General features: G+C 40.2%; 59 protein-coding genes, 2 tRNA genes and 2 pseudogenes (1 of these 63 only partly in view). 29 read left to right on the forward strand and 34 right to left on the reverse strand.

The window, feature by feature from the left end:
- Positions 1-398 precede the first annotated feature (398 nt).
- The 8 genes from MTN96_RS28090 to MTN96_RS28125 all read left to right on the forward strand — a co-directional run bounded on the left by MTN96_RS28090 (position 399) and on the right by MTN96_RS28125 (position 6,470).
- Complete coding sequence (locus MTN96_RS28090) at positions 399-1,331, forward strand: hypothetical protein (protein WP_069438740.1); 933 nt, start codon at positions 399-401, stop codon at positions 1,329-1,331.
- 25 nt (positions 1,332-1,356) lie between these two features.
- On the forward strand, positions 1,357-2,256 hold the full coding sequence (locus MTN96_RS28095; protein ID WP_069438741.1) for a DUF350 domain-containing protein: 900 nt from the start codon (positions 1,357-1,359) through the stop codon (positions 2,254-2,256).
- A gap of 4 nt (positions 2,257-2,260) precedes the next feature.
- Positions 2,261-3,982 carry a polyamine aminopropyltransferase gene (locus MTN96_RS28100; protein WP_069438742.1) on the forward strand — a complete coding sequence of 574 codons (1,722 nt, stop codon included), beginning with the start codon at positions 2,261-2,263 and terminating at the stop codon, positions 3,980-3,982.
- Positions 3,983-4,062: 80 nt separating this feature from the next.
- Positions 4,063-4,476: a YjfI family protein gene (locus MTN96_RS28105; RefSeq protein WP_004335098.1), complete on the forward strand. Its 414-nt coding sequence runs from the start codon at positions 4,063-4,065 to the stop codon at positions 4,474-4,476.
- A gap of 24 nt (positions 4,477-4,500) precedes the next feature.
- Positions 4,501-5,193 (forward strand): PspA/IM30 family protein, encoded by a 693-nt coding sequence (locus MTN96_RS28110; protein ID WP_036980772.1) that lies wholly within the window; start codon positions 4,501-4,503, stop codon positions 5,191-5,193.
- Between the two features lie 71 nt (positions 5,194-5,264).
- Complete coding sequence (locus tag MTN96_RS28115) at positions 5,265-5,903, forward strand: DUF4178 domain-containing protein (protein WP_248533559.1); 639 nt, start codon at positions 5,265-5,267, stop codon at positions 5,901-5,903.
- A complete protein-coding gene (locus tag MTN96_RS28120; protein WP_008113280.1) occupies positions 5,900-6,220 on the forward strand; it encodes a hypothetical protein in 321 nt (106 codons plus the stop codon). The genes MTN96_RS28115 and MTN96_RS28120 overlap by 4 nt, the downstream gene beginning before the upstream one ends.
- A 64-nt stretch (positions 6,221-6,284) precedes the next feature.
- A complete protein-coding gene (locus MTN96_RS28125; RefSeq protein ID WP_008113278.1) occupies positions 6,285-6,470 on the forward strand; it encodes a hypothetical protein in 186 nt (61 codons plus the stop codon).
- 15 nt (positions 6,471-6,485) lie between these two features.
- Here MTN96_RS28125 and MTN96_RS37190 read toward each other — a convergent pair.
- From MTN96_RS37190 to MTN96_RS28145, 4 genes and pseudogenes are all read right to left on the reverse strand, one after another.
- Positions 6,486-6,880 (reverse strand): annotated as a pseudogene (locus MTN96_RS37190) (hypothetical protein).
- A 10-nt stretch (positions 6,881-6,890) separates the two neighbouring features.
- Complete coding sequence (locus MTN96_RS28135) at positions 6,891-7,409, reverse strand: hypothetical protein (RefSeq protein WP_214552309.1); 519 nt, start codon at positions 7,407-7,409, stop codon at positions 6,891-6,893.
- Between the two features lie 107 nt (positions 7,410-7,516).
- Positions 7,517-8,896 (reverse strand): lyase family protein, encoded by a 1,380-nt coding sequence (locus MTN96_RS28140; protein WP_248533561.1) that lies wholly within the window; start codon positions 8,894-8,896, stop codon positions 7,517-7,519.
- A 216-nt stretch (positions 8,897-9,112) separates the two neighbouring features.
- Positions 9,113-9,298, reverse strand: coding sequence for a hypothetical protein (locus MTN96_RS28145; RefSeq protein WP_013463685.1), 186 nt, complete (start codon positions 9,296-9,298; stop codon positions 9,113-9,115).
- A 193-nt stretch (positions 9,299-9,491) separates the two neighbouring features.
- Here MTN96_RS28145 and MTN96_RS28150 point away from each other — a divergent pair, with 193 nt between their 5' ends.
- Positions 9,492-10,082, forward strand: a complete 591-nt coding sequence (locus tag MTN96_RS28150) for a DUF938 domain-containing protein (protein ID WP_248533563.1) — start codon at positions 9,492-9,494, stop codon at positions 10,080-10,082.
- On the opposite strand, the gene MTN96_RS28155 is transcribed toward MTN96_RS28150, so the two are convergent.
- The 3 genes from MTN96_RS28155 to MTN96_RS28165 all read right to left on the reverse strand — a co-directional run bounded on the left by MTN96_RS28155 (position 10,059) and on the right by MTN96_RS28165 (position 14,544).
- Positions 10,059-11,198 (reverse strand): GNAT family N-acetyltransferase, encoded by a 1,140-nt coding sequence (locus MTN96_RS28155; protein WP_248533565.1) that lies wholly within the window; start codon positions 11,196-11,198, stop codon positions 10,059-10,061. The two genes, MTN96_RS28150 and MTN96_RS28155, sit on opposite strands and share 24 nt — an antisense overlap.
- Positions 11,199-11,289: 91 nt before the next feature.
- Complete coding sequence (locus MTN96_RS28160; RefSeq protein WP_248533567.1) at positions 11,290-14,016, reverse strand: ATP-binding protein; 2,727 nt, start codon at positions 14,014-14,016, stop codon at positions 11,290-11,292.
- Positions 14,017-14,088: 72 nt separating this feature from the next.
- The gene (locus MTN96_RS28165) at positions 14,089-14,544 is read right to left on the reverse strand and encodes an Lrp/AsnC family transcriptional regulator (protein ID WP_069438748.1); all 456 of its coding nucleotides are present in this window, start codon (positions 14,542-14,544) and stop codon (positions 14,089-14,091) included.
- A gap of 136 nt (positions 14,545-14,680) precedes the next feature.
- Between MTN96_RS28165 and MTN96_RS28170 the strand changes: the two genes are divergently transcribed.
- Positions 14,681-15,850 (forward strand): monodechloroaminopyrrolnitrin synthase PrnB family protein, encoded by a 1,170-nt coding sequence (locus tag MTN96_RS28170; protein WP_069438749.1) that lies wholly within the window; start codon positions 14,681-14,683, stop codon positions 15,848-15,850.
- 1 nt (position 15,851) lies between these two features.
- Complete coding sequence (locus MTN96_RS28175; RefSeq protein ID WP_069438750.1) at positions 15,852-16,976, forward strand: aminotransferase class V-fold PLP-dependent enzyme; 1,125 nt, start codon at positions 15,852-15,854, stop codon at positions 16,974-16,976.
- On the opposite strand, the gene MTN96_RS28180 is transcribed toward MTN96_RS28175, so the two are convergent.
- The 3 genes from MTN96_RS28180 to MTN96_RS28190 all read right to left on the reverse strand — a co-directional run bounded on the left by MTN96_RS28180 (position 16,960) and on the right by MTN96_RS28190 (position 18,227).
- On the reverse strand, positions 16,960-17,448 hold the full coding sequence (locus tag MTN96_RS28180) for an RNA-binding protein (protein ID WP_069438751.1): 489 nt from the start codon (positions 17,446-17,448) through the stop codon (positions 16,960-16,962). The two genes, MTN96_RS28175 and MTN96_RS28180, sit on opposite strands and share 17 nt — an antisense overlap.
- Positions 17,449-17,990: 542 nt before the next feature.
- A tRNA-Ser gene (locus tag MTN96_RS28185) sits at positions 17,991-18,083 on the reverse strand.
- 53 nt (positions 18,084-18,136) lie between these two features.
- Positions 18,137-18,227, reverse strand: a tRNA-Ser gene (locus MTN96_RS28190).
- A gap of 101 nt (positions 18,228-18,328) precedes the next feature.
- Here MTN96_RS28190 and MTN96_RS28195 point away from each other — a divergent pair.
- Positions 18,329-18,505, forward strand: a complete 177-nt coding sequence (locus MTN96_RS28195; RefSeq protein WP_248533569.1) for a hypothetical protein — start codon at positions 18,329-18,331, stop codon at positions 18,503-18,505.
- Positions 18,506-19,353: 848 nt separating this feature from the next.
- Here the strand turns inward: MTN96_RS28195 and MTN96_RS28200 are convergent.
- On the reverse strand, positions 19,354-20,148 hold the full coding sequence (locus tag MTN96_RS28200) for a YggN family protein (protein WP_069438778.1): 795 nt from the start codon (positions 20,146-20,148) through the stop codon (positions 19,354-19,356).
- A gap of 387 nt (positions 20,149-20,535) precedes the next feature.
- Here MTN96_RS28200 and MTN96_RS28205 point away from each other — a divergent pair, with 387 nt between their 5' ends.
- Positions 20,536-20,721, forward strand: a complete 186-nt coding sequence (locus MTN96_RS28205) for a PA3496 family putative envelope integrity protein (protein WP_008108975.1) — start codon at positions 20,536-20,538, stop codon at positions 20,719-20,721.
- A gap of 118 nt (positions 20,722-20,839) precedes the next feature.
- On the opposite strand, the gene MTN96_RS28210 is transcribed toward MTN96_RS28205, so the two are convergent.
- From MTN96_RS28210 to MTN96_RS28220, 3 genes are all read right to left on the reverse strand, one after another.
- Entirely contained in the window at positions 20,840-21,331 is a 492-nt protein-coding gene (locus tag MTN96_RS28210) for a glutathione peroxidase (protein ID WP_069438752.1), read from the reverse strand.
- 93 nt (positions 21,332-21,424) lie between these two features.
- Entirely contained in the window at positions 21,425-21,724 is a 300-nt protein-coding gene (locus tag MTN96_RS28215; RefSeq protein WP_016900234.1) for an AzlD domain-containing protein, read from the reverse strand.
- Positions 21,721-22,425 carry an AzlC family ABC transporter permease gene (locus tag MTN96_RS28220; protein ID WP_036980794.1) on the reverse strand — a complete coding sequence of 235 codons (705 nt, stop codon included), beginning with the start codon at positions 22,423-22,425 and terminating at the stop codon, positions 21,721-21,723. Before MTN96_RS28220 ends, MTN96_RS28215 begins: the two co-directional genes overlap by 4 nt.
- Before the next feature lie 105 nt (positions 22,426-22,530).
- On the opposite strand from MTN96_RS28220, the gene MTN96_RS28225 reads away from it, so the two are divergent.
- Positions 22,531-23,187, forward strand: coding sequence for a cytochrome b/b6 domain-containing protein (locus MTN96_RS28225; RefSeq protein ID WP_036980795.1), 657 nt, complete (start codon positions 22,531-22,533; stop codon positions 23,185-23,187).
- Positions 23,188-23,238: 51 nt separating this feature from the next.
- Here the strand turns inward: MTN96_RS28225 and MTN96_RS28230 are convergent, their stop codons facing one another.
- Positions 23,239-23,691 (reverse strand): cytochrome c, encoded by a 453-nt coding sequence (locus MTN96_RS28230; RefSeq protein WP_013463699.1) that lies wholly within the window; start codon positions 23,689-23,691, stop codon positions 23,239-23,241.
- A 78-nt stretch (positions 23,692-23,769) separates the two neighbouring features.
- Positions 23,770-24,240, reverse strand: coding sequence for a DUF2721 domain-containing protein (locus tag MTN96_RS28235; RefSeq protein ID WP_008108981.1), 471 nt, complete (start codon positions 24,238-24,240; stop codon positions 23,770-23,772).
- A 233-nt stretch (positions 24,241-24,473) separates the two neighbouring features.
- On the opposite strand from MTN96_RS28235, the gene MTN96_RS28240 reads away from it, so the two are divergent.
- The 4 genes from MTN96_RS28240 (at position 24,474) to MTN96_RS28255 (ending at position 31,297) form a co-directional block, all read left to right on the forward strand.
- Positions 24,474-27,941: a S8 family serine peptidase gene (locus MTN96_RS28240; RefSeq protein WP_069438753.1), complete on the forward strand. Its 3,468-nt coding sequence runs from the start codon at positions 24,474-24,476 to the stop codon at positions 27,939-27,941.
- Between the two features lie 129 nt (positions 27,942-28,070).
- Positions 28,071-30,242: a S9 family peptidase gene (locus MTN96_RS28245; RefSeq protein WP_069438754.1), complete on the forward strand. Its 2,172-nt coding sequence runs from the start codon at positions 28,071-28,073 to the stop codon at positions 30,240-30,242.
- 159 nt (positions 30,243-30,401) lie between these two features.
- Positions 30,402-30,767, forward strand: a complete 366-nt coding sequence (locus MTN96_RS28250; RefSeq protein WP_010392586.1) for a DUF4870 domain-containing protein — start codon at positions 30,402-30,404, stop codon at positions 30,765-30,767.
- 89 nt (positions 30,768-30,856) lie between these two features.
- On the forward strand, positions 30,857-31,297 hold the full coding sequence (locus tag MTN96_RS28255; protein ID WP_013463704.1) for a YqaA family protein: 441 nt from the start codon (positions 30,857-30,859) through the stop codon (positions 31,295-31,297).
- Here the strand turns inward: MTN96_RS28255 and folX are convergent.
- From folX to ycaO, 7 genes are all read right to left on the reverse strand, one after another.
- Positions 31,274-31,630, reverse strand: a complete 357-nt coding sequence (folX, locus tag MTN96_RS28260; RefSeq protein WP_013463705.1) for a dihydroneopterin triphosphate 2'-epimerase — start codon at positions 31,628-31,630, stop codon at positions 31,274-31,276. The genes MTN96_RS28255 and folX overlap by 24 nt on opposite strands.
- Positions 31,631-31,633: 3 nt before the next feature.
- Entirely contained in the window at positions 31,634-32,188 is a 555-nt protein-coding gene (folE, locus tag MTN96_RS28265; RefSeq protein WP_008108996.1) for a GTP cyclohydrolase I FolE, read from the reverse strand.
- Positions 32,189-32,213: 25 nt separating this feature from the next.
- The gene (gene folM / locus MTN96_RS28270; RefSeq protein ID WP_013463706.1) at positions 32,214-32,933 is read right to left on the reverse strand and encodes a dihydromonapterin reductase; all 720 of its coding nucleotides are present in this window, start codon (positions 32,931-32,933) and stop codon (positions 32,214-32,216) included.
- Between the two features lie 127 nt (positions 32,934-33,060).
- Positions 33,061-33,897, reverse strand: coding sequence for an ammonia-dependent NAD(+) synthetase (nadE, locus tag MTN96_RS28275; protein WP_036980816.1), 837 nt, complete (start codon positions 33,895-33,897; stop codon positions 33,061-33,063).
- A 72-nt stretch (positions 33,898-33,969) separates the two neighbouring features.
- Positions 33,970-34,602, reverse strand: coding sequence for a YceH family protein (locus MTN96_RS28280; protein WP_175416126.1), 633 nt, complete (start codon positions 34,600-34,602; stop codon positions 33,970-33,972).
- A gap of 47 nt (positions 34,603-34,649) precedes the next feature.
- Positions 34,650-38,000 carry an ATP-binding protein gene (locus tag MTN96_RS28285; RefSeq protein WP_248533572.1) on the reverse strand — a complete coding sequence of 1,117 codons (3,351 nt, stop codon included), beginning with the start codon at positions 37,998-38,000 and terminating at the stop codon, positions 34,650-34,652.
- Positions 38,001-38,118: 118 nt separating this feature from the next.
- Entirely contained in the window at positions 38,119-39,879 is a 1,761-nt protein-coding gene (gene ycaO, locus MTN96_RS28290) for a 30S ribosomal protein S12 methylthiotransferase accessory factor YcaO (RefSeq protein ID WP_036980823.1), read from the reverse strand.
- A 156-nt stretch (positions 39,880-40,035) separates the two neighbouring features.
- Between ycaO and MTN96_RS28295 the strand changes: the two genes are divergently transcribed.
- The 4 genes from MTN96_RS28295 (at position 40,036) to MTN96_RS28310 (ending at position 45,187) form a co-directional block, all read left to right on the forward strand.
- Positions 40,036-42,324: a penicillin acylase family protein gene (locus tag MTN96_RS28295; protein ID WP_069438757.1), complete on the forward strand. Its 2,289-nt coding sequence runs from the start codon at positions 40,036-40,038 to the stop codon at positions 42,322-42,324.
- Positions 42,325-42,400: 76 nt separating this feature from the next.
- On the forward strand, positions 42,401-43,249 hold the full coding sequence (locus MTN96_RS28300; RefSeq protein ID WP_036980826.1) for an MBL fold metallo-hydrolase: 849 nt from the start codon (positions 42,401-42,403) through the stop codon (positions 43,247-43,249).
- Positions 43,250-43,337: 88 nt separating this feature from the next.
- Positions 43,338-44,870 carry a bifunctional GNAT family N-acetyltransferase/carbon-nitrogen hydrolase family protein gene (locus MTN96_RS28305; RefSeq protein ID WP_069438758.1) on the forward strand — a complete coding sequence of 511 codons (1,533 nt, stop codon included), beginning with the start codon at positions 43,338-43,340 and terminating at the stop codon, positions 44,868-44,870.
- Positions 44,870-45,187, forward strand: a complete 318-nt coding sequence (locus tag MTN96_RS28310; protein WP_010392612.1) for a multidrug efflux SMR transporter — start codon at positions 44,870-44,872, stop codon at positions 45,185-45,187. The genes MTN96_RS28305 and MTN96_RS28310 overlap by 1 nt, the downstream gene beginning before the upstream one ends.
- 40 nt (positions 45,188-45,227) lie before the next feature.
- On the opposite strand, the gene MTN96_RS28315 is transcribed toward MTN96_RS28310, so the two are convergent.
- Positions 45,228-46,109 carry a DMT family transporter gene (locus MTN96_RS28315; protein ID WP_083238633.1) on the reverse strand — a complete coding sequence of 294 codons (882 nt, stop codon included), beginning with the start codon at positions 46,107-46,109 and terminating at the stop codon, positions 45,228-45,230.
- Positions 46,110-46,353: 244 nt separating this feature from the next.
- On the opposite strand from MTN96_RS28315, the gene MTN96_RS28320 reads away from it, so the two are divergent.
- Complete coding sequence (locus MTN96_RS28320; protein ID WP_033103663.1) at positions 46,354-46,737, forward strand: MAPEG family protein; 384 nt, start codon at positions 46,354-46,356, stop codon at positions 46,735-46,737.
- On the opposite strand, the pseudogene MTN96_RS28325 reads toward MTN96_RS28320, so the two are convergent.
- The 3 genes and pseudogenes from MTN96_RS28325 to MTN96_RS28335 all read right to left on the reverse strand — a co-directional run.
- A pseudogene (locus MTN96_RS28325) lies at positions 46,734-47,474 on the reverse strand (M56 family metallopeptidase); the annotation flags it as partial. The gene MTN96_RS28320 and the pseudogene MTN96_RS28325 sit on opposite strands and share 4 nt — an antisense overlap.
- Positions 47,475-47,495: 21 nt before the next feature.
- Positions 47,496-47,870: a BlaI/MecI/CopY family transcriptional regulator gene (locus MTN96_RS28330; protein WP_036980833.1), complete on the reverse strand. Its 375-nt coding sequence runs from the start codon at positions 47,868-47,870 to the stop codon at positions 47,496-47,498.
- A gap of 112 nt (positions 47,871-47,982) precedes the next feature.
- Positions 47,983-48,672 carry a pseudouridine synthase gene (locus MTN96_RS28335; RefSeq protein WP_069438759.1) on the reverse strand — a complete coding sequence of 230 codons (690 nt, stop codon included), beginning with the start codon at positions 48,670-48,672 and terminating at the stop codon, positions 47,983-47,985.
- A 91-nt stretch (positions 48,673-48,763) separates the two neighbouring features.
- On the opposite strand from MTN96_RS28335, the gene MTN96_RS28340 reads away from it, so the two are divergent.
- Positions 48,764-49,069, forward strand: a complete 306-nt coding sequence (locus MTN96_RS28340) for a DUF6482 family protein (RefSeq protein ID WP_036980836.1) — start codon at positions 48,764-48,766, stop codon at positions 49,067-49,069.
- A gap of 41 nt (positions 49,070-49,110) precedes the next feature.
- The gene (locus MTN96_RS28345) at positions 49,111-49,530 is read left to right on the forward strand and encodes a GNAT family N-acetyltransferase (RefSeq protein WP_069438760.1); all 420 of its coding nucleotides are present in this window, start codon (positions 49,111-49,113) and stop codon (positions 49,528-49,530) included.
- On the opposite strand, the gene MTN96_RS28350 is transcribed toward MTN96_RS28345, so the two are convergent.
- The 7 genes from MTN96_RS28350 to MTN96_RS28380 all read right to left on the reverse strand — a co-directional run bounded on the left by MTN96_RS28350 (position 49,523) and on the right by MTN96_RS28380 (position 54,599).
- The gene (locus MTN96_RS28350) at positions 49,523-49,903 is read right to left on the reverse strand and encodes a HopJ type III effector protein (protein WP_069438761.1); all 381 of its coding nucleotides are present in this window, start codon (positions 49,901-49,903) and stop codon (positions 49,523-49,525) included. The genes MTN96_RS28345 and MTN96_RS28350 overlap by 8 nt on opposite strands.
- Positions 49,904-50,000: 97 nt before the next feature.
- Positions 50,001-50,711, reverse strand: a complete 711-nt coding sequence (locus MTN96_RS28355; RefSeq protein WP_013463723.1) for an HAD-IA family hydrolase — start codon at positions 50,709-50,711, stop codon at positions 50,001-50,003.
- 10 nt (positions 50,712-50,721) lie between these two features.
- Positions 50,722-51,666, reverse strand: coding sequence for a tyrosine recombinase XerC (locus MTN96_RS28360; RefSeq protein WP_069438762.1), 945 nt, complete (start codon positions 51,664-51,666; stop codon positions 50,722-50,724).
- Positions 51,663-52,274 (reverse strand): DUF484 family protein, encoded by a 612-nt coding sequence (locus tag MTN96_RS28365; protein WP_069438763.1) that lies wholly within the window; start codon positions 52,272-52,274, stop codon positions 51,663-51,665. The genes MTN96_RS28360 and MTN96_RS28365 overlap by 4 nt, the downstream gene beginning before the upstream one ends.
- The gene (gene dapF, locus MTN96_RS28370) at positions 52,271-53,101 is read right to left on the reverse strand and encodes a diaminopimelate epimerase (RefSeq protein WP_013463726.1); all 831 of its coding nucleotides are present in this window, start codon (positions 53,099-53,101) and stop codon (positions 52,271-52,273) included. The genes MTN96_RS28365 and dapF overlap by 4 nt, the downstream gene beginning before the upstream one ends.
- A 64-nt stretch (positions 53,102-53,165) precedes the next feature.
- Complete coding sequence (lysA, locus tag MTN96_RS28375) at positions 53,166-54,419, reverse strand: diaminopimelate decarboxylase (RefSeq protein ID WP_024601982.1); 1,254 nt, start codon at positions 54,417-54,419, stop codon at positions 53,166-53,168.
- Complete coding sequence (locus MTN96_RS28380; RefSeq protein WP_013463728.1) at positions 54,420-54,599, reverse strand: lipoprotein; 180 nt, start codon at positions 54,597-54,599, stop codon at positions 54,420-54,422.
- 148 nt (positions 54,600-54,747) lie between these two features.
- Between MTN96_RS28380 and cyaY the strand changes: the two genes are divergently transcribed.
- From cyaY to hemC, 4 genes are all read left to right on the forward strand, one after another.
- Positions 54,748-55,071: an iron donor protein CyaY gene (cyaY, locus tag MTN96_RS28385; RefSeq protein ID WP_013463729.1), complete on the forward strand. Its 324-nt coding sequence runs from the start codon at positions 54,748-54,750 to the stop codon at positions 55,069-55,071.
- A complete protein-coding gene (locus tag MTN96_RS28390) occupies positions 55,068-55,724 on the forward strand; it encodes an alpha/beta hydrolase (protein ID WP_036980847.1) in 657 nt (218 codons plus the stop codon). Before cyaY ends, MTN96_RS28390 begins: the two co-directional genes overlap by 4 nt.
- 23 nt (positions 55,725-55,747) lie before the next feature.
- Entirely contained in the window at positions 55,748-56,653 is a 906-nt protein-coding gene (locus MTN96_RS28395; protein ID WP_069438764.1) for a DUF2914 domain-containing protein, read from the forward strand.
- 71 nt (positions 56,654-56,724) lie between these two features.
- Positions 56,725-57,174, forward strand: the 5' end (the start) of a protein-coding gene (hemC, locus tag MTN96_RS28400; protein WP_069438765.1) for a hydroxymethylbilane synthase. Its footprint extends 489 nt past the window's final position; only the first 450 of its 939 coding nucleotides appear in the window; it begins with the start codon at positions 56,725-56,727; its stop codon lies beyond the right edge, outside the window.

Consider the following 57,174-nt stretch of genomic DNA (forward strand, 5'->3'; position numbering starts at 1 on the left):
TACCGCTGTGGGCACCACGACATCACCAAGCTCCAAATTGAGAAAGCCCGACTAGCAATAGTCGGGCTTTTTTACGTCTGCAGGAAAGTGAAAATGCAGGTTCGAGGTGAAAGATATTAGGTTAAAGGAAGATAATTGACCAGAACCGACCCCTCGGCATGCTACTGCGCTGTCGCTACGAAGTAGTATACCCACTCCAAATACAAGTCAGTGTTTAAGCCATGCGCTATAAGTTTTGAAGTATTATTATCAGCCCTGCTACTCTTTACTGATCTCAGTTATTCACCTTGCACTTTAAACTAGTCCCTAAATTATCATCTTGTTGCAATTTCATTGTTGGTTTAATAACTGTCCTGTGTAAAACTATCTAGGATAATTTAGTAAATCAGGTGACATGAATGTCGAATATAAAAGCTTGGAAACTTCTCAGCCTGTTTTGTTTGTTTACAGCACTGATTGGTTGTCAATCTAAAGAAGAACAGCTACAACAAACAATTCAAGAGTCCATTAAAAAGGCCGATGTCGAGCTTAGTCAGCTTGGTAAAGCACTTGATAATGGTAGTATACGTAATGCGATTATTCTTAAAGAATACAGTCGTATCCTTAAACAACAGCAACCTGAACTCAGTAAGGTTGTTGATGTAGTTAGCCTTGATGCCACACGCCAGGGAGCCCTTTATAGTGGCTTAACTCAACGCCTTGATGATATTAAGGGTAATTACTTAATTCCTCCTTACGAAGACACTTTATACAATATTGATTTATTGCGTGAAGCCGCCAAGCCAACGTTATTTTCTGATGCCTTAACCGATCCTATTAATATGCTTGCGGATATGTCGAATGGTTCTTTGGCACGAGTTGGTGCTATAAGCCAAAAAGCTGAAGGCGAAGGGGTCGGTAACCAAATGGTAGGTAATCCTAACTATGGTAATTGGCAAACGAATAGTAGCGGTATTAGCTTTTGGCAATGGTACGGCATGTACCGTATTTTGGGTGATGTTTTTGACCGAGTTGAATACGGAAGTTGGAGTAAACGCCGTAAGTATAGTTACTACAATGACTATGGTCGTACTCGTTACTCAAGCCCTAAACAAATAAAAGCCCAAAGTGCATTAGAAACACGTACACGACAATCTTACCAACGCCAAGGCAAGCAGTTCACTAGTCCTTATGCGAGTAAAAAAACAGGTGCATCAGGTTTGAGTCGCAGCAGTTATACGCCGCCTAAAAGTCGCAGCAGTTACTCAAGAGCGAGTAGTTATAGCAATAATTCAGGATCGGTTCGTAACAGCAGTAGCAGAACCTCGCGCGGCGTAAGTCGTGGTAAGTAAAGAATAACGTTGGAGTTAGAATAATATGTATGAATTTAATGGAATAACTATGTGGTCTTTGCAGGCACTGGCTGTGGACTTTGCAATTATCATCTTACTATTTGTGAGTTTAAAGTATATTAAAGGTTGGGTATCTAATTTACACGCCAATGACGAAATTACTGAGCGCGATAACTTTGCATTTGGAATAAGCTTTGCCGCTGGTTTAGTCGCACTTGCGATTGTGTTAACGGGCGTGAGTAGTGGTGCGTTTGCTGCTACGTTACAAAAAGAAGCTCTGTTAATGCTTGGCTATGGTGCATTAGCAATTCTGCTTATAAAGCTGGGTCACTTTTTTCAAGATAAAGTGGCGCTGCGTAAAGTGAGCTTACATAACGAAATAGTCAAAGGTAACGTTACTGCGTCAATTATTGATTTTGGCCATGTAGTAAGTGTTGCAGTGGTTATCCGCTCTGCACTATTGTGGGTTGCTACTGAAGGTTGGCATGGCATTCCTATTGTTATTGCTGCGTTTGTCATTGGTAGTGTGGTGTTACTTTTAGTAAGCCAATATCGCGTGCAGCTATTTAAGCGTACCAACAAAAGTGGCGACTGCCTACAACAGGCTATTATTGATGGTAATTTAGCAGTAGGTGTTCGTTATGCAGGCTTTTTAATTGGTAGTGCATTAGCCATTACTGCTGCAACAGGCATTGCTCCTTATGCTGCTGACAATATTAATGCGAGTTTACTTTACTGGGCGCTAAGCGCCGTTGTTTGTTTGGTTGCTTTCATTTTACTGCACTTACTGACGATTAAAATCATTCTTGCTGGCTGTAATATTTCAGATGAAGTGAATCGTCAAAAGAATGTGGGTGTTGCCGCTATTTCTGCAGCTGTGTCATTTGCTGTCGGGATCACTATGGCCACACTACTGGGTGCATAATCACGTGTCATCAACTCAAGCTTCCCCAAGTAAATTTAAATTACTTGGGCATGATATTTTACTGATCACTGTTATGGCCGTACTCGCAGGATGCGGCCTTATTTATGAATACTTACTTTCTCATTACGCTGGCCGAGTACTCGGCTCAGTTGAGAGTGCAATTTACGCCATGATAGGCACTATGATTGTAGCTATGGGGATGGGTGCATTTTTAGCGCGTTGGTTTAAAGATGCCTTCACCGCATTTGCTTGGCTAGAGAGTATTATTGCGCTCATAGGTATGGGCTGTATATTAGCCATTGCCAGCATTATTGCCGTGAGTTATTCTCTCCCTCATTTATTATCAAGTATTTTTAATATTCCACCTGACGTTATTCTTAATGGTTACGTGTTTCAAAAGCTGCAAGAGTGGTCTCGCTTTTTACCTTATGTATTTGGCTTAATATTAGGGCTATTTATTGGTATGGAAATACCGCTTATTGCGCGTATTCGCCAGCATGTTTATGGACGTTTTTTAGAAAATAACGCTGGCACTATATATGGGGCTGACTATATTGGCGCAGGTATTGGCGCGGCAATTTGGGTGAGTATTATGCTCGCGATGCCAATAATGCAAGCCGCCGCTTGGACAGCGCTATTTAATATTATTGCCGGACTTGCCTTTTTATGGCGTTACCATAGCTATGTACGCTTTGCTAAGTTGCTATTGGTTTGCCATATATTACTGCTGGTGTTATTCGCTTTTATTTTGCAGTTTGGTAGTAGCTGGATGGATAACCTAAGTAACGTACTATACAAAGATAAAGTTATTTATTCCCAAGCAACGAAATACCAGCATGTGGTGCTAACAGAGCGTTTAAGTAAAAATCAGCCTCAGCCAATTACTGATCTATATTTAAATGGTCGTTTGCAGTTCTCTAGTGTAGATGAGCAAATATATCACTCAATGCTTGTTTATCCTGCAATGCTCGCATCTAATCGTCATGACCGTGTTTTGATTATTGGTGGCGGTGACGGATTAGCCATGCGTGATGTATTAAAGTGGCCAGTCAAAGAAGTCACACTAATTGATTTAGATGGCCAGCTACTGAATTTATTTGGCCATGAAGACGATAAATTCACACCGCCAGAAGGGATTAAACAGCGGTTGGTAGCACTCAATAATGAATCGATGCATGACCCGCGAGCAAATATTATTGTGGGCGATGCATTTTTAGAAGTCGAAAAGTTACTGGATCAGTCAAAGCAGTTCGATACTATTTTAATTGATTTGCCAGACCCTAATCACCCTGATCTTAATAAGATGTACAGCGATTACTTTTATAATCATGTACGCCAATTATTAGCGCCTGATGGTGCTATGGCGGTACAGTCAACATCGCCTTATCATGCGAAAAAGGCATTTTTAAGTATTGCTAAAACGGTGAAAGCCGCAGGTTTTGATTATGTAGAGCAATATCAGCAAAACATTCCTTCGTTTGGTCAATGGGGATGGACCATTGCGACTAAAATGGGGCAATCACCTAGTGCCCGTATTAGCAATATAACTGATATGCCAGTGCCATCTCGGTGGATTAGTAAAAAATATTTATTAGCGAGTTTTGCATTTCCTAATAACTATTTTGAACAAGTGAACGATATTGAAGTCAATAGGTTAGGTTCTGGTCGCTTATATGATTACTACCGAGCAGCTTGGCAAATAGAAAGTGAATTGTATAAAAATTAATAAAACATGGTTGACATAATATGTCGACCATGCGAATCTTAACTCAGACATAATATGTCATATGACGAAAAGGCAGAGACATGGAATTAAATGAACTTTCAATAAAATTAGCGTCTTTTGAAACCGAGGGTGCTAACTTTGAGTCTTTCTTGATTGCCAATCCAGGTGAGCAAGATGTTTTACAAGTCATTGTTGATGGAAATGACGAGCTTCCAATTTTTGTTACTCAAACACAAGAGCAATTACTATGTATTAGCTACTTGTTTGACGAAGATGAAGTAAAAAGTGAATTACGCAACGAGTTAAACGAAACATTACTGCGTTTAAACGTGCCAATTCCACTGAGTGCATTTGCTAAGATCGATAATAAATACGCGATTTTTGGTGCACTGTCGGTAAATTCATCTCTAGATGATGTTACCCACGAACTAGTGACATTAGCTGATAACGCTATAGATGCACTAGAAGCCGTGACCTTATATTTAAACGATTAGTAGCTAGTTAGTGGAGTTAAGATTATGAGTATTTTAAAAAAATTATTTACAGCAGTACGTGGCGGCGCACGTGAAGCAGGCGAAGCAATTGTTGATGCCAATGGTATTCGTATTTTTGAACAAGAAATTGCCGATGCACAAAATGCACTGAATCGTGCTAAAAAAAGCCTGACAGAAGTAATGGCTAAAGAGATGCAAACTAAGCGTAAAATTAGCGCAGTAGATGCATCAATTGCTGAGCACGAAGCGTATGCAGGTCAAGCCCTTGAAAAAGGGAATGAAGCATTAGCATTAGAAATTGCAGAAAAAATTGGTGACTTTGAAGCTGAGAAAGCCGAACACGAGCAAGTATTAGCGGGCTTTACTAATCACATAGTGACATTGAAGCAGCAAGTTAAAGATGCTGAAAAATCAATTAAAGAAAACCAGCGTCAGCTTACTATGGTTAAAACCACAGAAAGCGTTCAACAAGCGACAATGGCTGTAAATAGCACGCTTAATACTAATAATTCATCAATGACATCGGCGCGTCAGTCGCTTGAGCGTATTAAGCAACGCCAGCAAGACCGTACTGATCAATTAGGTGCTGCAAAGTCTCTAGAAGCAGATGTTAATGGCGACGATTTAAAAGCTAAAATGGCTGAAGCAGGTATTGGTGATACGAATCCAAAAAGTGCTGATATTTTAGCGCGCATTAAAGCGAAGCAAAATAGTTAACATTTAGAACCATATCAAAAAGGTAACCGAGTTTCGCTCCGTTACCTTTTTTGCTTACAGAGGCACCTTATATGTTTAATTTTTTCAAATCTAAAAAAAAGCCAGAACGTCAGCTTAATCATGCGAGTGACCTTAAAAAAGGCGACATGTTTACTGTCATTGATTCGTTTGCTTATCCTTCATGGCTTAAAGGTCAAACGTTGCGCGTTATTGATGTGCAAACGTATCAGTACCAACACAGCAGTGATACTGAATTTGTACTTGAAACTAACACTGGCCAAGTGGTGTTTTTACAAATAGAGCAAAATGATGGTGAACAGTGGGCAAACTTCTCTATAAAAATTCAGCGTGATGAAGTTGAAGAGATCTTTGGTCTTGATGAATTTGCGCGTATTTTTGATGAAGAGTCATTAACACATATCACGGTACAAAATACCCCTGAGCGTTTTATGCAATTTTTAGCGAAAAGCTATCAGCAAAGTGAATCGCCTTATGTTTGTTATTTTCATAAGAAAGACTTTCGTGGCCAAACGCTGCCTCGCTATGAGCAAGAAGGTGGTGAACCATGCGAAATGATTTGCTTAGCCTCTCCTGATGAAGGGCATAGCGTTAATATAGAGATTTGGGAGGGAGGTGAAACAGAAGTCTCACTGACGTTAACTCGCCCAATTAGCGATATTGTTGATTTGTTTCCTGGAGATGCTCAGTGAGTGATGCTAAAGACAAGTGGTTGCGCCAAGAGCAAGCTGTGCGCGCCACGCAAATGGCATTTGATTTGAGTAGTGAGGTACAAAAGTCGATAAAAAAACAAGCTATCGATCAAGAGCTCACTCCCTCAGATATGATCCGTAAAATTTTAGGTCTTGATGTAAAGTCTAAAAAAACACGGCAACGACTATCGTTTAATTTAAATGATGACGAAATAGCGCAATTGGCTAGCCGGTTTGAAGTGGCAGTAGATGATAAAAGAGCGGTAAAGCAACAGGTAGCAGAGTTACTCATTGAGCATACAAAAAAGACTAAGTAACCCTTTTGCCTTCTTTATGTAAAATACTTACACTGGGGCTATTATTTTCTAAAAAAGTGCCGCTGTGAATATCTTATTGATTGCCTACTTACTCATGTTTGCTTTATTTGGCACGGCGGCAAGCTACTTCGTGCGTTTTATATATGCTTACTGGGTACAGAAAAAAATGCCACTGGAATACATTTTTAAGGCAGGTGTGTGTATTTTCATGGTGGTGGTTATTTCGGTGTTAATACCACTATTAGATTAACACCGAAACGAACTGCTACTGGTAGTTAACTGTTTTACATTGATTATCAATACATAAAGAGTGGACTTCTAACACTGGTGAACAGTCTTTGAACTCAAGCATTGCATTATCTAGTTGTTCTTGCTCAGTGATTTTTTGCGCTAATTGCTCTGCTTGTTCTTGAGAGTGATTTAATGTTGAGTACACAACATACTTACTCGGCCCCCCACAGACACGCGAGCAAACACCTAACATTGATAGCTGGCTGTACAGCTTTTATTACTTGTAAGCTCATTAAGTTGAGTATTTAAAACAGATTCACTCGCGTTTTGAGCTTTGCTTGATGTTAGTGCACTACTGCAACTGCTAAGCAGCATAGTCATAACAACACAGGTAGCTGATAGCTTAATTACGGATGACAAACAACTCATAATCTAATCCTTAAAATACACTTACCGCAGAGCCTTCAAGTTTAACACATTTATTTTCAACACACTGAGTGCTTGGCGCAGTTAAATGTTGGCAAATACTCATCATGCCTTTTTGCACATTATAGGTACTTTCTAATTGAGTGATAGTATCGCTTAGGGCTGAAACCTGCTCTTGGGGTGCGCTTTGTGTAGAGTACACAATGTAATCACTTGGTCCACCACAGGCACGGCTACCAACAGCACTGACTTTACACTGTGAACTAGTTGAACATTGTTTATCTGCTATGAGGTTATTTAATTTATTTTTTGCTGTTTTAATATCATCAAGCGACACTTCCTTTGCAGCATCAACCGGTAGTTGTTGTGCTATTTTATTTTCTCTATTCGCTTGTGGTAGTTTTTGTTGTGGTATCGGCGTAGACGTGTTTTCTACCGCATTGGTTTTAGTTTGCTCAGTTTCATTTGAGGTGGTTTCTAAGCAAGCTGTTAAGCAAAGCGGTAGTAGTAGAGCGAGTAATGGAGTACGCATAATCGTTCCTGATAGTGATGAATTATTCATCACTATCATACACGGTGCATTTATTACGGCAATAAAAACTCTACTATCAATATATTAAAGCGCCATTAATGGCGTTTTTACATTAACCCACCTTGGGTTAATTTAGCTGGATTGAGTAATGCCTCTAATTCTGAGCGAGATAGGTCTGTCTCTTGCTCGGCGATATCAATAATTGGCTTTGCTTGCTGGTAAGCTTGTTTGGCAATTTTTGCTGCTTTTTCATAGCCAATAACTGGGTTGAGTGCAGTAACTAAAATAGGATTTTTAGTCAGCGCTTTATCAATCTGTGCTTGATTAACTTTAAAGCTAGTTATGGCTTTATCCGCTAGTGCTTGCGCACTGTTAGCAAGTATCTCTGTACTTTGCAGGATATTATAAGCAATCACGGGTAGCATTACGTTAAGCTCAAAGTTGCCAGCTTGGCCTGCTACGGTAATTGTGGCGTCGTTACCGATTACTTGCGCACTAGCCATTGCAGCGGCTTCTGGGATCACCGGGTTCACTTTGCCAGGCATAATGGATGAACCAGGCTGCAATGCTTCAAGCTCTATTTCACCAAGTCCCGCAAGCGGCCCTGAATTCATCCAACGTAGATCGTTGGCTATTTTCATTTGCGCAACGGCATAGACTTTCAGCTGCCCTGATAAAGCCACAATGGCATCTTGCGATCCAATATTATAAAAAAAGTTATCACTGGGGATAAAGTTAATCCCTACTTTTTCACTTAGCTGTTTGGCAAATAGAGCGGCAAATTGTGGGTCGGCATTAATACCTGTGCCGACCGCTGTTCCCCCCTGAGCCAGTTCACAAACACGTATTAGTGCATGCTCAATACCGCTGGCTGCGTGCTTTACCTGCGATTGCCATGCGCTAAGTGTTTGCTCAAAGGTCACTGGCATTGCATCCATTAAATGAGTGCGCCCAGTTTTAACTATATGACCGATGTCTGCTTTTTTCTGCTCTAAGGCGTCGGCTAAGTTTGCTAGTGCTGGCAGTAATTTTTTATCAACACTGATAGCACTGCTTAAGGCGATTGCAGTGGGAATAACATCATTCGAGCTTTGTCCCATATTCACATCGTCGTTAGGGTGAATAGGTTGATTAGCATGTTTTGAAGCCAAACTTGCAATAACTTCGTTGGCATTCATATTTGAGCTGGTACCTGATCCCGTTTGAAAAATATCAACGGGGAAATGCTCATAATGCTGACCATCAATAATTTCTTGGCAGGCATGCTCGATTGCATTTGCTTTTGTTTTATCTAAATGCCCCAGCTTTAAATTGGTTAATGCTGCGGCTTGTTTTATATACGCTAAAGCAATAATAAATTGCTGTGGCATGGTGAGGTTGCTAATCGTAAAGTTATTAATGGCGCGTTGGGTTTGTGCTTTATAAAGTGCGTTAACGGGTACGTCGAGTGTGCCCATGCTATCTGATTCTGTTCTAAAGTTACTCATTAGTACTCCTAAAAAAGAGAATATATGACATTAAACTACGCTATAAAAAAAGATATGGTGCTGTTATTACTATTTACAACGGTATAGCTAAAAAGTAGGGGGCGTCAAGGCAAGTTAACAAGTGGGATTAAAACTAAAAAGTCGACTTAAACGGATTTTAAGTCGACTTAAATAATGTATTTATATAAACAGCCAGTTATAAGGCTAAACAGAACTTTAATTGTAGCCAAGAATAAATATTTGGTCTGTTTCATGTTTGTTTTGTGCCTTTTGAGTATGTTTTACATGAGAAAGTAAGTCGATAACCGTTGCTCTACAATCTGTTTCATGACTCGTTTTATCTAGGCTTTTATCGGTAATTGCCATTACAGCGTCTACGGCGGTATAGGGTGAAATATACATAATGTTATCCTTTTGTCGTTTAGTACTCATTAAGTGAGTAATTTAATAAAAGCATATAGCGTACCAGTTCGGTAAGTATAATATAACGCATTGAAATTAAAGTTATTTTATTATTTTGGTCAATTTACTCACGACAGAATAGTTGAAATTTGTTTTACTATTGTGCATTCATTTGCAATTTAGGTGCATCAGTATGACCAAACCATTTTCACAAGCCTGCGAAAATAATAAAAATCATATACTTAAGGCTTTGCAGCCTGCATTGCAAAATGCAGCATCAGTACTTGAGATAGGCTCGGGGACGGGTCAGCATAGCGTTTTCTTTGCCAAAAAATTGCCACATTTACAATGGTATACCAGTGATCGAGAGGTTAATCATCAAGGAATAAAGTTATGGCATGATGAGGTGCAACTGGCAAACTTGCATCCGCCTTTATTGCTTGATTTAAACGATCCTTGGCCAGTAAATAAAGTGGATGCGATATATACAGCTAACACTTTTCACATAGTGAGCTGGGAGTTAATTACGCGTTTTTTTGCTGGAGTAAATCAGCACTTAAACCAGCAAGGGGTGGTGTGTGTATATGGCCCTTTCAAATATAAAGGGGAGTTTACCAGCCCCAGTAATGATGAATTTAATAGTTTATTGCAAAGTCGCGATCCGCTTAGTGGTATTCGTGATTTCAAAGCGGTTGAGCAACTTGCAGTGCAATCTGGGCTTAAGTTACTTAGCGATACTGCGATGCCTGCAAATAATCAGTTACTCATTTTTAAACGGCAATAAAGTGCTGCATTGTTGTTTATAAATATCGATATGTTGGCGTTCGCGTTTTAAGTAATCTGCAATAGCATGATTAAAATCGGGGTGAATAATATGATGAGCAGAATAAGTAGTGATGGGTTGAAAGCCGCGTGCTATTTTATGCTCACCCTGAGCACCGGCATTAAAACAGTGAATATTATGCTTAATCGCATATTCAATTCCTTGGTAGTAACACAGCTCAAAGTGAAGAGAATCAACCTCTTCGCTTGCTCCCCAATAACGCCCATAAAGGGTATTGTCACCAATTAAACTTAATGTGGCGGCAATCACTTTATGGTCTTTTTTGGCTAGCATAATGAGCAATTTTTCAGCCATTAAGGCGTGTAGCAAGCTAAAAAAATCGCTGTTTAAGTAGCCTAAATGGCCTGAACGTTTTAAATAAGTACGTTGATAAAACTCACAAAAAAGCTGCATCACTGTTGTGGTGATTTGCTCACCTTGCAGCCATTCAATGGTGATATTTTGCTGTGATATTTTAGCGCGTTCTTTTTTTACTGCTTTGCGCTTACGGGCATTAAAGGTTTTTAAAAAATCGTCAAAATCTTTAAAGCTATTATTAAACCACTGAAACTGTACCCCGGTTCTCAGCATGGCACCTGCATCATTTAGCTGTGAGGCTTGTGCTTTATCGCAAAAGTTTACATGCCAGCCTGACCAGGCTTGTTTTGCGCAGTGGGTATTAAGTTGCTCTGTAATATACTCATACACTAACTTTGGATTGCTATGCATAATACGTATTCTTTGACCCTCAATCGGACTAAAGGGAATACAGCACAGCCATTTAGGGTAATAATCTAAGCCATTTTTTTCATAAGCTTCAGCCCATGCCCAGTCAAATACATATTCACCGTAGGAGTGCGCTTTTAAGTAGCCAGGGGCAAGGGCAACTAGTTTATCGTCTTCATAAACGGCTAAGTGGTGAGGCTGCCAACCTGTTTTTGCGCTTACACATTGGCTTTGCTCAAGTGCATATAAAAAAGCGTGTTGAGTAAAAGGGTCATTACCAAAAAAATAATGCCATTGTGTTGCGTCAATTTGGTTGATGCTATTAAACCATTGATGTGAAAAGTGGCTCATAATGCTTTGCCTACTATTTTTTAAGTGGGTTGCTGATTAATTTTGGTAATAGTGCGACAGCCATATTTGGTTTTCTATTTTCGATAAATCTTTATGGTTTATCTGGCGCAATATATTGAGATAGGCACTGTATGAGCTTATCGAGTTCGAGAGGTTTTGCAAGATGTTCGTTAAAACCAATTGCTAAGGCATTGGCTTTATCTTCAGGCATTACATCAGCAGTTAAGGCAATAATTGGTAATTGCTCAGTACTTTTCATTTGACGTATCAAGGCGGTGGCTTGGTAACCGTCCATAATCGGCATCTGGCAATCCATTAATACTAAATCGAAGTCATTTACTTTAACTTGTTCTACTGCTAATTCGCCATTTTCCACTAGTGTTGGTGTAATCCCTAAAGAGCTAAGCATTGCTTTTATGACTAATTGATTGACGCTGTTATCTTCTGCAACCAGTATTTTTAGTTTACTTAAATTAACATGCTGGTGTGTGTGCTTTGACGTTACTTGTTGTGCTGCACATGTATTTAACTCGACAGACAGAGTAAAAGTAGAGCCCTTACCTGGCTCGCTTTGTACGCTGATATCTCCAGACATTAATAAGCTAAGTTCTTTTGCGATTGCTAAACCAAGCCCTGTCCCACCAAATTTACGTGATGTTGAGCTATCAGCTTGGGTGAACGCATCAAATAACTTACTTTGCTCTGATAGCGCAATACCGATGCCCGAGTCCTTAATAGTCAAGGTAATTTGACGACGTCTATTGGTGATCTCCTTGCTGTATGCGCTAACACTTACTTCACCTTCATGGGTAAACTTAATGGCGTTACTACATAGGTTTAATAAAATTTGCTCAATTCGCATAACATCACCTTCAAACCAAATGTCGGTTGGTAATTGGTTATCAACTTTCCAGAGAATGCCTTTTTGTTCTGCGCTTTGCTCGAACATACTACTGATCCGAGCAAGAAGCGCATTCAAATCAAAAGGAGCGACTTCTAAGGTGAGCTTTTGTGATTCAATTTTAGAGATATCGAGTACATCATTTATTAAACTTAACAATGATTTAGACGCTAAATTAATTTTATTTAAATAATCAGAAAGAATTTCAGGACTATCTTCATTTTTAGCTAGAGTGGAAAAGCCAATCACGGCATTAAGCGGAGTGCGAATTTCATGACTCATATTTGCTAAAAATCGGCTTTTAGCTTGATTTGCTAAATCAGATTGTTTTTTAGCCTTAACCAGCGAGCGTGTACGCTCTGCTACCAAGCGTGAGAGTGCAAGGTGCTGGTTATTAAACAGCAGTAATATCAGTAAAATGAGTGAGCTTACAATGACCTGTAAAATAAGCAAAAAGAGTGTCATGTTATTAGTTTGATGCGGTAGAAATTCATCTTTAATGGTTAAATCAACGAACCATGTTTGCCCTGCAAAATCAATTTTGATAGTTGTAAGCTTATTGCTTTTGGTTGGAATATTTTCGGCATTTGAATAAAACGGATTGATAGCATTGGCTTCATAAATAGCGATATTAAACATTTTATTTTGTGCTTGCGTAAGCGACTGAGCAAGTATGTTTTTTACTAAAAATACACCTGTTGCGTAACCTTTAATTGAGGCAACCTCATTATTTTGTTGATACACGGGAGCAAATAATAAATACGCGGGTTCAGATTGCTGTGTTTGAACTAATTGAATTATTTTAGTCCCTATCGGGCGAATTTTGATACGTGGGTCGAGCAAAGTTTCACGGCGATCTTTTCGAGAATTAAGATTAAAACCTATCGCTGATTGGTTTTCTGCAAAAGGGGCAATATAGGTAATAACCACCAATGGGTCATTGTTTGATAATGGTGCCCCTTTAATGCTTGGATCAAAGTTGTATGCGTTATAAATTTCATTAAGCTGTTTGTTAAAGTCACTGACCTGAGCGGGATCAATTTTACGATTCCATGAAAATGCTTTAATAAATGAATGCTCAGCCAATAGTTGGGCACTGTAGCTATTAAACTCTTGCCTGCTTAAAGTTGGCGTTGATTGTATTTGGCTTGCAAGGCTTTGTACGGTTATTTGGCTGAGGTTTAAATTGCTCAGCAAACTGTTTTCAATAATAGATGTTTCGCGCTTGGCAATTTGTATTGAATTTGAATAAGTCTCTTGGTTATATAGCTTAGTGGTTAAGGCTACTGAGATGAATAATACCGAGCATACTGCGATAGTAGGTAATGGGGTAACATCATGGCGTTTAAATTTAGGTTGTAATAACGCTAATAAAAAGGGGGTTGCGATCAGCACGCCTAGAGAATCACCAAGCCACCAAAAAGTAACATTTCTCCAATGATTATCAATGCTGTGAGCAGGGTTAAACTGACTTAAAGCATAGACGCCAATATTGGCCGATATTAGGCTAACAACAATACCAACGATAAAAATAAAATATATTATTGATTGGCGTTTCTTTAAGAACAGCGGATGACCTAGCCAGTATTTTAAAATAGCTGCGCCAATCATCCCTTGCAGCACAGCGCCAAAGCCGATTAGTAACACCTGCTCTAATGTATTGCCAATTAAAACTTGATCAGAGATAACGTTATCACTGGTACTTAAATTAAAGGAGACAGAGGCAATAAATAATGCAGGGATAAAGCGCCACCACCAGATAAAACAGCCAACTAGGGCAATACCTGCAGGGAGCCAGATAGGGATGACTTGTGATTGAAAGGCAAAATTAGTTAATAAATTACCAGTTATAAAGTAAGCAACCGCAAACGATATGTAAAAAACAAAAGAATTGGATGTTGAACCAAAAATCTTCACATGCATCCTTGTTAAATATTATTTTTATAATGATATTTTAGTATAGCGAATCGACAGTAAATAGTATTATTTTTAAAGTGGTAGCTGCTTTTTACTAAATGATTGTTTGAGTACTACCGTTGACTCTATATTGGCGATGCAGCTTAAGCTCCCCAGCTGGTGCTTTACAAACTGCTCATAGCTTTCTAAATCCTGAGAAATAATTTTCAGTAAATAATCGTGGCTACCTGAGATCACAGAGCACTCAAGTACATGGGAAAGTTTTTCTACATGCAGCTCAAATTGCTGTGCCGCACTCACCGAGTTTTGACTTAGTCGCACGAAAGCATAAACCAGCACATTAAGGTTGAGCGACTTAGGGTTAATTGCAGCGTGATAGCCCGTAATTACATGTTCCTGCTCAAGCTTTTTGATACGCCTAAGAGTTGGGGTGTCTGATAGGTTAATGGTATTGGCTAATTCAGAAACCGACATGCGGGCATGCGATTGTAAGGCAACCAGTAACTGCTGATCTTTTTTATCTAACATGACTATGGGATCTTATTAATTATTTTAATGTTGGTAGTGATTATTGCTAACAAAAGGTATTTTTACTATTTTTTTTGACGTTTTACTCTCAGGGGTTTTTGTTAGCATTAAGACATAATAATAACAGGATGTAGTCATGAGTTCTTACACAGCTAAATTTGATAATTGGATTAGGTCTGAGTTTGTTGCCCTAAACTCTCAATTAGAGGAGTTGTATTGGCAGCAAGCAGATAAGGCTAATGTTGAGGGGGTTGGTGATAGCTTAAAGCTGGCACTAAAAGATCAAGGTAACGCGTTGATCAGCGATTTATTGGCCGAAGGCAATACCGACGAAGGATTTGATAGCGCATTCGATTTGCTTGGTAATGTTGGTTTGTTTATGGCCGCTTGTCGCAGGCATGAGATCACAGAGCCGAGCAGAGAAACAACCTCACCATTAGTTGAAGCATCGGCGCTTGCTATGCATATTGGTGCTTCTATTGGAGTAACCCCTCGTTTTGCTACTGCGCATCTAACTACGCATAATAAAGCCATTAATGGCACCTATAAGCGTTTTACAAACCTTGATGATGAAGCCCTTTTTTTAGATTACAACACCCAAGGTATTTTAGCGTATAAACGTGCGAGTGATGCTTTATTAAAAATACTGCCATTAGGCATTTCACACCCTGTCACGGCTGAACTACTTGAGGTGGTTAAAACGGCATTAATGGATGTAATAGCGTCGAATAACGCCTTATACACTCAGCTAGACACCGAACGTTTTTTTAATTGTGTACGCCCATATTACAAGCCTTACAGGGTAGGTAAAGAGGTTTACCGTGGTGCAAATGCGGGAGACTTTGCCGGTATTAATGTTATTGATATGCTGCTAGGGCTTTGCAGTGCCAATGAGCCGAGTTACTCGCAAATGCTGGTGGATAAATTTTTATATATGATGCCAGAGGATCAACAAATACTTCGTGAAGCCATGCGTATGCAAAGCCTAATGGATGATTTTTTAGAGGCCGAACAATATAAAAATACAAAGTGGTTTCAAAAGCACGGCAAACTATTTATTCAAGTGTGTAAATTACATGGCGACACCGCTATCGGTCATCATAATCAGTTGGTGGAAAAGTTTATTGCTCAGCCATCACAGCACATGCAACAACAGCATATGAGTAAAGTCACTGCCAGTGGACCTCCTCTACCGGTACTGCTTGATTCATTAGCTAAGTTAAGAGATAGGCGTGCCGCGGCAAAGCGTGACGACATAAATACGCGCTTTGATGATTTAAACACGCTAAAACTGTGGATTAATTAATATGGCTAAAAATGATTTTTGTATGCCACAGGGTTGTTATTTACTAAGCCACTCTGTTGGCCGCCCATTAAAAACGAGCTTAGAAAATGCCACTGAACATTTTTTTACTCCTTGGCAAGAAAGTGTAAAAGAACCATGGCAACAGTGGTTACCCGCCATTGAAAGATTTACTGAGGCATTAGGGCAGTTGTTTAATGCGCCTAGTGAGCAATTTTGTCCTCAGGTTAATTTATCCAGTGGTTTAACTAAATTGGTTATGTCACACCCCGTATTTAATAAACCACAGTGTACGGTATTAATGGCGCAGGCTGACTTTCCCAGTATGGGGTTTGTAATGCAAAAAGCATTGCCTGAATGTGCAAAAATACGCTACATCCCTGAGCATGAAGACTTGAGTGATAGACAGGTATGGCAGCGATATTTAACTCCAGAGATTGATGGTGTGTTTGTCAGCCATGTTTATTCTAATACGGGTGTACAAGCTCCCATAAACGATATTGTGGCGCTGAGTAAAGTCACGAATACACTCTCAATAATTGATGTGGCGCAATCGGCAGGGGTTATTCCTATAGACCTAACGGCGTTAAATGCTGACTTTATGATTGGTTCAAGTGTGAAGTGGCTATGCGGAGGGCCAGGAGCTGCTTATTTATGGGTAAATCCAAAGCAAATAACACAATGTGAACCAAAAGATGTTGGCTGGTTTTCACATCAAAACCCATTCGAGTTTGATATTGCGCATTTTCAATATAACGCTAAAACACTAAGGTTTTGGGGCGGTACGCCCTCGGTACTTCCTTATATTATTGCCGCTCATAGTATTGAATATATTGTTGAATTTGGCGTTGAACAAGTGAGATCGCACAACTTGGTGTTACTTGAGTTAATTCAGCAGCAATTGGGCGCTTTTTTAATGTCACCTAGCGCTAAAGAGCAATGTAGTGGCACCGCTATTTTGCAGTTTTCTGAGCATCAGCAAAGTGTATTAACGGCATTAGAGGCTGCAAAAATAAGTGTTGATGTGCGTAAACTCGGCATCCGTGTTTCACCTCACATATATAATACAAAGTCAGAGATACAAACATTTATTGATGTTGTGAAGCACATACTTAAGGTTGCTGACTAAGCTGCTGTTTTTTTTGAGTGAGTGCTTCTATTTGTTGTTGTGCTTGCTTGATTTGTGGGTCAAATCGCTGCTTAAGTGCCGCCGTTTCAGTGGCAATGGCATTCGCAATTGAGCTGGCCCCTAAGCGATTTGCTTTATCTTGGGTCATGTAATCGATTTGCTGTTTTTTTTGTGCGTATTCTTGTTGGTATTGTTTAATCTTAAGCTCAAGCTGCACAATATCACGCTCTATTTGTTGCACCGCTAGATAATCGTCAACAGAAGTATCGGCAACTGGTGTGTTCTCAGATTGTGGCGTATTTGTTTGCATGATGTTGACGTTTCTAAGCGTGATCACTTGAGCGTCTTCAGCGCAAGGAGTTTGACTAAAAGTAGGCACTCCTTTAATGGTGCATTTATAAACCGTCACTTCATTTGCCATGCTAACAGCACAGGCACCCAAACAATACAGTAGTAATATTAGCTTCGCCATGGTTAAACCTAAGCTGGTTTAAAATACCATTTATAATGCACTAAGTTGTGACACCATACAATTTGTTTAATTTATTAGCATACGCTTGCGACTGCGTTATAAAAAGTGCAAATTAATAGAGGCTATTAAAATTTAGGCACAAAAAACCACAATTAAGTGGCTTGTAATCAGTAATGGTGGAGAGGGAGGGATAGACTTGCTTACAGCCCTGTAATCAATCGCTACGCGACGCTTGCAGCGGCCTAAACTGTTCCAGACACTTTATCGAACCCAGTCGAGGGCTCTCACCCTCCCAATTAGCAGCAAAGCTTATTTTTGGGCACAAAAAAACCACAATTAAGTGGCTTATATTCAGTAATGGTGGAGAGGGAGGGATAGACTTGCTTACATCCATGTAATCAATCGCTACGCGACGCTTGCAGCGGCCTAAACTGTTCCAGACACTTTATCGAACCCAGTCGAGGGCTCTCACCCTCCCAATTAGCAGCAAAGCTTATTTTTGGGCACAAAAAAACCACAATTAAGTGGCTTATATTCAGTAATGGTGGAGAGGGAGGGATTCGAACCCTCGATAGAGCTACAAACTCTATACTCCCTTAGCAGGGGAGCTCCTTCGGCCACTCGGACACCTCTCCGACGCATTATTTAGCGTGTTATCAATCGGAAAAAACCAATTAATACAAATAAGTGGTGGAGAGATAGGGATTTGAACCCTAGAGGGGCTATAAACCCCTGCCGGTTTTCAAGACCGGTGCATTCGACCACTCTGCCATCTCTCCACGTCGTGATGCAGGATAATACTTAGGTGAGTTGCCTGTGTAAATAGCAAAAAGATCGTTTGCTTAAAAAGTGAGCGTAAATGAGGTTTTTTTTGTAAATTATGAAAATTAAAGATGATTTTAGCTATGAGGAGGGAGCTGGCAGCAAACAGATGGAGCTAAAGAAGAAACTTCATTTAGTGGTTGGGTGTTTGCTGCAACAATACAAAAATCATGGTTGGGTGACTATTTGTATTGAATTGCACCGCCAAGTGCTAATTTTTTTCCGTAACGGTTAAGTTTAGCTAACATTCTCGCTTTGCGATTAGTTGGTTTAACTGCAACGTGAGTTGTGGCTGTTTGGTTTAATGTATTAATTGGGTTCATTGTATTCGCTCCAAGGTTGTGTCTGTTGAAAACGTGTGCATTTTGCCCGTGGGTTGGTTAAAAATAAAGCGATAAAAATTGCTGGTGAAGTATTAGTTTTTTTAATCTGAAAATGTTTTTTTTGATTTGCTATTTAATGGCGTTTGTTTTGATATTTGTATATTTATTCATTATGTTTGTGTGCTATATCACTTTTGTATGGGGTTTTTTTCAGTTTTTTTTATTTTAATATGTTTATAAATAGATTATTTTGAATAGTTATTCAGATTAAATTATTTTGTATTGTTGGGGTGGGTTTTACTTCGTTCAAAGATTTAACATGCTATTTATAGGTGGTTAATTATTTATCCGAGAAGAGCATTAAAATAAACGATAAAAAAGAGTGTTGCTAGGCTTTTAAATTATAAAAAAAGTGCCTAGGTTACTAGGTACTTTGGAGCTGGTTGCGTTTTAAAACGCGTCTAACTGGGGATCGCACCGCCTCAGAATTTAAAACTTAAAAAGGGGTGGTTTTAATATGTTGCAATTTGGGCTTACAATCATCAGCTCGAACGGCATTCTATGTGATCTAGAGCGAAGTGAAGATTATACTTTGGTTTGTATTTTACTATGAAGCCACAAAATGCCTCTGCACAGCAAGAGCAAATCCACTCAACAGTCTATTATTTGAGTTAAATGGAACTGGTGGGGTAAAAACGCAAAATGCGGCATAGCTTAAAAGCAAATGCCGCAAAGGGAGATTAATTAAAATGCTGAGCAGTTAGTGCTGTTTTATAGTAAATAACTCATAGCCTTTTAATGCAGGCACTTGCGCAGCAAGTTGAGTTTCTTGTTGTGCGATTTCAATAAAGTCACCACACAGTGTATTTGCACGCTGTTCAAGTTTTTTTGCATGGAGCTCTACTTTTTCTTCTATTTGTGCGCCCATATTTTCCATGCGCTCTTCAAAGGCTTGCATATCGCCACCTGAACCCATTAGCTCAGAGCCTAATGCTACTAAAATACTGCCCATTGATTGCATTACGGCCGACTCAACGGCAGTTTCTATTTGTTGTTCAAACTGCTGTTCAAAGTTTTCACCAAACTGAGTGAAGCTTTGCTGGCCCATGACAAATGTACCTTGTTGGTAAAAGGTACCCTCTACTTCTTGTTGAATATCGTCCATCAAGGTTGCAATGTTATCGAGGCCATCAATATTAAATGCATTGGCGACTTCTTCTAATGCAACACCTGCAATTTTAACCCCTTCAAGGGCAATATTGGCCACTTCAGGTAATTGCACGCGTAAATTATCTGTGTAGTTGGTCAGTGCTTGGCGCTGTGCACTATTTAATGCTACTTGCTCGCCATTGATAGACAGCTCACCTTCAGCGGTAAATAGCATGCGCTGATTATTGGCTTTAAAAATTTCTAACTCATTAGGTTTGATGCGCACATCGTTATTAAATACAACGTTACATTCGTCGTTACTAAATGAAATTGAAGAGCTGTTATCGTTATGAGCCATGGCGACGGGGGCGCACATAATTGCGCTAACTAATAATAATTCTTTCATGTTTATTCTCTGTTTTTTGCTGATGATAATTAACTTATAACAAGTTTGGTGCCAATAGTTTTTAGTGTTTAAAAACAGTGATTTGTGATTTTTAAGGTGCTTTGAAGTTGAAAGTAAAGTCATTGAAAAAGCTAAAATTTGGTCAAAATAACCAACAATTAAATGCTAATAAATAAAATTTATCGATACGATAAAAAACTCTCACTTTCCACAATTCAAATTTAGCGCTATTTATTCACAATACTGACACAGAGACTATTTAGGATAGCGATGTGGCTTTATTTTGACGGAAATTTGTACAATAAATTTGCGTTGAACATTTTAATTTCACCAATTATCGCGATACAAGAATCCGTAATTGGTCTCAAACACTTTATGGAGTGGGTTGTGGGTAAGACATTTAGTTACGATGCGCTAGATGATGATTTTGTTGAAGACGAATACGAAATGGTCGGGCGTAATCAACACGACAAGAAAAAGCAAAAGGTGAAAAGAAAGTTAGAGGATTACCTTGAGCAAAAACGCTTGCGTAAAAACCTAGGTGAAGATGACTTAAACGATTATATTGATTAGGTTGTCGCTAGTACAAATCAGTGCCGACATATTAGCTTTTAACTGCTACTTAGGTAGTATTTAAAGCTCTGTGGGTTGGTAATAAAGAGGCTTTATGCCTCTTTATAATTTTTAAGCCTCAAACTTTAGCTGCGAGCAATGCTTTTTCAATTACTTTTTCTAGTTTTTCAGGTTTAGTAAAGGGCGCGTAGCGCTTAATAGGTGAGCCATCTGAATTAATCAAAAATTTTGTGAAATTCCACTTAATTTTTCGTGTTAACAACCCCGGTAATACAGATTTTAAATAGCGAAAAACCGGATGTGTATGCTGACCATTAACGTTCACTTTTTCTGCGATTAAAAAACTAACTCCGTAATTGATTAAGCAACCTTGCGCTATTTGATTCGCGTCTCCGGGTTCTTGCTGGCCAAATTGGTTACACGGGAAACCTACAATGACTAAACCTTGGCAGGCATACTTTTCGTGTAATGCTTGCAATGACTTATATTGATAAGTGAATCCACACTCACTTGCAGTATTTACTATTAACACAACTTTACCTACAAACTCTTGAAAATCGATAGGTTGGCCTTGCAGGCTAGTTGCACTTAGTTGATGAAATGGGTGCATATTATTAAGCTATTATTTGTTTATTTGGCATAGTCTAACCTTTGCTTGGTGATTAACAAAGTCGAAATAGTGAACACTGCTATGGCGTTACTGTTAATTTAAAATCAAAAATAACCCCATACCAGCAAGTGTGGTTAGGTAAATATTATGTGTTTTGTAAGCAACTATAATGGCTACAATCGCTGCGCTTAAATAAGGATTTTGCCAATTTAGATTAATGCCACCATCATTTATAAATACGATAGGCACCCAAATCGCTGTTAGAACCGCAGGTGCACTGAAGCTCAAAAACTGCTGCATTTTAGGCCCTACTTTAAATGGTAGCGCGCGATGTAAGAATAAATAACGAGTAAAAAAGGTAATACATGCCATAAGTAAAATAGTCGTCATCATGATTTAGTGTCCTTATTTTTTACTATTCTAGTTACAGCGTAACCTGCACTCATCGCGAGTAGTGCTGAGCATACCAACCACAGCTCAAAGCCTGTGCTTTTTAATAAAGTGGCACAGATCCCTGCAACAATGACAGTGATAAGTGTGGCTAAATTTTTAACTCCTGGGATAACCAAAGCAATAAAGGTTGCAGCAATCGCAAAGTCGAGTCCTAAATTGGTGAGATCAGGGAGTATAGTACCGGCTACAATACCGAACAGTGTCCAAATATTCCAAGCAATGTAAAAGCTAAAGCCTGCGCTGAGTGCGTAAATTAGGCGCGTTTTAGTCTGGTAGGCGCGAGGATGATGCGAAAAAGCAAATAGTTCATCGGTTAATACAAAGCTGACTGGAAGGCGCCAACGCATAGGTTGCTCAATCACTTTGTGACGAACCGCCAAGCCATATAAAAAATGACGAGAGCTAATAATAAATGTGGTAAATAAAATGGTTAACAGAGGGGTATTACCAGCCATTAACTCAATAGCAACCAGTTGAGCCGAGCCAGCAAATACCAATAGCGACATAGCTTGAGTTTCAAAAGGAGTAAAGCCATTTTGTATTGCCAACGAGCCACATAAAATACCCCAAGGAATAACGGCTAAACATAATGGCAGCATATCTAAAAAGCCTTTTAGTATCGGTTTTTTAATGGACTGCATGTGTTTTACTCTGTGTAATAGTAGAAAGACTCATCGGGATACCTTAAGATTAAGATGCTAAAATAGTTAGCGTTTTAGATGATACTGTTTTTTAGGGAAGGTGCAATGTTCAAGGTAAAAGTGTGGGATGGCTTTTTAAGAAGCTTTCATTGGTTATTAGTATTGAGTATTGCTGCGCTTTATTTTAGTGCTGAAGAGGGCATGATAGAGCTACATTTTGTGGTTGGCTTTTTTACTTTAGCGCTTATTTCAACGCGGATTATATGGGGTCTCATAGGCAGTAAAACGGCAAGAATATCGGCATTACTGCATTCTCCTAAATCGGTGCTTGCTTCTTTTAGTGGCAAAAAAACAAATGATGTGGGCCATTCTGCACCAGGCAGTTATATGGTGTTATTATTTTTTATACTGATTATTACGCAGCTGGTTAGTGGTTTAATGAGCAGTGATGGTATTTTAACTGATGGCCCGTTAGCGCAGTATGTATCGAGTGATACGATTGATTTCGCTAACTGGCTGCATCATATCAATTTTGATATTTTATTTTATGCGATTATTTTGCATATTGTGGCTATTATTGCTTATAAAATAAAAGGCAAGCCTTTAGTAAAAGCTATGATCACCGGTAATAAAGCACTGGCAACACAAAGCTCAGAGCCTGAGACAAAGTCACCATGGATTGCATGGGTTTTATTTTTACTATTACTAGTTTTAATTATGAGTACTTGGGGAAGTGAACCTTTAAGTTATCTGCTTAGTTAAAAAAATGGCGCTAATACAGCGCCATTTTTATTGTTTAATACACAGTGTTTATTAGTCTTTGAATTGCTTATGGCAATCTTTACAGCCTTTAGCCCATGCACCAAATGCTTTACCAATGACCGCTTTGTCACCTGTTTGAGCTGCTACAGCAAGTTCATCAGCATATTGCTGAAACGCTGTCGCTTTTTTCATAAAAGTATCGTTTTCAGACCATACCGCAGGAAGTGCTGATGTATCGCCTTTTTCAGTGCCTGCGTAAAATGCCTCCCAAGGCATTTTAGATAATGCCGCCGCGTTATTTGCACGCTGTTTGAATTGCTCTGCATCAAAAGGAATTTTACCCTTAAGCATAGCACCCATATCGCCTATTTGAACTGAAATCATAGAAAATGCAGCTTGGCGATACTCAATTGCATCACTAGGCTCTTTAAACGCAGAATTTGCAGATACACTAAGTGCACATGTAGATAGTAATGCCCCGATAAATACTTGCTTCAATTTCACTTTACTCTACTCCTTTGACGGTTATTTGATTGTATTTGTATATTAGCTAATGCTTTAATTCAAGTTAAAGCAATGCCTTTAGTCGTTTATATCAATATCAGCAAATATCATTCCTCGACGCATACTGCGGGTTGCTAAAAATACCTCGCCAAGTAATGACATAAATGCACATATTAGCAATGCCATTGCACCAACAAAACAACTACCAATAGTGACGCCTAAATTAATCGATTGTATGTGCGATAAAAATAACAGCATAACCACAGCACAGACTAATAATGCACTTAATACACTTAAACTAAAGGCAATATGTATGCAGCGGGAGCGCTTAAGAAGCGCCCTTAGTTCTGTAGTTAGAGACAAGTTAAATTCTTCATCGGTGCTAACTTTTAATTTTCGCTCTAACTGCCTGGCTCTGTCTGTAATACGTGCCAAACGGTTGGATAGCACCCCAAGTGTTGCCGCAATACCTGTAATTAAAAAAACAGGGGCAACGGCTGTTTGAATGACTTTGGCCATAGTTAAAATATTAATTACATCGTTGTTCATTTATCTCTCAATTTAAATCTTTTTGTTTACAATTTTTTACAAACTGAATGTGTTTTATTTTCCTTTTAAATCAATATTTTATTGTGATTTTTCAAGGTGGTTGTTTTTTTGTGTAACTTTAATGTAGCAATGCTGTTGCAGGCGCAAAGGCTGACGCTTTATATTCGTAGTTATCAATCAATGGAATTGAAACTAGTAAATACAATAATACATAAACTATCCTAGGGGAAACGATGTCTAATAATATAATTAAAAGAACAGCAATCGCGACAGCTGTATCGGGTGCATTTGTGGCAACATTTGCCAATGCTGCGACTTTGCCAAATACTACAATGACTAACAAGCAAGTAGAGCAAATAAAAGAATTGGCAGCTGATAAAAAAGCGCCTTCAGCCCACATGATTGTTTTAAAAGCAAAAACCTCAGTTGATGCAGTTGCTGCTGGAACCTACCAAGTATCATCTAACCGTGAAGTAACGGCTCAGGTTGAGCAGCTACAGGACATAATGGCGCTTGAGCTTAGCAGCCTAGATTTTAATGCTAAGGTAATTGGCAAAACTAAAATTTTAGCGCCAACGTTAATTGTTCAAGCAACCCCTGAAGCGTTAGCAAAAATTGCAAAAGATGATCGTGTTGCTAAAGTTTTACCAATGTTCGATCGTGAGTTACATGTTGCAGCCAGTTCAGAATATATTAATGCCAAGCCGTTAATTACTGATGGTATTGCAAGTGGTAAAGGTCAGCGTGTTGCTGTACTTGATACGGGTATCGATTACACTCATGCTGCTTTCGGTGGCGCAGGCACTGTTGAAGCTTACCTAGCCGCACAGGCAGATCCAACATCAGTTGCATGGCCACAAGGCATTGTACAAGGTGGTTACGACTTTATACGTGATGATGCCGACCCTATTGAAAATGATGCCGCTAACTCGCCATCAACGGGTGATCCAACTAATCACGGTACATCTTCTGCAAACTCTGTAAATGGTATTGCGCCTGACGTTGAACTTTACGCTTACTCAGTATGTGGCGGCGGTTGTCCTGGCGATGCACAAGCGGCTGCTCTAGAAGCTGCAATGGATCCTAACGGTGATGGCGATATTTCAGACCGTGTTGATGTAATGAATATGTCTCTTGGTGGTGAATTTGGTGACACTTACACGGGTGGTGGTACACAGTACTTAGTTCAACGTGCAGTTGATTTAGGTGTGAATATGGTTATTTCTGCTGGTAACGATGGTGATAATCCGTTCCGTGTTGGTGGTCCAAGTACTACACCTAACGCACTATCTGTTGGCGCTATGACTCACCCAACAACTGAAATCGGTGTGGCATCAGGTACTGTTGCTGGCGTTGAAGGTAATATCCAGGCATCAGGTTTTGGTCCTCAAGAAGATTTTGCTATTTCAGGTGCAGATATTGAATTAGTTTATCCTGATACAAACCAGGATGGTTGTACTGAATTTGCTGCAGATGTTGACTTTACAGGCAAAGCAGTATTAATCGACCGTGGTGCATGTGCCTTTACGCAAAAAGTATTGAATGCACAAGCAAATGGTGCCGAGTTTGTAATGATCGCGAATAATACCGACGATGGTACCCCAGCACCTATGGGTGGTTCTGATGCGGACGTAACTATTAAAAACGTAGGTATTAATTTTGCTGCAGGCGCTGCTTTAAAAGCACAATTAGCAGCTGGCGGCCCTGCAACATTTGATATTAGCGTTGAAATTAAAACAACGGCAGGTGCGGTTGCAACATTCTCATCTCGTGGTCCTTCTATGGATGGGTTATTAAAACCAGAAATTACAGCGCCAGGTACGAGCATTGATGTAGCAGCAGCAGGCACGCAAACAGGCACAAACCCTGTTTCAGGCACATCTTTCTCTGGCCCAATTACAGCAGGCGCTGTTGCAATGATCCGTGAAGCGCATCCTGAGCGTAATGCGTTTGAGATTAAAGCAACAATCATGAATGCAGCAAACTTAAACGTAACAAATGAGCCTCTAGCTATTAATCCTGATTCAGAGCTTGCGCCAATTAGTATGATAGGTGCTGGTTTAGTTGATGTGACTAAGGCGGCTAACTTGCCAGTTGCTGCATGGGTCCATAATAGTGAGTTTGACACAAAACAAGCTGCACTATCTTATGGTTTAGTAAGTTTAGCGGAAACAGGTTCAATTACTAAAACAGTGACAGTTAAGAACTTCTCTGCAGATGCAAAAACTTATAATCTTCGCACAGAAGCGCGCTACCAAAATGATATTGATACGGGCGCAGTTAGTTGGGATTTCCCTGAATCTATAACAGTACCGGCAGGTCAAGCGATTAACTTTGATATTACAATGACGGTTGATCCAAGTAAATTACCTGCATGGGAATTAGAAAATCCATTCAGTGAAGAGGATATTGCAGCAAGAAGTGCTGCATTAACATCAGTAGAGTTTGATGGTGCGTTAGTATTTGATGATGCATCTACAGATGGCGATCACGATTTACATGTTGTTTATCATGCAATGCCAAAAGCTGCGACTCAGTTGAGCTACTCACCTGAAATTGTTAACAATGAAATGGCATTGGTTATTGAAAATACAGGTCAAACTGAAATTTCTCCACAAGCTGAAAGTATTGTTGCAATGGGGACAGAAAAATCAGTTGAAGATGCTGAATTTAATATCCTGTCTACTACATTCTCTGCATTCAATGCAGATTTCTGTGATTCAGGAATTTATATTACGTCATCAATACAACTACGAGATCCGTTAACTCATACTTTCCAAGCGGGTTATAGAATTGAAATAGATACCAACAATGACGGTGTATCTGATCAGTTCATGCAAAACTTAAATGACCGTGGTCGCACAACTGCATTCCCAGGTCGTAGCCGCACATTAATTGGTACAACTGATGGCGCTGGTAATGATGCATGGCAATGGGGTACGCCGCTTTTCCATGCTGCAGGTGAAGACACAGTTACTTTCTCAGGTTGTTCAGAGTTAATGAATATTGATGCTTCGCTTCTTGGTGAGCAAATGAACTTCAAAGTATCGGTAGGCTACCCTAGTTACCAAACTGGTGTTTACAGTGAAACAGACAGCGTAACAGGTTCAACAGTATTTGGCGTACAACCAGCAGTTGAAATGACCTCTTATGAGACAGGTGAAGCAATTTCTTCACTTAAACCTGGTGAGAAAGCGGTTGTTTCTGCAAGCGGCCCGTTTGCATTATCGCAAGGTTCAGGTACTAACATTATTAAAGTAATGGCAGCTGAAGACCTAGAGTTACCAGACGTTGAAGCTCCAATGCTGGTTGGTGGTGAGTTTAGTGTTTCTGAAGATGCAGCTGATGGAACTGTAGTAGGTGCGCTTACTATTGAAGAATCAGACTTAGACTTAGCTATTTCAGAGTACTATGTTCAATCTAATACAAACCTTGGTCTTGCTGTTGATGCAGAAGGTCAAATTGTGGTTGCAGATACCACTTTATTAGCGGGTGATACATCTGCAGAAATGGAAGTTGTTGCGATTGATGTTCGTGGTAATGTGTCAGAGCCTGCAATGGTAACAATAACCGTTACTAAAGTAGTACCACCTGTAGTTGTTACTCCAGAGCCTACTAAGAAAAGCTCTTCAGGTTCGTTAGCTTGGTTAACATTACTTGTAGCGCCGTTTGCCTTTATGCGTCGTCGTAAGCAAAAGTAGTGTATTAACTTAAATGTTATTTAAAGGGAGCTTCGGCTCCCTTTTTACATAGCTTCACAAACTAAATCTCCGTGTTATTAAATATTAGGTATATTTAATAAAAATAAAAACTTACAGAGATTCCAATCAATGAAACATACCCCATTTGTTCTTACTTTTATTTCCTTAGCTATTTTAGGGGGATGCAACAAAGCTCCTGACGTTGAGCAATCAGCAAAAATTGAAAACGCAGCTACTCAAATCGCAGTAATGCCGCCGGTTGCTAAAAAAGTACCATATGAAATGTCTATTCATGGCGACACGCGTATCGATAATTATTATTGGATGCGTGATGATGAGCGAAAAGATCCTGAGGTAATTAGTTACCTTGAGGCTGAAAATGCTTATACAGATACAATGCTTGCGCATACAAAAACGTTACAAACTAAGTTATTTGAAGAGCTGAAAGGGCGAATTCAAAAAGACGATGATTCAGTGCCAGTTAAAAACGGTGACTATTATTATTCATCACAAACTCGCGGTGATAACGAATACGCAACTTATGTACGTAGTAGTGATTTTGCAGGCACTGACCAGCAGGTTATTTTAGATGTAAACGAGCTAGCTAAGGAACATGATTATTATGCCGTAAGTGGTTTAGATGTAAGTCCAAACGGCAATTTAATGGCATATGGTGAAGATACCGTAAGTCGTCGTATTTATAATATAAAAATAAAAGACTTAAGCACTGGTAAATTACTCGAAGATACGCTTAAAGGTACGAATGGCAGTGTTGTTTGGGCAAACGACAACAAAACGCTTTATTACATAAAAAAAGATTTACAAACTTTACTAGGTTACCAAGTTTATCGTCATACGCTCGGTACACCACAAAGCGATGATGAGCTGGTTTATGAAGAAACAGATACCAGTTATTACATGGGTATTAGCAAAAGCAAAGACGATTCAGAAATTTATATTTGGCACAGCAGTACAACTGCGTCAGGTGTATCGGTTTTAAGTGCTGATGATGTTAAGGCTATGCCAAAACGCTTGATTGAACGTGAAGCGGATCTGGAGTATGGAATTTCTAAGCTGGGTAATACTTACTACATTGTCACTAATTTAAATGCGGTTAACTTTCAGCTTATGAAAGTTGATATTGATAAAGCCGGTGATAAAGCAAATTGGCAAAGTGTGATCCCTGCCCGCGATAATATAAAATTAGAAGGCATCGACTTATTTAACGACTACTTAGTGTATCAGCAGCGTGAAATGGGTCAGTCGACTATTATTGCTCGTAACTTAACCACGGGTAAAGAGATACCGCTTAGTTTTAACGACAGTGCTTATACAATTAGCACCTACGGTAACAATGATTTAAATAGCGATACATTACGTGTGTATTATACCAGTATGACAACACCCGCTTCATCGTATGATGTTAATTTAGCTACTGGCAATAAAACATTACTTAAACAACAAAAAGTACTCGGTGATTTTAGTGCAGATAATTACGCATCAGAGCGAATTTTTGTCACTGCACGAGATGGTATTAAAGTACCGGTAAGCCTAGTCTATCGCAAAGACATGTTTAAAAAAGAGGGGACTAATCCGCTGCTACAATATGGTTATGGCTCGTATGGCGCGACCATGGATCCTACCTTTTCTAGCGCTCGCTTAAGTTTGCTCGATCGGGGTTTTGTATTTGCCATTGCGCATATTCGTGGTTCACAAATGCTAGGTCGCCCTTGGTATGAGGACGGTAAACTACTGACTAAAAAGAACACCTTTAACGACTTTGTAGATGTTACCAAGGCATTGGTTGAGCAAAAGTATGGTGCAAAAGATAAAATATTTGCTCAAGGTGGCAGTGCGGGTGGCTTGTTAATGGGGGCTGTGGCAAACCAAGCTCCTGAGTTGTATAAAGGTATGGTGGCAGCAGTTCCATTTGTTGATGTAGTGACCACGATGCTTGATGCAAGTATTCCACTTACAACCAACGAATACGGTGAGTGGGGTAACCCTAACGAGAAAGAATACTATGAGTATATGTTATCGTATTCACCTTATGATCAGGTCAGTAAGCAAGATTACCCAAATATGTTAGTTACTACTGGCTTACATGATTCACAGGTACAATATTTTGAGCCTGCAAAGTGGGTGGCTAAGCTGCGAGATTACAAAACAGATGATAATAAGCTACTGTTTAAAATCGATATGGAAGCAGGGCACGGAGGTGCATCAGGTCGCTTCAAACGCTTAGAAGATACTGCCTTAAATTATGCTTTTATGCTTGATTTAGCAGGTGTGAATAAGTAACTGGTCTGGCAATATCAATAAGCGCAGCTATTTGCTGCGCTTTTTTATTTTTAAATATACACAAATGCTTTGCATTGGATAAATAAGCATTTACATTAAGGTGGCTAATGAGTGTGAATATCATTTTAGCGCAAAATAAAAACGAGAAGGGAGAGTGTAATGGAACAAAATCAAGAGATTAAAGTCGTCAATAAAGATGACCGCACCTGGGCAATGCTATGTCATTTAAGTGCATTAGCGGGGTTTATTGTGCCATTTGGGTCGGTACTCGGCCCTCTTATTATCTGGTTAATTAAAAAAGATGAAATGCCAATTGTTGATATACATGGAAAAAAAGCCCTTAATTTTCAAATTACTATGGCTATAGCTTATTTTGTTTGTTTTTTACTAATTTTTGCAGCGGTTGGTTTACTACTGTTACCTATGGTGGCTATTTTTTCATTTGTGATGGTGGTTATCGCAAGCGTGAAAGCCAACGATGGCAAAGAGTTTAATTATCCCCTTAGCTTAAATTTGATAAAATAACTGTTTTTATTATTCAGCGCTTTGGTTTAAGTTAAAAAATCGTCAAACCCAGCTAATTGCTGGGTTTAGTTTTTAGTCATAAGGAAAAAATGCTCTATATAACATTATTTTTTACAGCATTTATATCTGCCACGTTATTACCTAGCTCGTCTGAAGTATTGATGGGTGGCATGATCATGCAAGGCAATACTAACTTATGGCTGATTTGGTTTGCAGCAACCTTGGGTAATGTTCTGGGCAGTTGTGTTAACTATTGGTTAGGGACGCAGGCATTGCGTTTTAAAGATAAAAAATGGTTTCCAGTATCTGAAAAAGGGCTTAAAAAAGCACAACAGCAGTTTAATAAATATGGTGTTTATAGCCTGTTGTTTGCTTGGCTGCCCATCGTTGGCGACCCACTAACCGTTATTGGCGGCGTGTTTAAAGTTCGCTTTACTACATTTTTAGTGCTGGTAACGCTCGGCAAGGGGTTACGTTATTTAGCGGTAATAGCCCTTGCCGTTGGATTATTTGTGCCAGTCGAGGGTTAAAGAAACCGAATCGGCAAAGCGCAACGCATGAGGTTTATCTACTCGAGCCTTAGCATAATTAACACTTGGGTGTGAGTGGCAAACAGCAAGAATTTCAGCAACTAGTTTTTCTAACAATAAAAAGTGTCCTTGCTCCACTAAGCTAATCACCTCTTTAGTAATCACTTTGTAGTTAAGTGCTTGGTCTACTTCATCTGTTTCACAAGCTTGATCAGCAGGGTAGTGAATTTCAAGGTTAATGACCACATCTTGTTTTTTTTCACGCTCATCAGGATTAAAACCTATAAATGTGCGTAGTCGTAAATTAGTTACATTAATAATTGCGTTTGCCATACATTATCCTTTGATCAGCTGTAAAAACTCATTACGTGTTTTCGGATCGGCTCTAAAGTTTCCTAGCATTACCGAGGTACGCATGCTTGAGTTTTGCTTTTCTACACCACGCATCATCATACACATGTGTTTTGCTTCAACAATTACACCCACACCTTTTGCACCGGTTACTTCCTCAACCGCTTTTGCAATTTGATGGGTAAGCTGTTCTTGAATTTGAAAACGGCGCGAAAACATATCAACAATACGCGCAAACTTAGATAAGCCTAATACTTTGCCATCAGGGATATAAGCAATATGACAACGGCCAATAAAAGGGAGTAAATGATGTTCACACATAGAGTAAAGCTCGATATCTTGTATCAATACCATGTCGTCAGCGTCAGAGGTGAATACCGCATTGTTCGTGATTTCGTTAAGCGTTTGACGATATCCTTGAGTAAGGTACTCCATCGCTTTTGCAGCGCGTTTTGGGGTATCAAGTAACCCTTCACGTTCAGCGTCTTCACCTACAGCAGTTATAATTTTTTGATAGCTTTCTTTTAATTCGTTATGCATAAGTTTCTCAGTTTTATTAGATGACTTACTTAAGATGGCGACCACCATCAACAGGTAAAGCACGCCCTGTGATGTAATGGCTGTTCAGTAGTAGGTCTATACTATTGATAATTTCTTGGCATCCAGGTTCGATACCCATTAATGATTTTTTTAAAGTTTTAGCGCGGTACTGCTCATCATCATGTTGGTTAAAAATAATTAATGATGGCGCGACTGAATTCACTTTTATGTTAGGTGCGTATTTAGCGCTAAATGATTTAGTTAAGTTATCCAGTGCGGCTTTACTGGCCGCATAAGCAAGATGCTTTGGACTGCCTGTTTCCACTACATAATCAGTCAAATGAATAATGTCAGCGGGTTTAGCATGCGACGCCTGATAATTTAATAGTAAATCTGCGCAATGTAAGTTTACCAAGTACGGTGTTTTTGCATGAATGCGCATCATATTGTCAAACAGCTGCTCAAAGTGAGGGTTGTTAGCTTCACAGTCCCAGCTTGATGCATTATGAATAACTGCCCTGAGTGAGTCAGTGTGTGATTTAAGCAACGTAATAAAAGTATTAATGCCCTCATCAGTACTAAAGTCAGCATAAAGACAGGTAACCCCTTGTTGTTCCAACGAATCAACAGCCTCATGACGGGTCCGATAAGTAATAATGACCGCTTGCCCTTGGGCTATAAAGTGCTTTGCCAGCGCAAGCCCTATACGTTGTGCTGCACCAGTAATCAAAATAGGGGGGGTCATAAAATATAAAACTCTCTGTTGGCAAGCGTTAAGGTTAACGTTTAAAAATTTAAGCCACTTATTTTCACGTCATGTTTACGTAAAATACAAGCGGCTCGATCAGTTAAATCACGCTCATAATATTGATTTAAAAAGCATCGTATATTGTTGGAATAGGCTGGCGCTTATGTTGCGTGCGCTGGTAAATTGCAATTAGCGTTTCTTCTACATAACTTGAAACTGCTTTACCTTCTAAAAAGTCATCAATTTCTTCATAACTTAAGCCAAGTGCTTCTTCGTCTGTTAGTCCTGGTCTATCACTTTCTAAATCCGCTGTTGGTGCTTTCTCAACTAAAAACGCAGGCGCACCCAATGTGGTTGCTAATGCACGAACTTGGCGTTTTGATAGGCCAAATAAAGGAGCCAAATCGCATGCACCATCACCAAATTTAGTGTAAAAACCAGTAATATTTTCAGCACTATGATCGGTACCGACCACTAAGCCTTGGCAAAAGCCGGCTATTTCATATTGCGCAATCATGCGTTGGCGAGCTTTGACATTACCTTTAATAAAATCGATTTTATCTTGCGAAGGGAGTGTTTGTTCGGTACCCGCGAGAGTTGCCATTGTCTGCTCATGCAGTGCATCGGTTGCGGGTTTAATGTTTACCGTCATGCGGGTGCTCGGCTTAATGAAATCAACCGCCATTTGCGCTTCACTTTCATCAGCTTGAACGCCATAAGGTAGGCGCACAGCAATAAATTGATAATGAGTGTCAGGGTGTTCTTGGTTTAGCTCATCAATAGCAAGTTGACACAAACGGCCACAGGTCGTTGAATCTACACCACCACTGATCCCTAGTACAAGTGAGGTTGAATATGCCGCTTTTAAACGTGCTTTAATAAAATCCACTCGGCGTTTAATTTCAGCGTTTACATCAATCGAAGGCTGAACTTTCATTTCAGCCATAATCTCGGCGCGCATGGCCCGCTCCTTTAGTTAAATAATTTTTACGCTCTACATAGAACAACTATTATGTGATTTCATATTTATGAATTAAAGCCCTAAGTGAGCTTTTATTTGTTTAAGCTGGGCTTTTAGCTCATCAATTTCTGCAAGTAAGTCATTTAGCTCAGTGTTTTTTATATCATCAGTGTGTGTTTGTGCCTCAAGTGAAGCCTCGTTCACAGATGATTGATCTGCAAATAAATGAATATATCGACAATCCCGTTTACCTGATTCGCGCGGCATCTTTTTAACATGATTGCTTTGAATTAGTTGTTCAAGTGACTTTTCAACATCATCAATACGAGCAAAGTCGGCAAGGCGGCTACTACGTGTTTTTAATTCGCCAGGTGTTTGTGCGCCTCGCAATAATAATAAACAAATAATCGCCCTTTGCTGTTGATCAAATTGCAGGTGACTAAACTCAGTATTACAAAAACGATGATCGTATTTATTAACTCGCCCAGACAGCCCTTCATTTACAGTGACTAATCGCATACTGATTAACTCATCAACGGTTATTTGAACTTGCTCTTCTGTATAATTAACAACTGGCGCGCGATTCGATTTTTGATTACAGGCATTTGTTAATGCATTTAACGATAAAGGGTAGTGCTCAGGTGTTGTGCTTTGTTTTTCTAATAAACAACCAATAACGCGTTGTTGCTCCATTGATAATTGCAATTGCATACCTTATCTCACCTAATAAATCCTATTTTTAGCTTACACTGTTATTTGCTTGTAAGCCATTGCTGGAGCTTAGAATGAAGAGTTGTGGCATTGAGGGGTTTAGTTAAATAGTCATCCATACCAGTGGCCAAACATTTGTCTTTATCACCCTGCATTGCGTTTGCGGTAAGCGCTATTATTGTTATGTTTTTATTTACCTTGCCTGCTTTGCCTTCTCTGATGGCAATAGTTGCTTGATAGCCATCCATCGTAGGCATTTGGCAATCCATTAATATTAATTGATAAGTGTTAGCTGGGTTTTGATTCAACTTTTCAATTGCCTCAGCACCATTTTCAGCAATCTCAAATGTCACGTTCAACTGTTTTAAAAAAGCAGCGGTAACAACTTGGTTAATTTTATTATCTTCTACTAATAAAACATGCGCCGCCAGTGTATCTGTCATAACCTCAGTGGCAGCAAGCGACTTTAGTTGTGTACCAACGTGTGTTTGCTCGATAGAGCTTTTTGCAGTCAGCGCATTTTGTAAATCAAGAGGGGTGAGTGGTTTAAATACGAGGGTTTCTTCGGTTAAAAATGTGGCACTTTTATTTGTATAACTCATGGGAGCCATAATAATTAAATGGCTATTACTTTTTGTTAAAAACTGCTTAAGTGCGAGTGCTTGAGCTTCGTATAATGGTTCAAATAAAGCACTGTCAACAAGCACAATGTTTGGTGGGGTATCTTCATGGCTATTAATGTAGGCACTTATAGACAGGTAATCGCAGATCGTGCTGACCTTAGCCCCCCAGCGAGTTAATTGTTTTTTGGCAATAGTGGTATTAAGTAAGCAATCATCAATAACCCAAATACGCTTATTTTTAATTGCTTGATATGCTTCGTGCTGTTGAACTAATTGAGGGGTTATCTTTATAAAAAAGGAAAATGTACTGCCTTTATTTGGTGTACTGCTCACATTCACTTCGCCACCCATGAGCTCACACAGCTGCTTGACAATAGCAAGACCCAGGCCTGTGCCACCATATTGGCGTGTGGTTGATGTGTCTGCTTGAGTAAATGAATCAAATAAATGGGGCTGTTTTTCTGCGCTGATTCCTATACCTGAGTCAGCGATTGCACATTCTAAAACTGTGGCGTCAAGTGTGTGGGCAATTTTAGCGGTTATCAATATTTCACCGTTTTGGGTGAATTTAACGGCATTACCAATTAAGTTACTTAAAATTTGACGTAATCTATTTGGATCGCTAATAAATTCGCTGCTAGTGATATGTGTTGCATCCAAAATTAACGTGGTGTTATTTTGCTCGGCTCTTAATGCAAATGACTCAACCACTTCACCCAGTAAGTGAGGTAAATTAAATTGAATATTTTCAATGTCTAACTTGCCAGCCTCTATTTTAGAAAAGTCTAAAATATCATTAATAATTTCTAATAATGACTCTGCAGATGATTGCGCAAGTTTAATATGACGCTTTTGTTGTTGATCTAATTGGGTTGCTTTAACAATATTAAGCATTCCCAACACCCCATTCATGGGTGTGCGAATTTCATGGCTCATACTGGCTAAAAACTCACTTTTTGCAATCACAGCTTGTTCTGCGGCTTCTTTTGCCCTGACTAGTTGTGCCTCTGTTTCTATACGTTGTTGGCTAGCGTAAAGGCTGCCAATTAAAGCCCCTACAGCAATTAAAAAGCTTTCTTCATTATGGCTCCATGTTCTAACTATATCTTGCTCAGCACATACTATTCCAATAGAGCCACTGCTTGCAGGAATAAGAACACACAGCATCGCCTTGACTGAAAACGGTTGAAGGTAGCTTTCTTTGATGGGGGCTAAGTAGGGATGTTGTTGAGCATTATCAACACAAAATATCGCTTTTCGTTCTATTGCGGTAAAAAAGTCAGGAATAGTTTCTTGCAGCCACGGAATATTATTTTCGCTACCTGAACGATTAAAACTCGCAAATTGAATTAGCTGGGTTCTTTGTTGGTTAAACAATTTTATACTGGCGCAGTTTACCTCAAGGGCTTGGCAAATAGACTGCGTGATTAATTCTTTAGATTGGCTTAGTTTGCCATTTAATATTTCATCACTCACCGTTAAGGAGGCCAAGGTTTCGTTAAAACGAGCAATTTTACGATTTTCTAATTCTACTTTTTTACGGGCATCAATATTTTGTAATGAACCAAATATTCTTATACAACGGCCATTTTTATGTTCAGCTTCACCGTGAACAAGTGCCCATACAGGCTGACCATTTGCATTGATCACTTCAAGCTCAGTTTCGTAACTTTCACCATGCTTAATTGCTCTTTCAACCAGTTTAGCGATTTTTTCTCTACTTTCACCTTCTTTAAAATAGTTTAAATTTTCTGACCATTTTGGTTGCTCATCTAATGGGTATTCAAGTATTTTTTTAGTCATATCTGACCAAAACACGTGTTTTTTTTCTAAGTTAAACGACCATGCACCGACTTGTGCTAAATTACTCATCACCTCAAGCATTCTTTCGCTTTCTTGTTCACGGTTGAGTATTTTTAGATAAAACAAAAAGGCAGAAATGAGCAAGCCTAACACGGTTAAAATAATGAACCGTAAAGGCCAGACCGAAGAACTCACTGGTTGCCAGCCTTGCTTGGGTATAACATAAAGCTGCCAAGCACCTCCTTTAAAGTTTAAAGTAAATTCTAGAGGGTCTTGATCAGTAATAGAGGGGTCACCGAAAAAAAAACCACCTTGCTTACCTAATCCATTACGTCCTTGTATTGCTATATTATAATTTTGCTGTAGTTCAATGATCCCCGAATTTTCATAAACTTTTTCTATATCGAGTACCACTGAGAGCAATCCCCAAAAGGCGTTATTTTCTGGCAAGTATACTGGTACGCGCGCAATCAAAGCTTCGTTGCCTTGGATAAGCTGAAGTGGACCTGCCATCACGATCGTATTCGTGTCTCTTGCTTTAATGGCATCTTCGCGCTGTGCTTTATTTTCCAAAAAATTAAGGCCTATCGCTTTTTCGTTACCTTTAATCGGATGGGTCATTTTTATTACCATGTCTGGCGCCGCGCCAATGTTACGTAGCTCATTTGAGGTTTCAAAAAGGGGAGCTGCAATTTGTTCAAAGCGAGTTTGATCTAAGTTTGGCTCAGCGGCAACAGCAATAGCTAAGCCACGAATGAGTTGAATATTAGACACTAATACAGCTTCAAGTTGTGCTCTATAGGTACTTACCTGCGACAGAGTGCGTAATCGATAAGCATCTTTCTCACGGTGATAATTGACGTGATCAAGCACCAAGCTGATAGTGATTATCAACACCAGCGATAATAAAAAAGCCAGCTTAGCGTTATTAATTCGGGTGCGTTTGTTTTTGCGCTGCGGGGACATAGAATGTAATTAAGTTGTTAATCAAGACTGGCTAACTATAGTCAATTTATCGAAGAAATAAAAATGGCGCAGTTAAAAGTGCGCCATTTTATTTTTATAATTAGTAGTTTAGGTGTGGTTATGAGTCGCTAATTTCGCGCGCCCAATGTTGTTGCTTTGCAACGTGTAATTTGCGGTAACCATCAAGAAGTGCTGCATGCTTTTTAAAGCCCTCAAGCGATAAGCCTGGGAAAGTTAAGCCGTTAAATAATTTACGACCTTCAGCAATTTCAATAGCAAGCGTGACATTGTCGCTACCAAACATTAAACCTAATGCATCTTGATAACTTGCATATTCGCGCTCGTCATCATATTTAATTTCAAGGATTGCTTTTAAGCAACGAAAGTGACGCATCGCTTCGTCGTTTACTTGGCCGGTATGCAAAATCCAATCAACCCAGTCAATAGCTTCTTCATTACCCGCCGCTAAGCATAAATGTGCTTTAAGCTCACCAATGCGTAGTGTGTGCCAAGGTGTATCGGCGTCGGTTGCTAAGCCAATGAATTCAGCTGCGCGAATAATATCGCTGTGACCTGCTTCTTCGAGGTTGTCGTAAATTTCCATCCATTGTTTGCTATCGTACTGATCAAGCGATAAGAAGTCTTCGCGGAATTTAGCGCCTTCATTATTGTTGCGCCAAATTAGCTCATCTACAGGATAAATGTCTGACATACCAGGAACTAAAATACGACATGCATACACGTTTAAGTGGGTGTAATCCATAATATAGATATCGTGACCCATGCTATGAATTAAATCAGTACAGAAGTTGTATTCTTGCTCAGTTGAACCACTAAAGTCCCAATGTACAAATTCAAAATCTGCTTCAGAGCGGAAAAAGTCATGTGAAATTAAACCGCTTGAATCAATAAAGTGCAGTTCAATGTTCTCAGGAGTAGCGACTTCGTCGTTATCAAATGTAGCAGGTTGGAATACGTCAAGTTGATCTAGGCGACGACCTTGCAGTAATTCGGTAACGGTACGCTCTAGCGCTACTTCAAATGAAGGGTGAGCACCAAAAGAGGCAAATACTGACCCATCAACAGGGTTTATAAGCGTGACGCTCATTACTGGGTATTTACCGCCTAGTGATGCATCCGCAATGCGTAAATGGAAGCCATGGCTACGCAGCTCTTCACAGGCTTCATGAATTTTAGGGTATTGTTTTACCACCTCTTCAGGCACGATTGGTAAGCTGATACCTTCGGCAATAATGCGGTTTTTAATAGCGCGCTCAAATACTTCAGATAACCCCTGAACACGGGCTTCAAATTTAGTATTACCGGCACTCATGCCATTAGAAACAAAAATATTACCAATCACATTCACCGGAATATAAATGTCTTGGTTGTCGCGCTGACGAGTGTACGGTACAGAACAAATACCACGTTCAAAATTGCCAGAGTTAAAGTCATAAAGGTGTGATGCGGTTAATTCACGCTCTGGGTCAAAATAATCCCATAAGCTTTCATCCATAATACCCTGTGGTATTTCATCGTTTTCAACTTTAAACCATTTCTCGTTTGGGTAATGAGTAAAGTCATCATTGGCAAACTCTTCGCCTAAGTAAAAATCAGCAAAAAAGTAGTTACAGCTTAAACGCTCAAAATATTCACCTAGCGCAGAGGCGATAGAGGCTTTATCAGTGGCACCTTTACCATTAGTAAACATCACACCGCAGTCGCTATCTTTTATATGAACTGAATAACAGTTTGCTACAGGGTTAAGCCACAGCGCTTCTTCAATATTAATATTTAGCGCTTTTAGCTTGTTTTGCATGGTAGAGATAGACGATTCTAAATCGCGGTCTTTACCTTTAATAAATGTTTTTTCAGTCATTTTGATCTCAACTAGGTCTGCACAATACATGAACTGTGTATTATCGTGGATTTTGATGTTTATTTCACCCTTTACCCGCTTTTCGTAGTGTTTTTAATAGAATGAATATGAATATATGCTAATAATAGTTTATTGAAAAAGTTGAAGGGTATGTTTATGTTTAAAGTAATCAAACGGTTGCTATTAATTGTTGTGATTTTAGCGCTCGCCAGTACTGCAATTGTTTACGGCGTGTTGACTCTAAGTTTACCTACCCTTGATGGCAAAGGCCGAAGCGATGCGGTAACGCAGCCAGTTAAAGTCGCTCGTGATACGCTTGGCCAAGCTGTTATTACTGCAGCAACTCGCCACGATGCTGCCTATGGCTTAGGTTATGCTCACGGGCAAGACCGCTTTTTTCAAATGGATTTACTTAGACGTAATGCCGCAGGTGAGCTAAGCGAGCTATTTGGTGAATCCGCGCTTGGGCTTGATAAAAAAATGCGTTTTCACCAATTACGTAAACGCAGCCAAGCTATTTTAAAAACCCTTCCGAAGGCCGACAAACAGCTGCTACGCAGTTATGCCCAAGGTGTAAATGAAGGCCTTGCACAAGTAGGGTACCCCAGTTTTGAATATTTACTCACGGGGGCTGAGCAAAAGCCTTGGCAAAGTGAAGACAGTTTACTAGTTATTTTTAGCATGTACCTTGATTTACAGTCATCTACATTTGAGCGCGACCAAGCTTTAATTCAAATAGAGCAGCAGTACGGGGCTGAAATGGTAAGTTTTTTAACTCAGCCTAGCCAATATCAAGCCGCATTGGATGGCAGCCAGCTCGCTCTTTTGCATAACCCAATCCCCGAACTTTTATCGCAACCAACCACCGCGATTAAACCCATTACCGCTAACTTGGAAGTGGGTAGTAATAATTGGGCTGTCACCTCAAATTTAACCAACACTCAGGCTGCGATGCTCTCTGATGATATGCATTTATCAATGGCTGTGCCGGTTATTTGGTATCGAGCCCAATTAAACTATTCATTAAATAATAAACCCATGCAGGTAACGGGTGTCTCGCTTCCGGGAGCGCCGGCGATTGTAGTAGGCACAAATAACAACGTTGCATGGGGGTTTACCAACGGGTATTTAGATACCGCCGATTGGATTGCGCTTAATAGCGATAGCAAAATGTGGCAAGTAGATGAGTCTATTGCATTACCCAGTGGCAAAGTAGAAAGTTACTCCCTTACGCTCAGTGAATACGGTCCGGTAAAATACATCAATGAAAAGCCTTACGCACTGAGCTGGGCTGCACATCAACCATACGCCGTTAATATGCAGCTATTACAGCTTGAGCAAGCACAGACTGTTGATGATGCGCTTGATATTGCAAGTGACGTAGGCATTCCTGTGCAAAACCTGCTGGTGGTCGATGACCAAGGAAATGCAGCATGGAAAAATATGGGCGGCATACCTGCGCGAACAACACCCAATGAATTAGCCGTAAAAGAAGAAGATTACTCTGCGCTTTGGCAGCAAAACGAAATCGATCGACCTTTTATTAAAAATCCTGAAAACGGGCGATTATGGACAGGTAATTCTCGAGTGGTATCTGCTGATGATAACGTCCGTTTTGGTAATGGCGGCTATGCGCTTGGAGCCCGTGCAACGCAAATTCGCGATAGGTTATTTGAAAAACAACGCTTTAATGAAAGTGATTTTTATCAGTTGCAGTTAGATAACCAAGCACGATTTTTAATGCCTTGGCATGCCTTATTGCTTGAGCAGTTAAAAAAGCAGCCCACGCGCTATAAAGATCATATAAATGCCCTCGAAAACTGGCAGCAATGCGCTTGCCCGCAATCAATAGGGTATACCTTAGTAAAGACGTATCGTGATGAACTGATTAATATTCTATTTAGCAGTATTGAGACAACACTCAACCAGCAAGATGGCACATTAAAATATGTGAAACGTGATTTAGAGCCTGCTGTTTGGCAGTTAATAAAGGCTCAGCCAACAAGTTGGGTTAATCCGCAGTTTACTAATTGGGAGCAGCAATTACAGGGTGCCTTTGAGCAAACACTCACGCAGTTAACATCACGGTTTGGTAGTAACATACAAAACTGGCAGTGGGGAAAAGTAAACGAATTAGCGATTGAGCACCCGTTTGCTAAACAAATGCCCATACTAAGTAAGTTACTTAACATGCCAACAGCGCCCGGGTTTGGTGACAGTTATATGCCAGCGGTGCAAAAACGTAGTTTTGGCGCATCACAGCGTTTTATTGTTCAGCCTGGGCACTTAAAGAATGCTATTTTAACGATTCCGGGTGGGCAATCAGGGCACCCACTTTCTGAATTTTACCGAGCTGGCTTTGATGAATATGTAAAAGGTAAGCACACGCCATTATTACCGCAAGCATTAATGCATCAAATTGAAATTACACCAATGAACGACTAGCCTTGGATGCAAAGTGAGCTAAATAAGTAGTAATAACGTTTTATAACCCAGATAAAGCAACTATAGGAAAACAAAAATGAAAAAATTACTACCGGCATTAATCACCAGTTTACTGTTAAGCAATCATGCATTTGCGGATGAAAACCCTGTTACGGCTACACAATTAAGTGAACATGTTTACGTGTTATTTGGCCAAGGCGGTAACATTGCCGCAAGCGTGGGGGATGATGGTATTTATATTATTGACGATCAGTTTGCCAAGCTTTCCGACGATATTAAAAAAACCATTAGCGAATTAAAGCCAGGCAGTGCCGAGTTTGTAATTAACACACACCATCATGGTGACCATACTGGGGGTAACGAGAACTTTGCCAAAGCGGGCGCACATGTGATTGCTCACGACAATGTGCACAAACGCTTAAAAGAAAAACATGGTGAGGGTTCTGATTACTTACCGCGTATTAGTTTTGGCCATGATTTAAAACTGCACTTTAACAATGAGCATGCGCATGTTGTGCACTACTCAAATGCACACACAGATGGCGACTCGGTTATCTTTTTTAGTAACGACAACATAGTGCACATGGGCGATATATATTTTAACTTTGGAAGCTTACCTTTTGTTGATGTAGATAGTGGCGGTAGTGTTAATGGTGTTTTAGCGGCGGTTGATGATGTGATTAAACAAATTGATGAAAAAACAACCGTTATTCCAGGGCATGGCCCGATAAGCGACCGTTCAGGGCTAATGACGTATCGTAAGCTGGTACAAAAAGCGAAAGATGTTATGCTTAATGCTATGCAAAACGATGCCAGTTTAGAGCAAGTCCTCAAAGCCGATCCATTATCAGAACTTGGCCTTGAATATGCAAATTGGTTACCTAAAGAGCGCGTAACCACACTTTTTTATCGCAGTTTAAAGTAGCGCAAAGCGCGAATAAAAACGCATAAACCTAATAAAGCTGAGCATGTGTTCAGCTTTTTTGATTCTTACATGCCCCAAGGAGTTGCGTATGTCGGCAGAAAAAACCCATCTTGAAATTTGTAACTTAACCCGAGAACAATACCCACAAATTAAAACCTTGATGGACGAAGCTTACCCCGACCTAGGCGGAGCATGGCCAAGCCATACTATTTTTAGACTCATCGATCAGTTCCCTGAAGGGCAAATTGGTATTGTTGATGATGGCGTGCTGGTGGGTTTAGCGCTGAGTGTCCAAGTGGATTATGCACGTTTTTCAAACCCGCATACCTATGAAGATATTGCCGATGGCCACGACCGTGTATTTAGCGACACCACAGGGGATGCTTTATACGGTTTGGATGTTGCTATTAGTGAGCAATACCGTGGCATGCGTTTAGGACGCCGTTTATATGATGCGCGAAAAGAATTGTGCCGTCAGTATAATTTACGCGCTATTTTAGCGGGTGGGCGTATTCCGCGTTATTACAATCACAGCAGTGAAATGACCCCGATGGAATACATTGCTAAGGTCGATCAAAAAGAGATATACGATCCTATATTGAGCTTTCAATTGGCTAACGATTTTCAGGTAAAGCGTTTACTTAAAAAGTACCTTCCAGAGGATCAAGAATCAGTAGGTTATGCCACATTACTTGAGTGGAATAACATTATGTATGAGCCAACCGACACCGTTATTGAGTCAACTAAATCAATCGTACGGGTAGGGGCTGTGCAGTGGCAAATGCGCTGTGTTGAATCGGTTGAAGAAATGCTTAAGCAAGTTGAATACTTTGTTGATACGGTATCTGATTACAAAAGCGATTTTATTTTATTCCCTGAGTTTTTTAATGCGCCACTGATGGGATTAACCGAGCAAAGCAATCAAACCGAGGCAATTCGGTATTTAGCCGAATACACAGAGACCTTTAAAAACGCCATGTCGCGTATGGCGATAGAATACAACGCCAACATTATTACCGGTTCAATGCCGCTTGCCGAAGACGATAAAATATATAACGTTAGTTATTTATGCCATCGCAGCGGTAAAATAGACGAGCAACGTAAAATTCATATTACCCCGCATGAACAAAACGATTGGGTGATCCAAGGCGGTGATAAAATTGCTGTATTCGATACAGATGCAGGCCGTGTAGGTATTCAAATTTGTTATGATGTCGAATTTCCTGAGTTGTCACGTATTTTGGCCACCCAAGGTTTGGATATTTTATTTGTGCCATTTTGGACTGACACTAAAAATAGTTACTTGCGTGTACGCCATTGTGCCCAAGCACGTGCCATTGAAAACGAATGTTATGTGGTTATTGCAGGCTCTGTGGGTAACTTACCTGAAGTAGAAAGCTTAGATGTGCAGTTTTCACAGTCGGCGGTACTAACCCCATCGGACTTTTCATTTCCGCACGATGCCACACTAAATGAAGCCACCACCAATACAGAAATGTTATTATTTAGCGACTTAGATATGGATAAGTTAAAAATTCTTCACAGTGAAGGGACAGTGCGTAACTTAAAAGACCGCCGTCACGATTTGTATGAAGTGATATTGAAAAAGAGAGATATTTAATGGCGTGGATGTATTTAATTATTGCTGGGTTACTTGAGATTGGCTGGCCTATAGGGTTAAAAATTTCTCAAACCCCTGAAACTCGTTGGCAGGGCATAGCGATTGCCATTGCGTTTATGGTCGCGAGCGGCTTTATGTTGTGGTTGGCGCAAAAGCAAATATCTATGGGCACGTCGTACGCAGTATGGACGGGTATTGGTGCTGCTGGTACGTTTTTAGTGGGTATATTATTTTACGGTGATGCAGCCACGTTTGGCCGTATTGCTGGTGTGTTAATGATTATTTGTGGTGTCATCACCTTAAAAATTAGTCATTAATTGTTAGATTAAACAAGCGCAGGTTGATACCTGCGCTTTTTTAGCTGCTCGGCAGCATTACCAATATCGCAGCCACTGCAATCAATAATAGCCCAGCGCTATCTTGGCGTTTTAGCGGTTGTTTTAACCATAAAACAGCAATCAATATCGTAAAAAATACTTCTATCTGGCCGAGCGTTTTTACATAGGCAACATGTTGCAAGCTCATTGCGCTAAACCAACCTATTGATCCCAAGCAACTAAATATACTCACCGTACAAGTCATGCCCTTATGCTGAAACATAGTTTTAAATGTATCGCGTTCCTTTAAGGCAATATAAATACACAGCATCAGTGTTTGTAAACTAATAACAAGCAATAAAACCCATGCAGGCGCATACGGAAAAGCTATACCTGAGCTTAAACTGGCTTCTCTGATCCATGACGATGACAACGCAAACGAAGTACCGCAGGCAAGCCCTGTTAAGGCGGTTTTTAAGCTAAAATGTTTCACATTCGCAATGCCGCTTAATAGCAATACAGCGAGTGCGCCAATAAATACACCAATCCAACCTAAAAATGAAAGCGCCGAACCAAAAAATAGTAACCCAAATATCGCCGCCATTAGCGCTTCGCTTTTAGCAAGGCCGGCGCCTACTGCAAAATTGTTCATTTTAAACAACTTCACCATGAGCCCCGTGGCAATAATTTGCACTATGCTGGCTCCAATAATATAGCTAATAAATAAAGGGTTAAACGAAGGGAGAGGCGCATCTTGGTAATAATAAAGCGCATATAAATACAGACCTGCAATAGGGCTTGCGACAATAAAGCGGGCTAGAGTAACGCCAGCAACGCTGACATGAGCGCTTAATTTACTTTGCAGCGCATTACGCCATGACTGCATAAATGCGGCAAAAATAGTCAGTAAAATCCAAATCATCTTAAATAACATACAAAAAAAGCGGAGGAGTAATTTAGCAGTACTGTGACATGAAAGCGACCATCAAAAAGGCATAATGAATATTCATCACCTGCGACAATTTGCCACAGTGACGCACTGCTTAAATCGGCTATAGTGTGAGGGATGTTACTGCTAGCCGCCAGAGCTCAGGTTATTTATATTTGGCGGCTTTTTTCTATTTGCTGTGTTATTTTGGGTCATAAATAATAACTTGAGAATGATAATGACGATTTTATTGGTTTGCGCCTTAATTGCAGTGATCATGCCTTATGTTGCAAGGATCCCAGCTATTATAGAAATGAATAAGCTCGGTGGTTACGATAATAAACATCCGCGGCAACAACAAACACAACTTACAGGGCTCGGAGCACGGGCGCTGGCTGCTCATCAAAACTGTTTTGAATCGTTAGCGGTTTTTGCCGTTGCTTTGGCTGCTGTATTAGGCACAAACAATGTTAATGCCGTAACCGAAACTTTAGCGATGACGCATATTGTAGCGCGTATTTTATTTTGTACTTTTTATTATTTAAACCTCGATATTATTCGCTCGATCACTTGGCTGGTAGGCATGGGAGCCGCTATTGGCATGATCGCCGTCAGTTTATAACGAGAATAAGCCATCAGACCCGCTGGTGCATTTGCAGCGCAGTTTACTAAGGCTTTGCTGTATAAAATTTGTTGCTGTGTGGTTTTATTGCTTAGTACCCGTTCATCACAAGTCAGCTCTTGTAAGCGTCTAAAGCTTGCGTAAGCCATCCAAGCTAAAGGGTTAAACCACATTAAAATTGTAGCCAGTAATAGCAGCGCATTTGTTAGGTTATCTTTGCGTTTTATATGCACATTTTCGTGCTCTAAAATAAGCGCCAATGTAGCTTTATCAAACAGAGTATTATAATTGTGCGGCAATACCAGTTTGCTATTAAAAACACCAATGACCATGGGCGTAGCCACCTGAGCGCTGGTATAAGTTTGTACTCCTACTGTTACTTGCTTAAAGCGTGCTAATTCAGTGAGCTGTAGGCCTTTGACAAATCGGGTATGGGTAACAACAGCGGCAATTAATAAGACCGTAGTAATAATGACATACAGTAGCGCCAAACTAACACTCAAGTCGTTTGTAAGTACCTGATTAGGTGTAATTAAATAGTAACTAATGCTGCTATTTTATAGTGGCTTAATTGCACTAGGTAAATTAGCCAACAGAACTGATACAGGTATTAACCAAGCTAATTTATACACAAAGTGTGAACCAAGGGTTTTTAAGCCAAAGCGCTCAAGTAAAACAAACCCTGCAAACAACAGACTTAATAATAGCTGTTGTTCAATGAGCCAATTAAATCCTATTTAAATTACCATGCAAACTCCTTACTTTTGATTATTTTCCCAGTCATCAATGACTTTTTTAAGCTCGTTTATATCTTGCTGAGAGAGTTGCTCCGATTTAGCGAAGCCACTTACCAAGGGGGCAATACGACCACTAAAAAAGCGCTCTATGAAGTTCTTACTCTCCTTTAAAGTGTAATCAGCACGCTTTATACAGGGGGTGTAAATATATTGGCGGCCGTCTTTTTCAAAGCTAAGCGCGCCTTTTTTTACTAAACGACCCAATAAGGTTTTAATGGTTTTTTCGTGCCATTGTTTATCGTCACTTAAACGCTCAATAATTTGGCTGGCTGTGGCGGGATAGTTAATCCAGAGTGCGTCCAGCACTTCAAATTCTGCTTTTGATAATTCGATCATTTTATTGCCTACAAGTGTAATCTTTAATTTAAGACTACATTTGTAATCTATTTTTGCACGTTTATTTTATATTTTTTATCGCATTAAAGTGAGGGGGGGTAGCGTGAGCTTGTTAGCCTAAAATGTCGCTTTTATTAATTTTTATAAACTGGTTTTCAGGTAAATTTAAATGGTCTAACAGTAATTCACTTATTTGTACGCGGTATAAATCAATCACTTTGTAACCACAGTAATGCGCCATTTTACGAATTTGTCTGTTGAGCCCTTGTTTTAAAACAATACTAAATTGATTACTCGCTATTTTAACTACTTCACAAGGTCGTGTTATTTGCTTATCGACAGGGACGCCTGCAGCCATTTTTTCGCAAAAATGCGCGTCTAATGGTTTATTGACGGTGACTAAATAGCGTTTAGGTTGATGAAAGTCTGGATGGATCAGCTGGTTACAAAAATCTCCATCATTGGTCAAAATAAGCAATCCGCGTGAGTCTTTATCAAGGCGACCAATAGGGTATACCCGTGTTAGTTGCGGTAAATGATGAATAAGGCTGCTTGGGTCGTGCTGATTGAGTTTACAGTCAATCCCTACCGGTTTGTGATAGGCAAAGTACACTAAATCGGCTGGGCCTTTAATGGCGTGACCATTAACGATAACACGGTCGTTTTCGTCCACATGATCAATATGATTAGCGGGGCGATTATTAACCATGACAACGCCTTCATCAATCAAGCGCGACGCTTGTTTTCGTGAGCAAACACCGGCATGGGCAATGTATTTAGCGAGTCGAATTTTTGTATCCATAATGCCGTGTAATTAAAAAATATTGATCGCGATTATAACAAAGCTGCGTATTGATTACTTGGACAGTTAATTTAACAGTAGGTAGGTTACTATGGGTATTCAATTTTCAGAACTAAAAAAGCATCAGCCATTACAAAAAGTGGTTGTTCATTCACTGGAAATGGCCTTGTACCAAGTGTCTGTTGTCATAAATAATGTTGAATACTACGTACAAGAAAGTAATGGTGAATTTGTAAAGGCACCAAGCCCATTACATATTCAAAAACGCTTTGAAGATATCGCCTATGCACAAATGATGCTAAGGCACACCAGTGCTTATGATGAAATGTGTGGTCAACCAGAAAAAATTTCCAGTAATATGCTCGAAGTGCCCTTTGGGCAAAACAACCTATTTTAATGTCAGGTATTTGCTAATATAGGTTTATTTGGAATCATCCAATGTACCTATTACATCCCGATAATTCTGAGCAATTAAATCAAGCACTGCGCGCGCACATGCTTGAGTTTAATGCTCAGCACTTCGACGCACAGCGTCAACCTCTTGGCTTTAAATATCTCGATAAACAAGGTGAGTTAGTTGCAGGCATAAGCGGTCATGTGTTTGGTAACTGGTTGCTAATAAGCTGGTTATGGTGCGATGAATCTGCACGAGGCAATGGCTTGGCTGATTCGTTATTAACATCACTTGAAAATGCAGCAATTGAACAAGGCGCTGCTCAGGCTCAGCTTGACACCTTAGATTTTCAAGCCAAGCCTTTTTATGAAAAACGGGGTTACCAAGTTAAATATCAACTTGATAATTACCCACTTAATGGCACTCGTTACTTTATGGAAAAACTGCTAATAGTGGCTAAATAACGCTGATTGGAGCGTTATTTTTTGCTGTTAATGGCGTACCATCAAAGGTAATACCTAAAAATGGGGTGGCTTCAGGCGCTAACATAAAAGTGCGAATATTCATGTGATCGTCTGCATCTGGGTTGTTTAGTACGTCTTCGCGATAAAATGCCCCAAAACAATCTAATGTATTTTGCTTACTAATACCATTGAGCTTAGCAAACGCAAAAATTTTGCATGAACCGTTATTTTCACTCGCAGAGCTCAATAACCCATGGTTACTAAAACTGCACGCTGTAAAAGTATAATGCGCATCAATAACGGCCATAGTATCAGCAAAACCAATGCTCTTAGGCTCATTCGCGAGCGTTGTTAAGTAGTTTGTGAGTGTCATACGCTGTCCTTGTTATTATAAGATATTGTTAAGTAATTACCCCTAACCTATCTTGTGATTGATTTATATTCAATTGAGCCAATAAAACAAGCATAGTTTATTTACCAATTAAGTGGGTTAACGCATGAATGTTGGTTATTTCAATATCAGCAAGTCCTTTGTAGGCATAGGCTTGTGCTTGATTATTTAACCACACAGACTGGCAGCCAGCGTTATTAGCACCTTGCACATCGCTATCAAGGCTGTCACCTATGTGTAAAATTTCACTGTTGTTAATACGCAAATGTGTTGCAGCTTGATCAAATAAGGTCGTATGTGGTTTAGCCTTACCGTGCAAGCCAGCTTGCAGCACCAGTTCAAACTTATCTTTTAAATTAAATCGCTCAACCTCTACATTACCGTTAGTAATGGCAATTAATTTGTAGTGCTGGCTTAGTTTATCGAGCAATGTTAGTACGTCTTCGCTCACTTCAATATTACTGCGCGCATCAGCAAATGCTTGATAAGCACTGTGTGCATGATGCTCTACTTCATCGTCTTTAAAACCAAGCTCAGACAAAACTAAGCGTAGGGTATGTTTACGCCACTGAGTGACGTTATCAATGAGTTCAGGTTGGTGTTGAACAACTCGCTCACGGCATTGTTGCCAAAACTGTGGCCCCTGTTTTTTATAGCCTGGCAGCGCATTTAAATAATCAATTTGTGCCTGAACGGCTGCGGTTATGATTGGGCGGTTGTCGTATAAGGTGTCGTCTAAGTCAAAGCTTAGTACAGAAAAAGGAGAAATTGCGCGATTAAATCGGATCATGGTTATTACCCTAATCAGTCCGTTTTTTAGCACGTGGATGGGTGTTGTCATACACCTTAGCCAAGTGTTGAAAATCTAAATGAGTATAAACTTGGGTTGCAGATAAACTACTGTGGCCTAATAGCTCCTGTACTGCTCGTAAATCGCCAGACGATTCTAATATATGCGACGCAAATGAATGGCGTAATTTATGCGGATGCACTTGTGAGCTTATACCTTGTTTAATGCCCCATTCTTGCATTCGCAAACGGACTTGGCGCACAGAGATACGGTTTTTTTTACTACTTAAAAATACCGCGTGTTCGTCTGCGCCCATAAATAGCGGCCGAACCGCGAGCCATTTCTTTAATGCCTCAAGGGCCTTAGAGCCAACCGGTATTAGCCGTTCTTTTGCACCTTTACCACGTACCAGTATTTCACCATTACGGGCGTTTATATCCTGCATGTTAGCACCAACTAACTCGCTAATGCGCAGACCTGATGAATACATGAGTTCCATCATGGCTTTATCTCGAATGGCAAGTGGATCGTCATCGGGTATTTCGAGTAAACGTGCCATTTGGTCAACATCAAGATTTTTAGGTAAAGGCTTGGCAAATTTAGGGCCTTTTATTCCTTGCGCGGGGTTATGGTAATGCGGTTGCTCAGTAATATTTTTTGCTTTTAAAAACTTATATAAACTTCGAATGCAGCTTAGCTTTAAGCTGATTGTTCTACCGCTCAGTTGCTTAGCGCGCAGCGCCATGCTGTAACGGCGAATGTGCTCACTTTGTACCGCAAACCAATTGTCGCATAGCTTATTAAAATACAAGGCGGCAAAACCTAATTGGCTAACATATTGATTGACGGTGTGCGCTGAATACTGGCGTTCAAATTTTAAGTAATCACTAAATAACGTGATGGGTGTACGCCAGTTATCGCTTAAGTCGCTAATATTTGGCGTGTCGTCGCTCATGCCAGTTCCAGTAACCGTATTTGTAATGAGCGTACAAAATCTAACACAAATAAGTTATCTTGTGAGGGCTCAAAGTGGTTCTCATCGTGGCTGCCAAAAGCCAAAATTGCGTAGGGGTTAGTGGGTTCGCCAATTAAATACAGGGCGGCCGATTGGGTATCATCGTTAAAGAGTAAGTCGCGCTCTTGCTGATTTACCCGCCCTAAATAATGATTATTATCTGACAATCTATGCTCTACTAAGCCCTCAAACGCGCTGTCGTATCTTACGAGTTTGCACTCATTGATAGTCGGGCTCATGCAAATAATGTTGCGTAAGTTACTTGCCAAAGTATTAAAGTCGTAATTACTCCAAAGCTGACGATGGCATTGACTGAACAAGCGGTACACGAGTTCATTTTGCGTGGCATGCTTGGTCATCGTCTCGATTTGATGTTTTAACTGAGTATTGTGTTCACGTAGTTGACGTTGCTGAATATGTACTAACGAAGTCGCACCCTGAACTTGCTGTTGTAACTCAAGTTGCGCTAATAGCGCAGGTTGATTTATTAAAAAATCAGGGTGCTGTTGTAAGTAATCTATTACTTGCTGTTTAGTTAATTCACTCATAGTGCAACTTGCCCATCAAATACATGTTCAGCGGGGCCTGTCATACGCACTGGGTGGCCTTCGCCACTCCAGCGAACTTGTAAGCTACCGCCTGGTAAATCAACTTGCACTGTGCTGGTGAGCTTGTTTTGAATAAAGCCAATCACCATAGCGGCACATGCACCGGTACCACAAGCAAGTGTTTCGCTTACACCACGTTCCCACACTCTGAGTTTAATGTGTTCTTGAGAAATAACCTGCATAAAGCCAATATTTGCGCGCTGTGGAAAACGTTCATGATTTTCAAGCAACGGGCCAAGGGTACTCACTTGTGCCGTTTCAATGTCGTCTACTTCCATGACGCAATGCGGGTTACCCATAGAAACAGCACCACTAAAAACGGTATGTTCTTCTGCACGAATAATGTAAGTCAGCTCACGTTTGGTTGCTTTGAGCGGGATTTTACTCGGCTCAAAATTAGGGTGTCCCATGTTAACCGTTACTTGGCCGTCTTTTTCAATATACAGGGTGAGGTTACCAGATTTAGTTGAAACGCTAATTTTATGCTTATTGGTTAAGCCTTTCATGCGTACAAAGCGGGCAAAGCAACGGGCGCCATTACCACATTGTTCTACTTCGTGGCCGTCGGCATTAAAAATCCGATAGTGAAAATCGAGATCGGGTGAGTAAGGGGCTTCAACCATCAGTAATTGGTCAAACCCAATGCCGAAATGGCGATCGGCCAGCTTTTTGATTTGATCACGGGATAAAAAAACGTTTTGTGTAATATTATCAATCACAACAAAGTCGTTACCTAAGCCGTGCATTTTGGAAAAATTAACTAACATAGCGCTCTAATTCGGTTTTGCTCTGTGCTAATCATGCCACAGAGCAGCTAGGTAACAAAAACGTTTATGGTAAAATTTTCTCACCTTGGTATAGGCTTTCGATGGTTTCGCGTTCGCGAATAAGATGATGTTGCTCACCATCTACCATTATTTCGGCAACCCGTGGGCGTGAGTTATAATTTGAACTCATTGTAAAGCCGTACGCTCCAGCGCTACGCTGCACTAACAAGTCACCTTGCTTGAGTGCTAGAGGGCGGTCTTTACCTAAAAAGTCACCGGTTTCACACACCGGCCCAACTACATCATAGTTGTGGGTAGGTGTTTCGTCATCACGCACCGAGACAGGAATAATTTTTTGCCAAGCTTGATAAAGTGATGGGCGCAACATGTCGTTCATACCCGCATCAACAATCGCAAAATACTTGTCTTGATTTTGCTTAATAAACTCAACTTGAGTCACTAAAATCCCAGCGTTGGCGGCAATAGCCCGTCCTGGTTCAAAAATCAGTTCAAGGTGGCGATAATTGGTAAGGCGCTGTGTTACTTGTGCTGCATACTCACTCGGGTGGGGAGGCTGTTCGTCGTCGTAGGTTACGCCAAGGCCTCCACCAATATCTAAATGGCTTAACTCAATACCTGCATTTTTTAACTCATCAATTAATGCCAGTAGTTTATCAAGCGCCTCTAAAAACGGTTTGGTTTGTGTCAGCTGTGAGCCAATGTGACAATCAACCCCAACTATATTTAAGCCAGGTAACGACGCAGCATGTTGGTACACACTTAACGCGGTTTCGATACCAATGCCAAATTTGTTTTCTTTTAGGCCAGTAGAAATATACGGGTGTGTTTTAGCGTCAATATCAGGATTAACACGAATAGAAATTGGCGCGTCTAGATTAAGCTCACAGGCTACTTCTGAAATGCGCTCAAGCTCTGAGATTGATTCAACGTTAAAACATTTAATACCTAATTCTAACGCATAAGCAATTTCGTCAGCGGTTTTAGCAACCCCAGAAAACACCACTTTATTGGCTGCGCCTCCCGCTTTAATGACCCGCGCGAGCTCGCCTTTTGAAACAATGTCAAAACCCGCACCAAGTCGCGCCAGTATATTTAATACTGCAATATTTGAATTTGCTTTAACGGCGTAGCACACTAGGCTTTTATGATCTTGAGCTGCATTAGCAAACGCTAAATAATGGCGTTCAAACGTCGCTCTTGAATACACATAACACGGTGTACCATAGTGCTGTGCAATCGTTGCTACGCTGACATCTTCAGCAAATAGTTGGTTGTTTTTATAATTAAAAAAATCCATTTACTGCTCCTGTTTTTGCTCAATAGGTGTTTGCTTGTTGGGGGTGTCTGTTGGCTGATTTTGTTCAGTAGGCTGCTCTGGTAAGTACAGCGGGCCGCTTTGACCACAGCCAGCTAACGCACACAACAAAACGGTGCTGATTAATAGTTGTTTTAATTGTAAGGTATATGTCGCTTTCATTAGATTAATACGGTTGCTGGCTTTATAATCGCAGAGTAACAGAATATCTAAAAAATGCAGCTATTCGCGGATGATTTTATTCCTGTTACACTAGCTGTACAAACATGCACCCATTATTTAGGCGTCTTGCCTGCAAAGGAAATTAACGATGACTGATCACGAATATCACCAGTTAGCAGAAGCTCTTATGTTCACAATTGAAGAACAAGTTGATGATTGTGAAGCAGATTTAGATTATGAATCGGCTCAAGGTATTTTAGAAATTATTTTTCCAGATCGCAGTAAAATTGTGATTAATAAGCAAGCACCGTTGCATCAAGTGTGGGTGGCAACAAAATTTAATGGTCACCATTTTGAAATGCGTGATGGTCAATGGATCGATAACCGCTCAGGCGCAGAGTTTTGGAGTTTCATCAATGAAGCGTCAACACGTCAAGCGGGTCAAGAAATTAAGTGGCAATCATCGCTATGAGTTTAGAGTTTGTTCAATACCCAGCTCAGGGGACGCATAAAGCCACGGTTATTTGGTTACATGGTTTGGGTGATTCAGGTGATGGTTTTGCCCCAGTAGCGCCACAGCTCGATTTACCCAGTGAACTAGGTGTGCGTTTTATCTTTCCGCATGCGCCTATGCAGGCTGTTACTATTAACGGCGGTATGCAAATGCGCTCATGGTATGACATTAAATCGATGGATTTAGACAAACGTGCAGATGAACAGGGGGTTAGGGAATCTGCAGCAAAAGTTGAGCAATTAATAACGCAAGAAATTGCTAACGGCATACCGGCGAACAAAATTATTTTAGCGGGATTTTCACAAGGTGGCGTCATATCGCTACATTTAGCCCCGCGTTTAGAGCAAAAGCTTGCTGGCGTTATGGCACTATCAACCTATATGTGTGTGCCACATAAATTGGCTGATGAAGCAAAGCAAACACAGCTAAATATATTTATGGCTCATGGGAGCCAAGATGACGTTGTACCGCATAGTGCGGGTAGAAGTGCGTTTGAAGTATTATCAACGCATAACATGGATGTAAGTTGGCAAGAATACCCAATGGGGCATCAGGTTTGTACACAAGAGTTACAAGCTGTGCGCCAATGGTTAATTTCTCGCTTAAGTTAGTTTAGGAGCCGCTGAGGGTCAAAATGAGTCAAAAAATAGTAATAACAGCAAATGTAAAACGTGAACCACAGGTTAGTGAACCCAGCGTGAGCTATGAGTGGCATTGGCGTCGGATTGTGAGTATTTCTATGTTGGTGATTATGACCTCAGCAGCGGTTATTTACGGCCTGTCTAGCGCTGTGAATGCTGATCAAGGGGCGCCGCATCCTCATGAGCAGCTCGATTTTACTGAGCAACAAACCGCAATTGTGTCGCTAAGCGATGATACTGTAGCATCAGCAGAAAGTGAAAACGCAACAGATGCTGGTGAGGAGCCGCTGAGCGGTGTCGCAATTACAGCACCTAAAATCCTTTCCCCAAATGAACAAAGATCAGCTCCTATTACCGAACAAGTAACATCAGAGCCTAAAGTTCAACAAAGTAATATTGAGCAAGAAGTAGAGCCAACGCTCACTGCTGAGCCTGAAGAAGCAGCCATGGCTGCAACAGATAACCAAACGCCTGAAACCGAAACGGCCAGTGAAAAACCGGCTGAGCAAAAAGTATTTGCTGAATCAGCACAAGTTGCGAGTGTGGCCATTGGTGCCAAAATAGATACAGCTACTATTAGCCGCGCCGTATTGACGCGCAGTGTGAGTAATCGTGAACCAACCAATGTATTTGCCGCCGATGTGCGTTTAAGCCAATTTGAAGAATCATTGTCATTTTTTAGTGAGCTTAAAAACTTACAAGGTCAGCAGGTAAAGCACATTTGGTTATTTGAAGGGGAAGTGATGGCGGAAGTGTCGCTCAAAGTTACTTCTCCGCGCTACCGAACTTACTCAACTAAAAATATTATGGATTCCCAGCTAGGGAATTGGCGCGTTGATGTGGTTGATGAGCGAGGCTTACTCATTGCGCAAAAAAAATTTAGAATTTTAGCTGATTAAATCGCCCTCAGATAGAACAGGTTTTAATCCTGAAAGGTCAACAGACCCCAGTAATTATTAATGGATATTTTATGACTGAAAAAACAAAGTTAGTTCGCATTGCTACTCGTAAAAGTGCATTGGCACTGTGGCAGGCTGAATTCGTAAAAGCGCAGCTAGAGCATTTTCACGATGACGTGCGTGTAGAGCTGGTGCCTATGTCGACTCAAGGCGACATTATTTTAGATACACCACTGGCTAAAATTGGTGGTAAAGGCTTATTTGTAAAAGAACTAGAACAAGCCATGCTTGATGGGCGAGCAGACATTGCAGTGCATTCAATGAAGGACGTGCCAGTCGAATTTCCAGATGATTTAGAGTTACACGTTATTTGTGAGCGTGAAGACCCGCGTGACGCGTTTGTCTCAAATAATTTTGCCAATATTGATGCGTTACCGCAAGGCGCCATTGTTGGCACCTCAAGTTTACGTCGCCAATGCCAAATTAGAGCGTTGCGTCCAGATTTAGAAATTCGTGACTTA

The sequence above is a fragment of the Pseudoalteromonas sp. 2CM28B genome (assembly GCF_023161935.1).

What these genes read in the sequence shown, in the direction of transcription:
- MTN96_RS28175 (WP_069438750.1), top strand. Translation starts at nt 15,852, where the DNA reads ATGGCTAAAAATGATTTTTGTATGCCACAGGGTTGTTATTTACTAAGC.
- MTN96_RS28115 (WP_248533559.1), top strand. Translation starts at nt 5,265, where the DNA reads ATGTTTAATTTTTTCAAATCTAAAAAAAAGCCAGAACGTCAGCTTAAT.
- MTN96_RS28360 (WP_069438762.1), bottom strand. Translation starts at nt 51,666, where the DNA reads ATGAGCGACGACACGCCAAATATTAGCGACTTAAGCGATAACTGGCGT.
- MTN96_RS28110 (WP_036980772.1), top strand. Translation starts at nt 4,501, where the DNA reads ATGAGTATTTTAAAAAAATTATTTACAGCAGTACGTGGCGGCGCACGT.
- MTN96_RS28310 (WP_010392612.1), top strand. Translation starts at nt 44,870, where the DNA reads ATGGCGTGGATGTATTTAATTATTGCTGGGTTACTTGAGATTGGCTGG.
- MTN96_RS28380 (WP_013463728.1), bottom strand. Translation starts at nt 54,599, where the DNA reads ATGAAAGCGACATATACCTTACAATTAAAACAACTATTAATCAGCACC.
- MTN96_RS28245 (WP_069438754.1), top strand. Translation starts at nt 28,071, where the DNA reads ATGAAACATACCCCATTTGTTCTTACTTTTATTTCCTTAGCTATTTTA.
- MTN96_RS28165 (WP_069438748.1), bottom strand. Translation starts at nt 14,544, where the DNA reads ATGTTAGATAAAAAAGATCAGCAGTTACTGGTTGCCTTACAATCGCAT.
- MTN96_RS28145 (WP_013463685.1), bottom strand. Translation starts at nt 9,298, where the DNA reads ATGTATATTTCACCCTATACCGCCGTAGACGCTGTAATGGCAATTACC.
- folX (WP_013463705.1), bottom strand. Translation starts at nt 31,630, where the DNA reads ATGGCAAACGCAATTATTAATGTAACTAATTTACGACTACGCACATTT.
- lysA (WP_024601982.1), bottom strand. Translation starts at nt 54,419, where the DNA reads ATGGATTTTTTTAATTATAAAAACAACCAACTATTTGCTGAAGATGTC.
- MTN96_RS28295 (WP_069438757.1), top strand. Translation starts at nt 40,036, where the DNA reads ATGTTTAAAGTAATCAAACGGTTGCTATTAATTGTTGTGATTTTAGCG.
- MTN96_RS28395 (WP_069438764.1), top strand. Translation starts at nt 55,748, where the DNA reads ATGAGTCAAAAAATAGTAATAACAGCAAATGTAAAACGTGAACCACAG.
- MTN96_RS28350 (WP_069438761.1), bottom strand. Translation starts at nt 49,903, where the DNA reads ATGACACTCACAAACTACTTAACAACGCTCGCGAATGAGCCTAAGAGC.
- MTN96_RS28320 (WP_033103663.1), top strand. Translation starts at nt 46,354, where the DNA reads ATGACGATTTTATTGGTTTGCGCCTTAATTGCAGTGATCATGCCTTAT.
- MTN96_RS28210 (WP_069438752.1), bottom strand. Translation starts at nt 21,331, where the DNA reads ATGCACCCATTTCATCAACTAAGTGCAACTAGCCTGCAAGGCCAACCT.
- nadE (WP_036980816.1), bottom strand. Translation starts at nt 33,897, where the DNA reads ATGCGCGCCGAGATTATGGCTGAAATGAAAGTTCAGCCTTCGATTGAT.
- MTN96_RS28285 (WP_248533572.1), bottom strand. Translation starts at nt 38,000, where the DNA reads ATGTCCCCGCAGCGCAAAAACAAACGCACCCGAATTAATAACGCTAAG.
- MTN96_RS28330 (WP_036980833.1), bottom strand. Translation starts at nt 47,870, where the DNA reads ATGATCGAATTATCAAAAGCAGAATTTGAAGTGCTGGACGCACTCTGG.
- MTN96_RS28345 (WP_069438760.1), top strand. Translation starts at nt 49,111, where the DNA reads ATGTACCTATTACATCCCGATAATTCTGAGCAATTAAATCAAGCACTG.
- MTN96_RS28255 (WP_013463704.1), top strand. Translation starts at nt 30,857, where the DNA reads ATGCTCTATATAACATTATTTTTTACAGCATTTATATCTGCCACGTTA.
- MTN96_RS28335 (WP_069438759.1), bottom strand. Translation starts at nt 48,672, where the DNA reads ATGGATACAAAAATTCGACTCGCTAAATACATTGCCCATGCCGGTGTT.
- folE (WP_008108996.1), bottom strand. Translation starts at nt 32,188, where the DNA reads ATGCATAACGAATTAAAAGAAAGCTATCAAAAAATTATAACTGCTGTA.
- MTN96_RS28235 (WP_008108981.1), bottom strand. Translation starts at nt 24,240, where the DNA reads ATGAACAACGATGTAATTAATATTTTAACTATGGCCAAAGTCATTCAA.
- MTN96_RS28090 (WP_069438740.1), top strand. Translation starts at nt 399, where the DNA reads ATGTCGAATATAAAAGCTTGGAAACTTCTCAGCCTGTTTTGTTTGTTT.
- MTN96_RS28150 (WP_248533563.1), top strand. Translation starts at nt 9,492, where the DNA reads ATGACCAAACCATTTTCACAAGCCTGCGAAAATAATAAAAATCATATA.
- cyaY (WP_013463729.1), top strand. Translation starts at nt 54,748, where the DNA reads ATGACTGATCACGAATATCACCAGTTAGCAGAAGCTCTTATGTTCACA.
- MTN96_RS28300 (WP_036980826.1), top strand. Translation starts at nt 42,401, where the DNA reads ATGAAAAAATTACTACCGGCATTAATCACCAGTTTACTGTTAAGCAAT.
- folM (WP_013463706.1), bottom strand. Translation starts at nt 32,933, where the DNA reads ATGACCCCCCCTATTTTGATTACTGGTGCAGCACAACGTATAGGGCTT.
- MTN96_RS28195 (WP_248533569.1), top strand. Translation starts at nt 18,329, where the DNA reads ATGAAAATTAAAGATGATTTTAGCTATGAGGAGGGAGCTGGCAGCAAA.
- MTN96_RS28200 (WP_069438778.1), bottom strand. Translation starts at nt 20,148, where the DNA reads ATGAAAGAATTATTATTAGTTAGCGCAATTATGTGCGCCCCCGTCGCC.
- MTN96_RS28155 (WP_248533565.1), bottom strand. Translation starts at nt 11,198, where the DNA reads ATGAGCCACTTTTCACATCAATGGTTTAATAGCATCAACCAAATTGAC.
- MTN96_RS28390 (WP_036980847.1), top strand. Translation starts at nt 55,068, where the DNA reads ATGAGTTTAGAGTTTGTTCAATACCCAGCTCAGGGGACGCATAAAGCC.
- MTN96_RS28170 (WP_069438749.1), top strand. Translation starts at nt 14,681, where the DNA reads ATGAGTTCTTACACAGCTAAATTTGATAATTGGATTAGGTCTGAGTTT.
- MTN96_RS28140 (WP_248533561.1), bottom strand. Translation starts at nt 8,896, where the DNA reads ATGAGTAACTTTAGAACAGAATCAGATAGCATGGGCACACTCGACGTA.
- MTN96_RS28215 (WP_016900234.1), bottom strand. Translation starts at nt 21,724, where the DNA reads ATGATGACGACTATTTTACTTATGGCATGTATTACCTTTTTTACTCGT.
- MTN96_RS28250 (WP_010392586.1), top strand. Translation starts at nt 30,402, where the DNA reads ATGGAACAAAATCAAGAGATTAAAGTCGTCAATAAAGATGACCGCACC.
- MTN96_RS28340 (WP_036980836.1), top strand. Translation starts at nt 48,764, where the DNA reads ATGGGTATTCAATTTTCAGAACTAAAAAAGCATCAGCCATTACAAAAA.
- MTN96_RS28225 (WP_036980795.1), top strand. Translation starts at nt 22,531, where the DNA reads ATGTTCAAGGTAAAAGTGTGGGATGGCTTTTTAAGAAGCTTTCATTGG.
- MTN96_RS28095 (WP_069438741.1), top strand. Translation starts at nt 1,357, where the DNA reads ATGTATGAATTTAATGGAATAACTATGTGGTCTTTGCAGGCACTGGCT.
- dapF (WP_013463726.1), bottom strand. Translation starts at nt 53,101, where the DNA reads ATGTTAGTTAATTTTTCCAAAATGCACGGCTTAGGTAACGACTTTGTT.
- ycaO (WP_036980823.1), bottom strand. Translation starts at nt 39,879, where the DNA reads ATGACTGAAAAAACATTTATTAAAGGTAAAGACCGCGATTTAGAATCG.
- MTN96_RS28135 (WP_214552309.1), bottom strand. Translation starts at nt 7,409, where the DNA reads ATGCGTACTCCATTACTCGCTCTACTACTACCGCTTTGCTTAACAGCT.
- MTN96_RS28180 (WP_069438751.1), bottom strand. Translation starts at nt 17,448, where the DNA reads ATGGCGAAGCTAATATTACTACTGTATTGTTTGGGTGCCTGTGCTGTT.
- MTN96_RS28220 (WP_036980794.1), bottom strand. Translation starts at nt 22,425, where the DNA reads ATGCAGTCCATTAAAAAACCGATACTAAAAGGCTTTTTAGATATGCTG.
- MTN96_RS28365 (WP_069438763.1), bottom strand. Translation starts at nt 52,274, where the DNA reads ATGAGTGAATTAACTAAACAGCAAGTAATAGATTACTTACAACAGCAC.
- MTN96_RS28355 (WP_013463723.1), bottom strand. Translation starts at nt 50,711, where the DNA reads ATGATCCGATTTAATCGCGCAATTTCTCCTTTTTCTGTACTAAGCTTT.
- MTN96_RS28240 (WP_069438753.1), top strand. Translation starts at nt 24,474, where the DNA reads ATGTCTAATAATATAATTAAAAGAACAGCAATCGCGACAGCTGTATCG.
- MTN96_RS28315 (WP_083238633.1), bottom strand. Translation starts at nt 46,109, where the DNA reads ATGATTTGGATTTTACTGACTATTTTTGCCGCATTTATGCAGTCATGG.
- MTN96_RS28305 (WP_069438758.1), top strand. Translation starts at nt 43,338, where the DNA reads ATGTCGGCAGAAAAAACCCATCTTGAAATTTGTAACTTAACCCGAGAA.
- MTN96_RS28105 (WP_004335098.1), top strand. Translation starts at nt 4,063, where the DNA reads ATGGAATTAAATGAACTTTCAATAAAATTAGCGTCTTTTGAAACCGAG.